49 protein-coding genes and 1 pseudogene (2 of these 50 cut by a window edge) are annotated in these 57671 nt (G+C 68.1%); 37 read left to right on the forward strand and 13 right to left on the reverse strand.

Annotated features, from left to right (window positions below):
- From A9976_RS01610 to A9976_RS31265, 20 genes and pseudogenes are all read left to right on the forward strand, one after another.
- A protein-coding gene (locus A9976_RS01610) for a LysR family transcriptional regulator (RefSeq protein ID WP_183017534.1) crosses the window boundary here: on the forward strand, positions 1-714 show its 3' portion. Its footprint begins 183 nt before the window's first position; 714 of the gene's 897 nt are visible here — the last part of the coding sequence; its start codon lies beyond the left edge, outside the window; its stop codon occupies positions 712-714.
- 283 nt (positions 715-997) lie between these two features.
- Complete coding sequence (locus A9976_RS01615) at positions 998-1822, forward strand: phytanoyl-CoA dioxygenase family protein (protein ID WP_232245687.1); 825 nt, start codon at positions 998-1000, stop codon at positions 1820-1822.
- Positions 1823-1895: 73 nt separating this feature from the next.
- Positions 1896-2858: an ABC transporter substrate-binding protein gene (locus tag A9976_RS01620; protein ID WP_197954331.1), complete on the forward strand. Its 963-nt coding sequence runs from the start codon at positions 1896-1898 to the stop codon at positions 2856-2858.
- Between the two features lie 2 nt (positions 2859-2860).
- Entirely contained in the window at positions 2861-3718 is an 858-nt protein-coding gene (locus A9976_RS01625) for an ABC transporter permease (protein ID WP_183017535.1), read from the forward strand.
- Entirely contained in the window at positions 3715-4500 is a 786-nt protein-coding gene (locus A9976_RS01630; RefSeq protein WP_183017536.1) for an ABC transporter ATP-binding protein, read from the forward strand. Before A9976_RS01625 ends, A9976_RS01630 begins: the two co-directional genes overlap by 4 nt.
- A 26-nt stretch (positions 4501-4526) precedes the next feature.
- Positions 4527-5297, forward strand: a complete 771-nt coding sequence (gene hutC, locus A9976_RS01635; RefSeq protein ID WP_232245688.1) for a histidine utilization repressor — start codon at positions 4527-4529, stop codon at positions 5295-5297.
- Between the two features lie 113 nt (positions 5298-5410).
- Entirely contained in the window at positions 5411-6982 is a 1572-nt protein-coding gene (gene hutH, locus A9976_RS01640; RefSeq protein WP_183017537.1) for a histidine ammonia-lyase, read from the forward strand.
- Between the two features lie 40 nt (positions 6983-7022).
- Positions 7023-8756 (forward strand): urocanate hydratase, encoded by a 1734-nt coding sequence (gene hutU, locus A9976_RS01645; protein WP_183017538.1) that lies wholly within the window; start codon positions 7023-7025, stop codon positions 8754-8756.
- A 122-nt stretch (positions 8757-8878) separates the two neighbouring features.
- Positions 8879-9727, forward strand: a complete 849-nt coding sequence (locus A9976_RS01650; protein ID WP_183017539.1) for a phytanoyl-CoA dioxygenase family protein — start codon at positions 8879-8881, stop codon at positions 9725-9727.
- A 38-nt stretch (positions 9728-9765) separates the two neighbouring features.
- Complete coding sequence (locus tag A9976_RS01655; RefSeq protein ID WP_183017540.1) at positions 9766-10335, forward strand: HutD family protein; 570 nt, start codon at positions 9766-9768, stop codon at positions 10333-10335.
- Between the two features lie 29 nt (positions 10336-10364).
- Positions 10365-11648: an imidazolonepropionase gene (gene hutI, locus A9976_RS01660; RefSeq protein WP_183017541.1), complete on the forward strand. Its 1284-nt coding sequence runs from the start codon at positions 10365-10367 to the stop codon at positions 11646-11648.
- Between the two features lie 10 nt (positions 11649-11658).
- On the forward strand, positions 11659-13047 hold the full coding sequence (locus tag A9976_RS01665; protein ID WP_183017542.1) for an FAD-binding oxidoreductase: 1389 nt from the start codon (positions 11659-11661) through the stop codon (positions 13045-13047).
- Positions 13044-14189, forward strand: a complete 1146-nt coding sequence (locus tag A9976_RS01670; protein WP_183017543.1) for a histidinol-phosphate transaminase — start codon at positions 13044-13046, stop codon at positions 14187-14189. Before A9976_RS01665 ends, A9976_RS01670 begins: the two co-directional genes overlap by 4 nt.
- Complete coding sequence (locus tag A9976_RS01675; protein ID WP_183017544.1) at positions 14186-15586, forward strand: formimidoylglutamate deiminase; 1401 nt, start codon at positions 14186-14188, stop codon at positions 15584-15586. The genes A9976_RS01670 and A9976_RS01675 overlap by 4 nt, the downstream gene beginning before the upstream one ends.
- 56 nt (positions 15587-15642) lie before the next feature.
- Positions 15643-16458, forward strand: a complete 816-nt coding sequence (gene hutG, locus A9976_RS01680; protein WP_183017545.1) for an N-formylglutamate deformylase — start codon at positions 15643-15645, stop codon at positions 16456-16458.
- 206 nt (positions 16459-16664) lie between these two features.
- The gene (locus tag A9976_RS01685; RefSeq protein WP_183017546.1) at positions 16665-20957 is read left to right on the forward strand and encodes an RHS repeat-associated core domain-containing protein; all 4293 of its coding nucleotides are present in this window, start codon (positions 16665-16667) and stop codon (positions 20955-20957) included.
- A complete protein-coding gene (locus tag A9976_RS01690) occupies positions 20944-21159 on the forward strand; it encodes a hypothetical protein (protein WP_183017547.1) in 216 nt (71 codons plus the stop codon). Before A9976_RS01685 ends, A9976_RS01690 begins: the two co-directional genes overlap by 14 nt.
- Before the next feature lie 73 nt (positions 21160-21232).
- Positions 21233-21589 (forward strand): hypothetical protein, encoded by a 357-nt coding sequence (locus tag A9976_RS01695; protein ID WP_183017548.1) that lies wholly within the window; start codon positions 21233-21235, stop codon positions 21587-21589.
- 77 nt (positions 21590-21666) lie between these two features.
- Positions 21667-21951 (forward strand): RHS repeat domain-containing protein, encoded by a 285-nt coding sequence (locus A9976_RS01700; RefSeq protein ID WP_183017549.1) that lies wholly within the window; start codon positions 21667-21669, stop codon positions 21949-21951.
- Positions 21952-22801: 850 nt separating this feature from the next.
- Positions 22802-22957 (forward strand): annotated as a pseudogene (locus tag A9976_RS31265) (DUF1016 N-terminal domain-containing protein); the annotation flags it as partial.
- Positions 22958-22969: 12 nt separating this feature from the next.
- Here A9976_RS31265 and A9976_RS01710 read toward each other — a convergent pair.
- The 8 genes from A9976_RS01710 to A9976_RS01745 form a co-directional block, all read right to left on the reverse strand.
- Positions 22970-23536: a glycerol-3-phosphate responsive antiterminator gene (locus A9976_RS01710; RefSeq protein ID WP_012203049.1), complete on the reverse strand. Its 567-nt coding sequence runs from the start codon at positions 23534-23536 to the stop codon at positions 22970-22972.
- A 1-nt stretch (position 23537) separates the two neighbouring features.
- Positions 23538-25088 (reverse strand): FAD-binding oxidoreductase, encoded by a 1551-nt coding sequence (locus A9976_RS01715; protein ID WP_012203050.1) that lies wholly within the window; start codon positions 25086-25088, stop codon positions 23538-23540.
- On the reverse strand, positions 25082-26764 hold the full coding sequence (locus A9976_RS01720) for a glycerol-3-phosphate dehydrogenase/oxidase (RefSeq protein ID WP_183017550.1): 1683 nt from the start codon (positions 26762-26764) through the stop codon (positions 25082-25084). Before A9976_RS01720 ends, A9976_RS01715 begins: the two co-directional genes overlap by 7 nt.
- A complete protein-coding gene (locus tag A9976_RS01725) occupies positions 26761-28302 on the reverse strand; it encodes an FGGY family carbohydrate kinase (RefSeq protein ID WP_183017551.1) in 1542 nt (513 codons plus the stop codon). The genes A9976_RS01720 and A9976_RS01725 overlap by 4 nt, the downstream gene beginning before the upstream one ends.
- 13 nt (positions 28303-28315) lie before the next feature.
- Positions 28316-29764 (reverse strand): nitrate/nitrite transporter, encoded by a 1449-nt coding sequence (locus A9976_RS01730; RefSeq protein ID WP_183017552.1) that lies wholly within the window; start codon positions 29762-29764, stop codon positions 28316-28318.
- A 241-nt stretch (positions 29765-30005) separates the two neighbouring features.
- On the reverse strand, positions 30006-30299 hold the full coding sequence (locus A9976_RS01735; RefSeq protein ID WP_183017553.1) for a DUF3567 domain-containing protein: 294 nt from the start codon (positions 30297-30299) through the stop codon (positions 30006-30008).
- A gap of 205 nt (positions 30300-30504) precedes the next feature.
- The gene (locus tag A9976_RS01740) at positions 30505-31671 is read right to left on the reverse strand and encodes a DUF3108 domain-containing protein (protein WP_183017554.1); all 1167 of its coding nucleotides are present in this window, start codon (positions 31669-31671) and stop codon (positions 30505-30507) included.
- A gap of 167 nt (positions 31672-31838) precedes the next feature.
- Positions 31839-32618: an IclR family transcriptional regulator gene (locus A9976_RS01745; protein ID WP_183017555.1), complete on the reverse strand. Its 780-nt coding sequence runs from the start codon at positions 32616-32618 to the stop codon at positions 31839-31841.
- A 126-nt stretch (positions 32619-32744) separates the two neighbouring features.
- Between A9976_RS01745 and A9976_RS01750 the strand changes: the two genes are divergently transcribed.
- The 3 genes from A9976_RS01750 (at position 32745) to A9976_RS01760 (ending at position 35833) form a co-directional block, all read left to right on the forward strand.
- Positions 32745-33767, forward strand: coding sequence for a fumarylacetoacetate hydrolase family protein (locus tag A9976_RS01750; RefSeq protein ID WP_034390060.1), 1023 nt, complete (start codon positions 32745-32747; stop codon positions 33765-33767).
- Entirely contained in the window at positions 33764-34777 is a 1014-nt protein-coding gene (locus tag A9976_RS01755) for a TraB/GumN family protein (protein WP_183017556.1), read from the forward strand. Before A9976_RS01750 ends, A9976_RS01755 begins: the two co-directional genes overlap by 4 nt.
- A gap of 81 nt (positions 34778-34858) precedes the next feature.
- Positions 34859-35833 carry a tripartite tricarboxylate transporter substrate binding protein gene (locus tag A9976_RS01760; RefSeq protein ID WP_183017557.1) on the forward strand — a complete coding sequence of 325 codons (975 nt, stop codon included), beginning with the start codon at positions 34859-34861 and terminating at the stop codon, positions 35831-35833.
- A gap of 164 nt (positions 35834-35997) precedes the next feature.
- On the opposite strand, the gene A9976_RS01765 is transcribed toward A9976_RS01760, so the two are convergent.
- Together A9976_RS01765 and A9976_RS01770 are read right to left on the reverse strand one after the other, a co-directional pair.
- On the reverse strand, positions 35998-37731 hold the full coding sequence (locus tag A9976_RS01765) for an AarF/ABC1/UbiB kinase family protein (RefSeq protein ID WP_183017558.1): 1734 nt from the start codon (positions 37729-37731) through the stop codon (positions 35998-36000).
- 90 nt (positions 37732-37821) lie between these two features.
- Positions 37822-39900 carry a molybdopterin-dependent oxidoreductase gene (locus A9976_RS01770; RefSeq protein WP_183017559.1) on the reverse strand — a complete coding sequence of 693 codons (2079 nt, stop codon included), beginning with the start codon at positions 39898-39900 and terminating at the stop codon, positions 37822-37824.
- Positions 39901-40098: 198 nt separating this feature from the next.
- On the opposite strand from A9976_RS01770, the gene A9976_RS01775 reads away from it, so the two are divergent.
- From A9976_RS01775 to A9976_RS01790, 4 genes are all read left to right on the forward strand, one after another.
- On the forward strand, positions 40099-41256 hold the full coding sequence (locus A9976_RS01775; protein WP_183017560.1) for an ABC transporter substrate-binding protein: 1158 nt from the start codon (positions 40099-40101) through the stop codon (positions 41254-41256).
- 293 nt (positions 41257-41549) lie between these two features.
- Positions 41550-42758 carry a M20 aminoacylase family protein gene (locus A9976_RS01780; protein ID WP_183017561.1) on the forward strand — a complete coding sequence of 403 codons (1209 nt, stop codon included), beginning with the start codon at positions 41550-41552 and terminating at the stop codon, positions 42756-42758.
- 61 nt (positions 42759-42819) lie between these two features.
- Positions 42820-43599 (forward strand): ABC transporter ATP-binding protein, encoded by a 780-nt coding sequence (locus A9976_RS01785; protein ID WP_183017562.1) that lies wholly within the window; start codon positions 42820-42822, stop codon positions 43597-43599.
- 137 nt (positions 43600-43736) lie between these two features.
- On the forward strand, positions 43737-43991 hold the full coding sequence (locus tag A9976_RS01790) for an acyl-CoA-binding protein (RefSeq protein ID WP_012203065.1): 255 nt from the start codon (positions 43737-43739) through the stop codon (positions 43989-43991).
- Between the two features lie 230 nt (positions 43992-44221).
- Here the strand turns inward: A9976_RS01790 and A9976_RS01795 are convergent, their stop codons facing one another.
- The gene (locus A9976_RS01795; RefSeq protein ID WP_183017563.1) at positions 44222-45244 is read right to left on the reverse strand and encodes an isopenicillin N synthase family oxygenase; all 1023 of its coding nucleotides are present in this window, start codon (positions 45242-45244) and stop codon (positions 44222-44224) included.
- A gap of 597 nt (positions 45245-45841) precedes the next feature.
- On the opposite strand from A9976_RS01795, the gene A9976_RS01800 reads away from it, so the two are divergent.
- The 6 genes from A9976_RS01800 to A9976_RS01825 all read left to right on the forward strand — a co-directional run bounded on the left by A9976_RS01800 (position 45842) and on the right by A9976_RS01825 (position 50684).
- The gene (locus A9976_RS01800; protein ID WP_183017564.1) at positions 45842-46870 is read left to right on the forward strand and encodes an ABC transporter substrate-binding protein; all 1029 of its coding nucleotides are present in this window, start codon (positions 45842-45844) and stop codon (positions 46868-46870) included.
- A gap of 10 nt (positions 46871-46880) precedes the next feature.
- Positions 46881-47396 carry a nucleoside deaminase gene (locus A9976_RS01805; RefSeq protein WP_183017565.1) on the forward strand — a complete coding sequence of 172 codons (516 nt, stop codon included), beginning with the start codon at positions 46881-46883 and terminating at the stop codon, positions 47394-47396.
- Between the two features lie 55 nt (positions 47397-47451).
- Entirely contained in the window at positions 47452-48489 is a 1038-nt protein-coding gene (locus A9976_RS01810; protein WP_183017566.1) for an ABC transporter substrate-binding protein, read from the forward strand.
- 68 nt (positions 48490-48557) lie between these two features.
- Positions 48558-49400 carry an ABC transporter ATP-binding protein gene (locus A9976_RS01815; RefSeq protein ID WP_012203070.1) on the forward strand — a complete coding sequence of 281 codons (843 nt, stop codon included), beginning with the start codon at positions 48558-48560 and terminating at the stop codon, positions 49398-49400.
- A 16-nt stretch (positions 49401-49416) separates the two neighbouring features.
- The gene (locus A9976_RS01820) at positions 49417-50184 is read left to right on the forward strand and encodes an ABC transporter permease (RefSeq protein ID WP_012203071.1); all 768 of its coding nucleotides are present in this window, start codon (positions 49417-49419) and stop codon (positions 50182-50184) included.
- 14 nt (positions 50185-50198) lie between these two features.
- Positions 50199-50684: a nucleoside deaminase gene (locus A9976_RS01825; protein ID WP_183017567.1), complete on the forward strand. Its 486-nt coding sequence runs from the start codon at positions 50199-50201 to the stop codon at positions 50682-50684.
- Positions 50685-50708: 24 nt separating this feature from the next.
- Here the strand turns inward: A9976_RS01825 and A9976_RS01830 are convergent, their stop codons facing one another.
- Positions 50709-52478, reverse strand: coding sequence for a phosphoethanolamine transferase (locus A9976_RS01830; RefSeq protein ID WP_183017568.1), 1770 nt, complete (start codon positions 52476-52478; stop codon positions 50709-50711).
- Positions 52479-52613: 135 nt separating this feature from the next.
- Between A9976_RS01830 and A9976_RS01835 the strand changes: the two genes are divergently transcribed.
- Together A9976_RS01835 and A9976_RS01840 are read left to right on the forward strand one after the other, a co-directional pair.
- Positions 52614-53288 (forward strand): response regulator transcription factor, encoded by a 675-nt coding sequence (locus tag A9976_RS01835; protein WP_183017569.1) that lies wholly within the window; start codon positions 52614-52616, stop codon positions 53286-53288.
- Positions 53281-54708: an ATP-binding protein gene (locus A9976_RS01840; protein WP_183017570.1), complete on the forward strand. Its 1428-nt coding sequence runs from the start codon at positions 53281-53283 to the stop codon at positions 54706-54708. The genes A9976_RS01835 and A9976_RS01840 overlap by 8 nt, the downstream gene beginning before the upstream one ends.
- Here A9976_RS01840 and A9976_RS01845 read toward each other — a convergent pair.
- Positions 54660-55931, reverse strand: coding sequence for an aminopeptidase (locus A9976_RS01845; RefSeq protein WP_183017596.1), 1272 nt, complete (start codon positions 55929-55931; stop codon positions 54660-54662). The genes A9976_RS01840 and A9976_RS01845 overlap by 49 nt on opposite strands.
- A gap of 22 nt (positions 55932-55953) precedes the next feature.
- Between A9976_RS01845 and A9976_RS01850 the strand changes: the two genes are divergently transcribed.
- Both A9976_RS01850 and A9976_RS01855 read left to right on the forward strand, forming a co-directional pair.
- The gene (locus A9976_RS01850; protein WP_183017571.1) at positions 55954-56562 is read left to right on the forward strand and encodes a hypothetical protein; all 609 of its coding nucleotides are present in this window, start codon (positions 55954-55956) and stop codon (positions 56560-56562) included.
- Between the two features lie 24 nt (positions 56563-56586).
- Positions 56587-57671 carry the 5' portion of a class I SAM-dependent methyltransferase gene (locus A9976_RS01855; protein ID WP_183017572.1) on the forward strand. 244 nt of this gene lie beyond the right edge of the window, so the window shows 1085 of its 1329 coding nt (coding positions 1-1085); it begins with the start codon at positions 56587-56589; the stop codon falls past the right edge of the window.

The following is a 57671-nucleotide window of genomic DNA, read 5'->3' on the forward strand; positions in this document are numbered from 1 at the left end:
ACCGCTGCGGGCAGCGCGCGACAGCGCGAGGCGCAGGCGCTCATCGAACGCGCTCAGCTGCTGCAGGGGCCACGCACGGCCACCATGGCCGGCCTGTTGCGCCTGGGATACCTGAGCACGCTGGGACCCCGCTGGATACCGGCCATCGTGGCGCAGATGCGCAAGAGCCATCCGCAGGTGGAGATTGAGCTGGTCGATGGCAATACCGAAAGCCTGACGCGTCAGCTTGAGCGCGGCGAGCTTGATGTGGCGCTGCAATATGACCTGGGCTTGGCCCGACCGCGGCTGGAGCTGGCCCATGTGGCAGATCTGGCGCCCTATGCGGTGCTGCCCTGGGGCCATGCGCTGTCGCAAAAGGCCACGGTGCGGCTGGCGGAGCTGGCGCGATCGCCGCTGGTGCTGATCGGCCTGCCCCATAGCCGCGAGTATTTCCTGTCCCTGTTTCGCGACGCGGGTGCCACGCCGCAGATCGCCTTCGAGACGGAGTCGCTGGAGATGGCGCGCTCCCTGGTGGCCAACGGCCTGGGCGTCGGGCTGCTGACCACGCGGCCCGTGGTGGACAGGGCGCATGACGGCAGGCGCTTGGCCTGTCGCCGCCTGAGCGGCTCCGTGGCGCGGCAGTCGGTGGTGATGGTTTTCCCCAGAGCGATGGCGTCGCCGCTGGTCCAGCCGCTGCTGCCCATGGTGCGCTCGCTATTCGCCCGCGCGAACTGATCCGGGCGGCGCACGGCGCCTCTCCGCGATTTCCCGGACAGGGAAGTTATGTATATACAGGTATGCGCAGCTGAAGGATTCTAGCGTCCGGCTGCATCGAAGTTGGGCATGAAGACAGCACGGATCCGGTGCAGCCTCCGTGATCTTCGCACCAGATGAAGCGTGAATTCGCTCAGGGAGCTGCATGCATCTCCCGGTGAGCAGTGTGGCAGATCCCGTGGTCGGGCTGGCACGCATCCTGCTTTGCTGGGACATGTATAGACAGTTCTATCGGAGGCTTGACATGGCAGTTGTAGAACAGATGCCGATATCCGAGGCGGATATTGCGGCATTCGAGCGCGACGGGGTCGTCGTGATCCGTCAGGTATTTACCGAATGGATGGAGCCACTGCGCGAAGGCGTGCGCCGCCTGATGGCCGATCCAGGCCCCATGGAGCGGTCGGTGGTGCCGGCCGATGGCTCGGCCCCGTTCTTCCAGGACCTGTGCAACTGGCAGCGCATCCCCGAGTTCAGCGACTTCGTGCTGCATTCACCGGCCGGGGCCCTGGCCGCGCGGCTGATGCGCTCGCGTTCGGCGCGTTTCTTTCATGACCATGTCCTGGTGAAGCAGCCGGGTGGAAGCACGGTCACGCCCTGGCACCAGGACCAGCCCTACTACTGCGTGGAAGGCCGGCAGAGCGTGAGCTTCTGGACGCCGCTGGACCCGGTGGCGCGGTCGGTGGTGATGGAGTGCGTGCGCGGATCGCACCGCTGGGGCCAGGATTTCAGGCCCATGCGCTTTGACGGCACGCGCCTGTACGAAAACGACAACTATGCCGCGCTGCCCGATATCGATGCGGCGCGCGACCAGTTCGACATTGCGGGCTGGGATATGGCGCCTGGCGACGTGATCGCCTTCAACTTCCGTACCGTGCACGGCGCGCCCGGCAACCGCTCTCCAGTGGCGCGCCGCGTGTTCTCGGCCCGCTGGGTGGGCGATGACGCCGTCTACGCCGACCGTGGAGGCAAGGGGTCGCCGCCCATCAAGGGCCTGAGCATGCGCGATGGCGACCCGTTCGATGACCCGATGTTTCCGGTGGTCTGGCGCGAAGGCGCGCAGGCGGCCTAGGACCCTGGTGGAAGCAGACGGCCCGCGGTGGGCCTCTGCGCTTGTGCTGTCAATCTCGTTGAGGGAAATTTCCATGTCCATGATGAAGAAAACCGTGCTGGGCCTATCGCTGGCCGCAGGTCTGTCAGGAGCAGTCCTGGCGCAGGAAACCAAGGTGTCCATCGCCATGTCCGGCTGGACTGGCTTCGGTCCGCTGACGCTGGCCAAGGAGGCCGGCATCTTCAAGAAGCACGGGCTTGACGTGAGCATCCGCAAGATTCCCCAGAAGGATCGCCATCTGGCGATTGCTTCGGGCGATGTGCAGTGCGCCGCCACCTCGACCGAAACCTGGATCGTCTGGAACGCCAACGGCGTGGCCACGACCCAGCTGTTCAAGATGGACCAGGGCATGGGCGCCGACGGCATCGTGGCCCGGCCGGGCATCGACAAGGTAGAGGACCTCAAGGGCAAGACCATCGGCGTGTCCGCACCCGGCACCAATCCGTACTTCTCGCTGGCCTGGATTCTCAAGAAGCACGGCATGACCTTGAAGGACGTGAAGATGGTGACGTTGGAGCCGGCCCAGGCGGCCAACGCGCTGATTGCGGGCAACAGCGGACTGGATGCGGCCATGACCTATGAGCCCTACCTGGGTCTGGTGCGCAGCCAGCCCGACAAGGGCAAGCTGATTGCCGACTCCAAGCAGTACTCCATGGTGTTCGATACCTTCGGCTGCACGCCCAAATTCATCAAGGACAACCCCAAGGCTGCGAAGGGCCTGACCGAAAGCTACTTCGAGGCGCTGGACCTGATCGAGAAGGACAAGGCCAAGTCCTTTGCTGTCATGGGCGCCGACGTCAAGCAGACGGCCGAGCAGTTCGAAGCCTCGCAAAGCAAGATCAAGTGGGCCGACCGTGAGGCCAACATCCGCTTCTTCGACGGCGAGATCCAGGCCTTCAACAAGGAGGCGTCCACGCTGCTTCTGGAGACTGGCGTGATCCGGGCCATTCCAGCCAACCTCGATAGCCTGTTCGATACCCAGTTCCTGAGGAAGTGACCATGGCCTCCGTCAGCTCCATAGACAAGCAGGCGGTGGCGGAAACGCCTGCTGCCGCGCCCCCTCTTCACGCACCCCGCAAGATGAAGCTGCTGCACCCGGTCGAACCCCGCACACGCCTGTTCCTGGGCGTGGGCTTCTTTCTGCTGTTCCTGCTGTTCTGGACGTTTCTGACGGCGGCTGGCATTGTCGCGCCGCATTTCCTGGCCTCGCCCCTGCAGGCGCTCAAGGCGGCCTGGAAATTGTTCGCGGAATTCGGTTTTCTGAACGACGTGGGCATGACGGTGTGGCGCGTCATGGGCGGCTTCCTGCTGGCGGCCGTGATCGCCGTGCCGCTGGGCATCGCCATGGGCGCCTACAAGCCCATCGAGGCCGTGTTCGAACCCTTCGTCTCGTTTGCGCGCTACCTGCCGGCCTCGGCCTTCATCCCGCTGCTGATCATGTGGGTAGGCATTGGCGAGGCGCAGAAGCTGTCCATCATCTTCATCGGCTGCTTCTTCCAGCTCACGCTGATGGTGATGATGATCGTCAGCAATGCGCGTCGTGACCTGGTCGAGGCCGCCTACACCCTGGGCTCCACCGACTCCAGCGTGATCCGGCGCGTGCTGTTGCCTGGGGCCGCCCCCGAAATCGCCGAGGCGCTGCGCCAGGTGCTGGGACTGGGCTGGACCTATGTCGTGGTTGCCGAACTGATCGGCGCCGCCTCTGGCATAGGCCACATGATCATGGACAGCCAGGCGCTAATGGCCACCGACAACATCATTGCCGGCATCGTCATCATCGGCCTTGTGGGCCTGACATCGGACCTGCTGTTCAAGAAGCTCAACCAACTGCTTTTCCCCTGGAGCCTGATGCGATGAGCCGCCTTTCCATACGCCAAGTCACCAAGGTCTTCCAGGGCACGGCCCGTGGAGCGTCCCCCACCACGGCCCTGCAGCCCACCAGCCTGGAGGTGGCCGACAACGATTTCATTACCGTGCTGGGCCCATCGGGCTGCGGCAAGTCCACGCTGCTGCGGCTGGTGGCCGGCCTGGAGACACCGACGGGTGGCGAGATCCTGCTCGACGGCCTGCGCGTCGAAGGGCCGGGTGCCGACCGTGGCGTGGTGTTTCAGAGCTACACGCTGTTTCCTTGGCTCAATGTGCGCCAGAACATCTGCTTCGGCCTGCGCGAGAAGGGCGTGCCCGCAGCCCAGCAAAAGGAGATCAGCGAGCACTTCATCGCCAGCGTGGGGCTGCGCGGCTTCGAGCAGCATTTCCCCAAGCAGCTGTCGGGCGGCATGCAGCAGCGCGTGGCCATCGCACGGGCGCTTGCCAACGACCCCAAGATCCTGCTGCTGGACGAACCCTTCGGTGCACTGGACAACCAGACCCGCGTGGTCATGCAGGAGCTGTTGCTGGGCATCTGGGAAAAGCACCGCAAGACCGTGATCTTCGTGACGCACGACATTGACGAGTCCATCTTCATGGCCAACCGCGTGGCCGTGTTCAGCGCGCGCCCGGGCCGCATCAAGGCCGACATCCCCGTGAACCTGCCGCATCCGCGCCACTACACGGTCAAGACCTCGCCCGAATTCATGGAGCTGAAAGCCCGGCTGACCGAAGAGATTCGCGCCGAGTCACTGGCGGCTGCTGCACACTGAGGGTTTTCATGACCACTGCCCACACCATGTCCTCCCGCTCCACGGCTTCCCGACTTTCCGCAACGACGGCGGAGGTGCCCATGGCCCTGTACCAGCAGGTCAAGGACCATGTGATGCGCAAGATCGCCGACGGCTCGCTGTCGGCGGGCGAGCGCGTGCCGTCCGAGCAGGAGCTGGTGCAGGAGTTCGGCGTGGCCCGCATGACGGCCAACCGCGCGCTGCGCGAGCTGGCCGAGCAGGGCGTGATCGTGCGGGTGGCGGGCGTGGGCTCCTTCGTGGCCGAGGAGAAGCCGCAGTCCACGCTGCTGCGCATCGCCAACATCGCCGAGGAAATCCGTCAGCGCGGCCATGACCACCGCTTCGAGCTGATCGGCGTGCGCCGCGAGTCGGCCTCGCCCGAGGCGGCGGCTTCGCTGCAACTGCCCGCCGGCAGCTCGGTGTTCCACCTGCAGGGCGTGCATTTCGAGAACGACGTGCCCGTGCAGCTCGAAGACCGCCATGTGAACCCGCGCATGGCGCCGGACTTCATGGAGCAGGACTTCTCGCTGATCCAGCCCTCGGTGTACCTGGTGCGCAACGTGCCCTTCGACCAGATCGAGCATGTGGTGGACGCCATGCTGCCCACGCCCGAGCAGGCGCGCTGGCTGCAGATGGAGACCGACCAGCCCTGCCTGACGCTGACGCGCCGCACCTGGTACCTGGGCACGCCCGTGACCTGGGTGCACTGCGTGCATCCGGGCATGCGCTACCGGCTGGGCAGCCGCTTTCGCACCGACGGCGGATCGCACGACGGCTGAGGCCGCCAAAGCGGGGTTCCCGCTCTTGCGCTGCTCTGCTTCGATTGATATTGTATAGACAGGCATAGACATTCATCCCGGCACACCCTCCAAGACACCGACAGGGCATCACCATGAACACCATCACGACTCCCGGCCTCACCTCCCGTCCCGGCACCGCGCTGACGCTGCAGCCCGGCCAGGTCACCCTGGCCCAGCTGCGGTCCATACAGCATGGCGGCGTGCGCCTGTCCATGGCGGCGCCCGCCTACGAGCGCATGCGCGCCGCCCAGGCCCATGTGCAGCACATCGTGGATGAGGACCAGGTCGTCTATGGCATCAACACCGGCTTCGGCAAGCTGGCCTCCACCAAGATCGCCCATGACCGCCTGGCAGAGCTGCAGCGCAATCTGGTGCTGTCGCACAGCGTGGGCACGGGCGACCCGCTGCCCGACGCCGTGGTGCGCCTGGTGCTGGCCACCAAGGCCGTGAGCCTGGCGCGCGGCCACTCGGGCGTGCGCCCCGAGCTGGTCGATGCGCTGCTGGCCCTGGCCAACGCCGATGTGCTGCCCGTGATTCCCGCCAAGGGCTCGGTGGGTGCCTCGGGCGACCTGGCGCCGCTGTCGCACCTGGCCTGCGTGCTGATCGGCGAAGGCCAGGCCAAGATCGATGGACAGGTGGTGTCCGGCACCGAGGCCATGCGCCATGTGGGCCTGGAGCCCTTCGTGCTCGGCCCCAAGGAAGGGCTGGCCCTGCTCAACGGCACCCAGGTGTCCACGGCCCTGGCCCTGGTGGGCCTGTTCCAGGGCGAGAGCGTGTTCGCCGCCGGCCTGGTGGCGGGCTGCCTGACGCTGGAGGCCATCAAGGGATCGGTCAAGCCGTTCGACGCCCGCATCCACGAAGCGCGCGGCCAGCTCGGCCAGATCGCCGTGGCCGCCGCCGTGCGCGAACTGCTGGACGGCAGCGCCATCGACACCTCGCATCCCCACTGCGGCCGCGTGCAGGACCCCTACTCCATCCGCTGCGTGCCCCAGGTCATGGGCGCCTGCCTGGACAACCTCGGCCATGCGGCCCGCGTGCTGGTGATCGAGGCAAATGCCGCCTCGGACAACCCGCTGGTCTTCGACAACGGCGACGTGATCTCGGGCGGCAACTTCCACGCCGAGCCCGTGGCCTTCGCGGCCGACATCATCGCCCTGGCCCTGGCCGAGATCGGCGCCATCTCCGAGCGCCGCATGGCCCTGCTGCTGGACACCGGCCTGTCGGGCCTGCCGGCCTTCCTGATTGCCGACAGCGGCGTGAACTCGGGCTTCATGATCGCCCAGGTCACGGCTGCCGCGCTGGCTGCCGAGAACCAGTGCCTGGCCCACCCCAGCAGCGTCACCAGCCTGCCCACCTCGGCCAACCAGGAAGACCATGTCTCCATGGCCACCTACGGCGCGCGGCGCCTGGGCGAGATGGCGCGCAACACCGCCGTCATCGTGGGCGTGGAAGCCATGGCCGCCGCCCAGGGCATGGACTTCGACCGCAGCCTGAACAGCTCCGAGCTGATCGAGGCGCAGTACGCGCTGATCCGCAGCCAGGTTCCGCACCTGGACCGTGACCGCTACCTGGCACCCGACATCGAAACCATGCGCCAGTGGGCGCTTGCCACGGACTGGCCCCAGGCCATCGTCCGCCACCTGCCCAGCCACCAGGCTGCCTGAACCCCGCAACCGCTCACCCCCCCGCATCCAGGAGATCGCCATGAACGCCAACGACGCCATCCTCAACGCCAACGCTGCCACGGCTGCCAACAATCCCCGCTATGACGCCAGCCGCGTCATCCGCGCCCCGCGCGGCAGCGAACTGCACTGCAAGAACTGGCTGGCCGAGGCCGCCTACCGCATGCTGCAGAACAACCTGGACCCCGACGTGGCCGAGAACCCCAAGGCCCTGGTGGTCTACGGCGGCATCGGCCGCGCGGCGCGCAACTGGGAGTGCTATGACCAGATCCTGGAGTCGCTCAAGAAGCTGGAGGCCGACGAGTCGCTGCTGATCCAGTCGGGCAAGCCCGTGGGCGTGTTCAAGACGCATGAGAACGCACCGCGCGTGCTGCTGGCCAACTCCAACCTCGTGCCCCAGTGGGCCAACTGGGAGCACTTCAACGAGCTGGACCGCAAGGGCCTGTTCATGTACGGCCAGATGACGGCCGGCAGCTGGATCTACATCGGCGCCCAGGGCATCGTGCAGGGCACGTTCGAGACCTTTGTCGAGGCCGGCCGCCAGCACTACAACAACGACCTCGCGGGCAAGTGGATCCTCACGGCAGGCCTGGGCGGCATGGGCGGTGCCCAGCCGCTGGCCGGCGTGCTGGCCGGCGCCTGCGTGCTGGCCATCGAATGCCAGCAAAGCAGCATCGACTTCCGCCTGCGCACACGCTACCTGGACAAGCAGGCGCGCGACATCGACCACGCGCTGGAACTCATCGCCCAGCACACGGCCGCGGGCGAGGCCATCTCCATCGGCCTGCTGGGCAATGCCGCCGAAATCCTGCCCGAGCTGGTGCGCCGCGCAAAGGCCGGTGGCGCCCGCCCCGACATCGTGACCGACCAGACCTCGGCCCATGACCTGATCAACGGCTACCTGCCCGTGGGATGGACCGTGGACGAGTGGCGTGCCGCCGCGGCCGACCCGTCGCGCCATGCCCAGCTCAAGGCCGCTGCCGCCCAGGGCTGCGCCCAGCACGTGCAGGCCATGCTGGACTTCCAGGCCATGGGCATTCCCACGGTGGACTACGGCAACAACATCCGCCAGGTGGCCCTGGATCAGGGCGTGAAGAATGCCTTCGACTTCCCCGGCTTCGTGCCTGCCTACATCCGCCCGCTGTTTTGCGAAGGCAAGGGCCCGTTCCGCTGGGTGGCCCTGTCCGGCGACCCCGAGGACATCTACAAGACCGACGCCAAGATCAAGGAACTGTTCCCCGACAACAAGCACACCCACCGCTGGCTGGACATGGCGCGCGAGCGCATCAGCTTCCAGGGCCTGCCCGCGCGCATCTGCTGGCTGGGCCTGGGCGAGCGCCACAAGGCCGCCCTGGCCTTCAACGAGATGGTGAAGAACGGCGAACTCAAGGCCCCCATCGTGATCGGCCGCGACCACCTGGACTGCGGCTCCGTGGCCAGCCCCAACCGCGAGACCGAAGCCATGAAGGACGGCACGGACGCCGTCAGCGACTGGCCGCTGCTCAATGCCCTGCTCAACACCGCGGGCGGCGCCACCTGGGTCAGCCTGCACCACGGCGGCGGCGTGGGCATGGGCTACTCCCAGCATGCGGGCGTGGTCATCGTGGCCGATGGCACGGACGAGGCTGCGGCCCGCCTGGGCCGCGTGCTCTGGAACGACCCTGCCACGGGCGTGATGCGCCATGCGGACGCGGGCTACGACATTGCCGTGGCCGCTGCCAAGCGCCACAGCCTGAATCTGCCCATGGTCCGCTGAGGGATGGCTGCGCGCTTCCGGTCGAGCGAGGCGCGCATCTGGCCGGATGCCCCGCCCTGACCGCCTTCGTTGCACCCTGCAGCGCCTGTTCCCGCAAACCATGAACCAAGGAGACAAAAGCCATGACACAGCTACCCAGCCTGGAGGACCTGCAACGCCGCGTGCAGCAGAAAGTGGATGACGAGACGGTCGCCCGTTTCCAGCGCGATGGCGCGGTCTGCATACGGCAGCTGCTCACGCGCGACGAGGTGGCACTGCTGGCTGAGGGAATAGAGGCCAACCTGGCCGCTCCCAGCCCGCGCGCCAAGGTGGCCAGCCGGCCCGACGATCCGGGGCGCTTCTTCGAGGACTTCTGCAACTGGCAGGACAACCCGGCCTACCGGCGCTTTGTCTTCGAGACACCGCTGGCCCAGCTGGCCCAGCGGCTCATGGGGTCGCGCACGGTACGGCTGTACCACGACCACCTTCTGGTCAAGGAGCCCGGCACGCGCCAGCGCACGCCCTGGCACCAGGATCAGCCCTACTACAACATCGAGGGGCGCCAGAACATCAGCATGTGGATCCCCGTCGACCCGGTTTCGCGCCCCACCACGCTGGAGTTCGTTGCCGGCTCGCACCTGGGGCCGTGGCTGATGCCGCGCACCTTCATGGACAACCAGGCCAGCTGGTTTCCCGAAGGCAGCCTGGCGGATTTGCCCGACGTGGAAGCCGCGCGGGAGCGGTTCCCGATTCTTGGCTGGGACATAGAGCCTGGCGACTTCGTCTGCTTTCACATGCTGACCCTGCATGCGGCAGCCGGCGTGGAGGGGCAGAACCGGCGCCGCGTGTTCTCGGTGCGTTTCATGGGCGACGACATACGCCATGCCCCCAGGCGCTGGAAGACCTCGCCGGATTTCCCTGGCCTGGCCGACACGCTTCCTGCGGGCGCGCCCATGGAGCATGCGCTGTTTCCCGTGCTGGTGGGCGCTTAGATCGACGCAACGCTCAGAACAGACAAGGACAAGCGCTCATGACGGCACTTCACCGCTTCAGCCTGAACCAGATCGCTCCCAGCCCCTGGAAGAACGGGGGCGGCAGCACGCGCGAGATCGCCTGCTGGCCACCGGGTGCGGGCATGGATGCCTTTGGCTGGCGCATCAGCGTGGCCACCATCGCCCAGCCCGGGCCGTTCTCGGCCTTTGCGGGCGTGGACCGGCAGATCATGCTGCTCGATGGCGACGGCGTGCACCTGCGCGGCGAAGGCATCGACCATGTGCTGGACGCGCGCTGGCAGCCGTTTGCCTTCTGCGGCGATGTGGCGCTGGGCTGCTCGCTGCTGGGCGGCACTTCCACCGACTTCAACGTGATGGCGCGGCGCGGCCAGTGGCGGGCGCAGGTTCAGGTGCTGGACAGCGCTGCCGACGCCGGCCGCGCCGACGCCGGCCTGTGCATGGTGCTGCAGGGCGACTGGCAGGCGGATGGCGCTGCGCTCATCCCCGGCCAGGGCCTGTGGTGGAGCGCGCAGCAGCCCGACCCGCAGCATCTGGTGCCGCAGACCGACGACGCGCGGCTGGTGCAGGTGCTGCTGCAAGCCTGCTGACGACCCACGACATCCAAGGAATCACCCCCATGACCGAGCCCCACGCACCCGCTTCTGCACTCGCTCCATCCTCTTCGGCCGACGGCTGCTGGCAGAACCTGCGCCTGGCGCCTGACATGTTCGAGGCCGGCCAGCCCATGGGGGACGGGGAGGATGCCTGCATCGTGGTGCAGCAGGGCCGCGTGGCCTGGGTGGGGCCGCAGCAGGCCCTGCCGCCCGCATATGCGTCCCTGCCGCGCCATGACGGCCAGGGCATGCTGGCCACGCCGGGCCTGGTCGATTGCCACACCCACCTGGTCTATGGCGGCGAGCGCGCCAACGAATTCGCCATGCGCCTGGACGGCGCCAGCTACGAGGAAGTGGCACGCGCCGGCGGCGGCATCGTCTCCAGCGTGCGTGCCACGCGCGAGGCCGGCGAGGACGAACTGTTCGCCCAGGCCCTGCCGCGCCTGCAGCAGCTGTTGGACGAGGGCGTCTGCGCCATCGAGATCAAGTCGGGCTATGGCCTGGCGCTGGAGCACGAGCGCAAGCAGCTGCGCGTGGCCCGGCGCCTGGGCCAGGCCCTGGGCGTGACCGTGCGCACCACCTTCCTGGGCGCGCATGCGCTGCCGCCCGAGTACGCAGGCCGCAGCCAGGAGTACATCGACCTGGTGACCGGCACCATGCTGCCCGCGCTGGCGGCCGAGGGCCTGGTCGATGCGGTCGATGTGTTCTGCGAGCGCATCGCCTTCTCGCTGGCCGAGACCGAGCAGGTCTTCCAGACGGCGCGCAGCCTGGGCCTGCCCGTCAAGCTGCATGCCGAGCAGCTGTCGAACATGGAGGGGGTAGCCCTCGCGGCCCGCTATGGCGCGCTGTCCTGCGACCACATCGAACACTTGTCCGAATCCGGCATTGCCGCCATGCGCGGCGCGGGTTCCGTGGCCGTGCTGCTGCCCGGCGCCTACTACGCGCTGCGCGACACCCACATGCCGCCCATCGCGGGCCTGCGCGCCGCGGGCGTTCCCATGGCCGTCTCCACCGATCACAATCCGGGCACTTCTCCCTGCCTGAGCCTTTTGCTCATGGCCAACATGGCCTGCACCCTGTTCCGGCTGACCGTTCCCGAGGCCCTGGCGGGCATCACCCGCCATGCCGCGCGCGCCCTGGGCCTGCAGGACGAGCATGGCCTGATCGCGGCCGGCCGTCCCGCCAACTTCGTGCTCTGGCCCGTGCGCCATGCGGCCGAGCTGGCCTACTGGTTCGGCAGCCGGCCGGACTGCAGCATCGTGCGCCAGGGCCGTATCGTGCGGACCCGCGGGCAGGGGATCCACTGAAAGCCTGTCCATGTCCCATGCACCGTTTCTCGATGAATTGATTTCCACCCTGGGCGCCGAAGTGGCGCAGCGCGGCGACGATGTCCCCGAGCGCTACCACACCGACTGGAGCGGCACGCCGCCCCAGCGCCCGCTGGCCCTGGTGCGCCCGCGCAGCACCGACGATGTCAGCGCGCTCATGCGCCTGTGCACGGCCCACCGCGTGCCCGTCGTGCCCCAGGGCGGGCTCACGGGCCTGGCGGGCGCGGCCGTGCCCGTGGCGGGTGCCGTGGCCGTCTCCATGGAGCGCATGAACGCCATCGAGGACGTGAACGCGCGCACCGCGCTGATGACCGTGCAGGCCGGCGCCACGCTGCAGGCCGTGCAGGAGGCGGCCGTGGCTGCAGGCATGGTCTTCGGCGTGGACCTGGGCGCGCGCGGCAGCTGCCAGATCGGCGGCAACGTGGCCACCAATGCGGGCGGCAACGGCGTGCTGCAGCACGGCATGATGCGCGAGCAGGTGCTGGGCCTGGAGGTGGTGCTGGCCGACGGCACGGTTCTGCCCATGCTGCGCCCCATGCTCAAGAACAACACAGGCTACGACCTCAAGCAGTTCTTCATCGGCTCGGAGGGCACGCTGGGCATCGTCACACGCGTGCTGCTGCGCCTGCGCCCCGCGCCCCAGGCCCGCGCCACCGCCCTGGTGGCCGTGCCGGACTTCGATGCGGCGCTGTCCGTGCTCGCGCGCATGCAGTCGCGCTTTGGCAACGGCGTGGCGGCCTTCGAGCTGATGTGGGACAGCTTCATCCAGGCCTCCATCCGCTGGCAGAAGCTGCAGCCGCCGTTTGGCCAGGCGCATGCGCTGCTGGCCCTGATCGATGTGGACGGCAAGGACGAGGCCGCGCTGCGCGCCGACGTGGAAGAAGCCCTGGGCGAGGCCATGGAGGCCGGCGAGGTGGCCGATGCCGTCATCGCCCAGTCCGTGGCACAGGCGCGCCAGCTGTGGAAGCTGCGCGAGGCGCCGGCCGAGCTCAACACGAACATGCATCCGCCCGTCAACTTCGACGTCAGCCTGCCCCAGGCCGACATCGGCCGCTTCGCCGATGCCTGCCGCGCCGCGTTCGACGCGCGCTGGCCCGGCCACCACTCGCTGTTCTTCGGCCATGTGGGCGACGGCAACCTGCATGTCTCGGTGGACGGTGCCACCGCCAACGGCGACTGCGAAGGCGTCGAGGCCGCGCTGTACCACCTGGTCGGCGAGTTCGGCGGCAGCGTCTCGGCCGAGCACGGCATCGGCCTGCACAAGAAGCCCTATCTCGGCGCCAGCCGCACGCCGGCCGAACTGGCCGTGATGCGCGCCATCAAGCAGGCGCTGGACCCTCTGCATCTGTTCAACCCCGGCAAGGTATTCGACCTATGAACGCTCCCGCCCTCCACGCGATCCACACCCTGGCACGCCCCGAAGTGCCGCCGCTGCCGCCCTACAACGCAGGCCTGTCCTCCGAGGCCGTGCGGGCGCGCTACGGCGTCACCGAGATCGCGCGGCTGGCGAGCAACGAGAACCCCTTTGGCGCCAGCCCCGCCGTGGCCCGCGCCCTGGCCGATCTGGCCCTGCACGTGGGCACCTATCCCGATGCGCAATGCACGGCGCTGCGCGCGGCCATCGCGGCGCGCACCGGCGTGCCGGCCGAGGCCATTGCCGTTGGCAACGGCTCCGAGGACATCCTGCAGATGCTCTGCCAGGCGTTTCTCTCGCCCGGCGACCGCGTGCTCACCCAGCGCCCGGCCTTCGGCCTGCACGAGATCTACCCGCGCATGATGGGCGCCCGCGTCGAGCTGCTGGAGCTGACGCCCGCGCTGGGCTTCGATGTCGATGCCTGGTGCCAGGCGCTGGCGCGCGGCCCCAAGCTCGCCATGCTGGCCAATCCTTCCAATCCCGTGGGCTGCATGTTCAGTGCCGGGGATTTCGTGCGCCTGCTGGACGCCACGCCGGACCACACCTTGCTGGTGGTGGACGAGGCCTACTACGAGTACGCCCTGCACGCCGGCGGCTACCCCGACGTGCTGTCCCTGCTGCGCGGCCGCGCCATGCCCTGGATCGTGCTGCGCACCTTCTCCAAGGCCTGGGGCCTCGCAGGCCTGCGCGTGGGCTACGGCCTGGCCAGCGACGCGGCCCTGGTGCAACTGCTGGACCGCGTGCGCACGCCCTTCAACGTCAACCAGGCGGCCCAGGCGGCGGCGCTGGCGGCCTGGGGCGACGAGGACTTCATGCAGCGCGGCGTGGCCGAGACCGTGCGCCTGCGCGATGCGCTGGCGCAGCGGCTGGCCGCCCTGCCTGCACTGCCCGCACTCCGGATAGCACCTGCGGCCGCCAACTTCCTGTTCATCGACATCGGCCGCCCCAACGGTCCCGTGAACGAGGCATTGCTGGCCCGGGGCCTGATCGTCAAGCCCTGGAAGGAGCCGGGCTTCGAGCACTTCATCCGCGTCTCCGTGGGCACCGAGGCCGACAACACACGCTTCGTGCGCGCGCTGGCCGAGATCCTGGAGGCCGGGCAATGAGCGGCATCGACCCGACATCCGACAGCCGCACGCTGTTCGCCGAGCACGCCCTGCTGCCCACGGGCTGGGCGCGCAATGTACTGCTGCGCTGGGATGGCGCAGGAAGCCTGCAGGCCGTACAGGCAGACGCCCCGCCCGGCAGCGCGCCGCGCGCGCCCGGCCCCGTGCTGCCCGGCATGCCCAACCTGCACTCGCATGCCTTCCAGCGCGCCTTTGCAGGCCTGACCGAATACCGCGCCGAGGCCCGGGACAGCTTCTGGAGCTGGCGCGACCTCATGTACCGCTTTGCCGCGCGCATCACGCCCGAGTCGCTGGAGGCCATCGCCACCTGGCTGTACGTGGAGATGCTGGAGGCCGGCTACACCTCGGTCTGCGAATTCCACTACGTGCACCACGACCGGGATGGCCGGCCCTACGCGGACGACGCCACGCTGTCCCAGGCCCTGCTGCGCGCCGCGCGCAAGGCCGGCATGGGCATCACCCTGCTGCCCGTGCTCTACCAGACCAGCGGCTTCGGCGGCAAGCCGCCGCGCGCCGACCAGGCGCGCTTCATCCGCAGCACGGACAACATGCTGGCCCTGCTGCGGCGCCTGCTGCCCGAGGCGCGCGCACAAGGCGCGGCCCTGGGCCTGGCGCCGCACTCGCTGCGCGCCGTGCCGCCCGACAGCCTGCGCGTGGCCGTGGAGGGCCTGGCGGCGCTGGACGCGCGCGCGCCCATCCACATCCACATTGCCGAGCAGACCCAGGAGGTGGACGACTGCCTGGCCTGGAGCGGCCAGCGCCCCGTGCAATGGCTGCTGGAGCATGCCCCCGTGGACGCGCGCTGGTGCCTGGTCCATGCCACCCACATGACGCCTGACGAATACGCGGGCGCCGCGCGCAGCGGCGCCGTGGCCGGCATCTGCCCCACCACCGAGGCCAACCTGGGCGATGGCATCTTCGACATGCCGAAATGGCTGGGCCACGGCGGCGCCTGGGGCGTGGGCTCGGACAGCCATGCCTGCGTCAACGCGGCCGAGGAACTGCTGATGCTCGAATACAGCCAGCGCCTGTCGCTGCGCCAGCGCAACGTGCTGGCCGGCCCCGACCCGCAGGTGGGCACCGCGCTGTGGACCGCCGCAGTGCAGGGCGGTGCCCAGGCCGCAGGCCGCCCCGTGGCCGGGCTGGCCGTGGGCCAGCAGGCCGACTTCCTGGCGCTGGACGCAGGCCATGTGGCGCTGGCCGGCCTGCCGGTGCAGGCCATGGTCTCGGCCCATGTCTTCGGCAGCCACCGCAGCAGCGCCCTGCACAGCCTGTGGGTGGGCGGCGAGCGCCGCGTGCAGGCCGGCCGGCATGCGCTGCACGAGGCGGCAGCCCATGGCTTTGTCGCGGCGCGCACGGCCACCCTGCAATCCTGAGGCCCATGCATGCCATGGGCCCGCAAAACCCGCCATAAACGTTCCAGAATCACGCCATGACCGATACCGCTCCCCCTCCCTTCGTCTTCCACCAGGGCACGGCGCCGCTGCTGATCTCCATGCCGCATGCGGGCACCCATGTGCCGCCCGACCTCGCCGCGCGCCTGACCGAGGAAGCCCGCCACGTGCCCGACACCGACTGGCACCTGCCGCGCCTGTACGAGTTCGCCAAGGCCATGGGCGCCTCCATCCTCGTGGCCACGCATTCGCGCTATGTGGTGGACCTGAACCGTCCGCCCGATGGCGCCAGCCTCTACCCGGGCCAGAGCGTCACCGGCCTGTGCCCCGTGGACACCTTCGACGACACGCCGCTGTACGCCGACCCGGCCGATGTGCCCGCAGACGCCGAAATCGCCGCGCGCCGCGAAGCCATCTGGGGCCCGTACCATGCACAGCTGCGCGCCGAGCTGGACCGCCTCAAGGCCGTGCACGGCACCGTGGCGCTGTGGGACGCGCACTCCATCCGCTCGGTGCTGCCGCGTTTCTTCGAAGGCAAGCTGCCCGACCTGAACCTGGGCACCGGCAAGGGCACGAGCTGCGCGCTGGAGCTGGCCGAGCATCTGCTGGCCATTGCGCAGACCGCGCCGGGCCACACCGCCATACTCAACGGCCGCTTCACGGGCGGCTACATCACGCGCCACTACGGCCAGCCCGAGGCCGGCATCCACGCCGTGCAGCTGGAGATGACGCAGTGCAGCTACATGCAGGAAGCCCTGCCCTTCGACTACCTGCCCGAGCGCGCCGAACAGATCCAGCCCACGCTGCAGCGCATGCTGCAGGCGGTGCTGGACTTCGTGCGCAAGCCGACCTGACCTGGCTTTGCTGTGATTGCCCGTAAAGGCGGGCAGAGACGGATGCGGACCAATGGTCCGCCCACCCTCAAGGGCCAATCCAGGCACATTTGGCAAAAAATCAGACCAGTCCTCTTAATTTTCAGACTGCACCCCTTTCCTCCCATTGCCACAAAACCGTGCAATGCAGTTTCCATACAAGGCAAACATGAGGGAGAGGGAACACCATGCTCGACAGGCATCGCTGGCGCTGCGCCGGCCCGCGCATATCCACGGCATTCGTCGCCGCCCTGGTCATCACGGTCATGGCCCAAACAGCCCAGGCCCAGGACTACGCCAACCCCTCGGCCTTCACCCGCCCGGGCGACCCCGGCTACTCCCTCACCACCCAGGCCAGCGAACCCCAGGTGCGCTGGATCAACGGCGAGTACACCGAAACCCACCTCGACCTGCGCGTACAGGTCCTGGGCGGCCCGTTGGACATCGTGCGCAGCTGGAGCCAGGGCCGCTGGTGGCTCAACCCGGCCTGGGCGCCTTTGAACTTTGAACTCGACCCCCTGGGTCGTGACGCCCGGCTCATCGAGCGCGCGGGTGTCCTGTACGAGCGCAGCGGCCAGGCCGACCTCTACATCGCCAAAGGCAAGAACAACGCGCCCGTCTTCATCAAACGCCTTCCTGAAGGCGGCAGTGCCCAGAACCCCCTGGCACAGTGGCGCTGGTACGACCGCCTGGGCAACAGCATCGACTACGACGCACAAGGCCGCATCCTGGGCTACGCCAACACCAACGGCATCAACGTGCGCTTTGCCTACGACAGCGCCACGCGGGCCCGCATCCTGGACCACCATGGCGGCACCGTCTACACGGCCACCCTGACCAATGGCCTCATCACCCGCATCGAAGACCGGGCCGGGCGCAGCGTCAGCTACCAATGGAACGGCCAGCTGCTCACCCAGGCCACCGACGTCATGGGCCAGCGCTGGAGCTACACCTACGACGGCAACGGCCAGCTCACCAGCCGCACCGACCCCCTGGGCGCCCAGGTCACGGTCCAGTACAGCCAAAGCATTCCCGCCCCCGCACCGCTGCTCACCCTGGGCGCCGCCGGTAAGGTCCTGGACCCCACGGGCACCAGCGGCACCACCAGCAAACTCGCCAACCTCTGGGGCGGTGGCCGCGTCGGCAAACTCGATGCCCAGGGCTGCGCCTCCACCGGCAAGAACCAATACCTGCGAGAAAAACGCCAGTTCCTCGTCACCTACCTGGACTGCCGGGACAACACCACCGTCTATCTCTACGACCGTGAAGGCAACGAACTGGAGAGAACCTTCAACGGCAAGCCCGCAGCCAAAACCCTGTGGGACGGCAACTACCAGACCCGCGCCATCGACGCACGGGGCCTGACCACCACCACCAGCTACGACTACAACTACCAGCCGCTGCGCATCGCCCACCCCGATGGCAGCCTCGACCAATACGAATACGAGCCTGTACGCGGCCTCAGGACAAAGCACATCAACCAGGGCGGCATCACCAGCACCTGGAGCCATGACGACAAAGGCCGCGTCATCATCTGGACACAAGCCCTGGGCCGGCCCGAACAGCGCACCACGCGCTACCAGTACGACAGCTATGGGCAGCTGACGAGTCGCAGCACCGGAGCAGGCGACGGCACGGCAGACGATGCCCGCACCATCAGCTACCGCTACGACAACAACGGCAGCCTGATCGAGGCCACGGATCCGCTGGGCCATACCAGCCAGGCCAGCTACGACACCAGGGGTCTACCTGCAACGCAGACCGACGCCCTGGGCAACACCACCACGCTGGGCTTTGATGCAGCAGGCCGGCTGACCCAGGCCAGCAATGCCCTGAACCAGACCACAAGCCACGAATACGACGCCAGAGGGCGAAGGACGAAGAGCACCAGTGCAGCAGGCCGAACCCAGCAAACCCGCTATGACCAGAATGGCCGGGTCATAGAAACCATTGCCCCTGGCGAAACGCAAGGCGCAGGCACGCGCATCACCTACGACAACACGGGCCTGCCCCTGAGCACCACCAGCCCCAGCGGTCTTGTCACGCAGACCACCTACGACCACCGGGGCCGCATCGCCAGCAGCATCGATGCGGCAGGCGACACCATCGGCCACGAATATGGCGAAGACGACAGCCCGCAGGCCGGGCTGCTCATCGCCACCCAATACCCCACCTACAAGGAAACCTACCAATACGACCAAATCGGCCGGCAAACCTCAGTCACCCAGCATCTAGCGAACCCCTCGACGCAGGACCAAACCCGCACCCAGCACCAGCAATACGACAGCCTGGGCCAGAGGGTCGCCACCATAGACCCCGCAGGCCGCTCCACTGTCTATGAATACGACGGCCTGGCTCGCCTCGTCAAAACCATCGACCCCATGGCCCAGGCCACCAAGCAGACCTGGAATGCCCACGACCAGCTCACCAGCCTGACCGACGCCAAGGGCAACACCCACAAATTTGAATACGACAAAGCCGGGCGCCTGATCAAGGAAACCCGCCCCATGGGCGGCGCCATTCTGTATGCCTACGATGCCGCAGGCCAACTGACACAACGCACGGACGCTGGAGGCAACACCCGCCGCTACGCCTATGACAAGGCCGGCCGCATGGTGCAGGAAGAGCACAAGCTCCAAGGCACGGAAACCGACCAACGCATCAGCTACCAGTACGACGCAGACGGCCTGCTCACCGCCTACGAACAAAAGGACGGCCAGCAGAACCTGATCAGCAGCGCCACCTACGACAAGGACGCGCAAGGAAGAACCACCCAGAACAAGGTGACCTACGGCAAGGTCGATAAAACGGGTAGCTTCAGCTTCACGGTAGGCCAAAGCTACAACGCCGACGGCCAACTGGCCGGCCACAGCTACCCCGACGGCAGCGCAGGCCAATACAGCTACGACAAGGGCCGCCTGAGCCTGGTGACCCTGCCAGACCAGAGCCAGATCCGCTACGGCAACTACCAATGGCTCACGGCCACGCGCATCGAGACGCCGGGTGCCACCAAAACCATCAGCCTGGATGCGCTGCAAAGGCCGCTGTCCATCGAAGTGAAGAACGCTGCCGCTGAACTGCTGGCGAGCCGCCACTACCAATACGATAAGGCCGGCAACATCACTCAGATCGACAGTGACCTTGGCACCACCGAATATGGCTACGACAACCTGGACCGCCTCACTCAAGCCTCGCCAAACCAGAATCTGCAAGGCCTGGGCTTGCCGCAAGAGATGTACAGCTACGACGCGGTAGGCAACCGAATCACCAGCGCACACCAGCCGGGCACCTGGACCTACAACGATGACAACCAACTGGTACGGTATCCAAGCCAGAAGCCATTCAGCCAAATGGCGCCCCAAGATACCCAGGTGAGCTACACCCCACAGGGTCATACGCAAAAGGAAACCAGCAGCAAAGGGGAGAAGACCTACAGTTACAACGCGGCAGAGCGCTTGACCCGATACGAAAACCCCCAGGGTCTGCAAGCTCACTACCGCTATGACCCGTTTGGGCGGCGTATCTCAAAGAAGGTCATGCAGGGGGTAGCCTCCGAAATCATCTATTTCATCTACAGCGAGCAGGCCTTGCTGGGTGAAGTGAGCGAAGATGGGAGGCTCGCCAAGGCCTATGGGTTCAATTCAGTGGCGGGCCAGCAGGGACTATGGAGTACAGATCCCATCTGGCAGGCAGAGGCCGCAAATGGCAGCTTGACGGACAGCCGGACGAACTACTACTACCTACATGCAGATCACTTGGGCACACCGATGATTGCGACAGACAAGGCGGGAGTGGCAACGTGGAAAGCAGTAGCTGAGGCGTTTGGCTCGACTGAGGCCATTGAGAGTACGGTACAAGTCAATTTGAGGTTTCCCGGGCAATACTTTGATGAAGAGAAAAATACTAACTACAACTTATATAGGGACTACAAACCAAGTGTGGGTAGGTTCATGCAGGAAGATCCAATAGCATTATTTGATGGTGTAAACGTGTATGATTATGTTAAAAGCCGCCCTAATATGAATATCGACCCAATGGGGTTGGCGGTTACTTGGAAAGGGTCTATAAGTGGGGGAGGGGCTGTTTATGGAGCAGGGGGGTATTTGGGGATATTCGATCTTGAGTCAGAATGTAAGTGTAATAAAAAATACAAGATAACTGGAGGCGTATCGTTGCTTTCCATTGGAGTTGGAGCCCAAGGAATGCCAGTTCTTGGAGGGGCAGGCAGTAGCGTAACAATGATTGATAAATTTGCTGACTGTCCTGATCCTAGTGCTGCGACAGGAAGTGCATGGAGCAGTGGGGTGAACGCGGTTTTTGGGGGCGGAATATCAATCGCTGGAGTATGGAGATTAGGTAGATTAAAGAGTGAAGGTGCTTTAATTGATAAAGCAGTTGGGCTTGATTTGAGTATGTCAATAGGGATGGGGAGAAGTGCTGTTAAATCTGTTGTTGAGGAGAAATGCGGTGAATGCGGGTGAGGAATTAACATTTTTTAAACGACTTCAGGTTGTCGGTGTTTTACACGCATTTTTAGCGTTGATTTTCTTTATATTGGAAGGTGTTGAAGGATTTTCAATAATAGACTGGTGGATTAAATCTGATGTGGCAAAAATCATGGTAACTATTTTTTTCTGGGGCATTGCTCCGAAGTTCGTCGCAATTTTGCGACTGAAGGTGTAGTTCTTACGCTGAGAAAACGATAGAAAACTGTTCAATGAAAAGACTCGATTAGGACTTGCTTCAGTAAATTTAAATGGATCCATCAATGGGACAAATGAGTGTATATGCGAAAATAATTTATTCGATTATTTTCGTGTTATCGATCAGTGTGCCCTGTTTCTTGGTGTATGACTATAATTACAGAGACATTGGCGATAAGGATTTAATTGCGGTTAATTGTTTGAAATACATGTTTAAAGAACCTGTAGAAAAGAAGGATGTGGTTCAAGTTACTCAAGAATACGGTTCTGTAATTGATGGGGACGAGATCTATAGATACAAATCTCGGAAGAGTTGTCTTGTGGAAATCGCGGTCACAGCAGAAGGGGGGTGTGATGTGGTAGGTTTAACTACTCTTGGCGAAGGCACCTTTTTGCCGAGTGTGTATTGAAAAATAACTAGCCGGGCGCCACCAAGGCAATCAGCCTGGAGGTCCTGCAACGGCGGTTGTCCATTGAAGTGAAGAACGTGGCCGCTGAACTGCTGGTGAGCCGCCACTACCAATACGACAAGGCCGGCAACATCACCAAGATTGACAGCGACCTGGGTAGAACGGAATACGGGTACGACAACCTGGACCGGCTGACCAAAGCCGCGCCAGATCAAAAGCTGCAGGACCTGGGTCTGCCCAAGGACCAATACCAGTATGACGCCGTGCACAACCGGGTCTTCAGCGTCCGCCAGATGGGCAGTGGAGCTACAAAGCGGACAACCGACTCAGGAGCTATTCAAGGCTCAAACCCCTCGGCATAACGGCACAGCCATGACGGGCACAGCCCCCAACACAGCAGCGCAATCCACTGCATCCGGAGTTCCTCCGGAATAGGCCTGGTTGGCGTTGCAAATCCTCTCCTGGCAGACCGCGCACACCCGCATCTGGAGTGGCCACCGCCCAGGAGGCCGCCCCGGCCCAGCCTGGTGCCGCTACATTGGCGGCAAGCCGAAAGGCCCGGAGCGTAGAAACACCTGAACCGGCGTTGCAGCCCCCACCGTCAATCGGGGTCTTGTTCACGCAGGAATCAAGACCATGTCTTCTGTCTTTCTGGCCAGCCATCGCGCCGAGCCTGTCTCCATCAGCCCTCTCCACCAACGGGAGGGCTGACCCATGACCTCCTCCAAAAACGCTGCCCGCGTGGCAGTGCAGGCACAGTCTCGTCCGGAAACAGAGAAAACCACCCCATCCCCCACATCCCCCACTTGGCCCACTTGGCCCACCTGGCCCACCTGGCCCACCTGGCCCACTTGGCAGCAGGCCATGTATGTCTCGCTGTCCATGGCGGAGAGCACGCTGGCGGCGCTGACCCAGACCTGCCACGACAAGCGGGGACGCAATGCGCGCCAGTTCGAAGTGGAATGCGCGGTGGAACTGGCGATGGCACACATACGGCGCATGCAGGCCGATCCGCCGCAGGGCCATGCGGCATTCGAGCAGCAATGGCACATGGCGGCCAGCGCCATTCAGCTTGCCGACAAAGCCTTCAAGCTGCCCCGCTCACGCTACGGCCGCTCACTCAAGCACATGCGTCTGCACTTCGACCTGCTCAAGGGTCTGGTGGAGCGCGTGAAGATGCGGAGCCGGCGCGCGGCCTGGGGCGCGGGGGGCCGGGTTGGCTATGGCAGGTCGTTGATGGAGAGCCTGTCCGTTGATCTGGCGGCTCGATTCGGGCGAGGGCTCAGTCCGGACAATCTGGAGAATGTGCGGCGCTTCTTCCTGGCCTATCCCTGGGCTGCAATTTCCGAGACCGTGTCTCGGAAATCCGATCGCCGCTCCTCACCACAGCCCACTGTCGCTGGTAGACACCGCAATCGCCCCACCGGCCAGCGCCTGCTGGACCTGCTCCTGGCTGCAGACGAAGCCCGAGGCCACCAGGGGCGGCAGGATGCGGCGCTCGGCCTCGGTGATGTGGGCCAGCATGGGGGCGGGCATGATCTGCACGAGGTTGGGGTCGCTCTGCTCCACGGCCTTGATGCTGCGCGGCCAGGTGGAGCGGTCGGTGACGAAGACCTTTTGCATGGTCAGCAGCCCGGCCTTGTTGGCGCGCTGGATGGTGGCCACGCGCGTGGACAGCAGGCTGCTGGCGCCCAGGTCCACAAGGTAGTCCACGCCGCCCTTGTCGGGCGAGATGCCGTCGCAGCTGTCGATGTTGACGATGGCGATCTTGCCCGCCCCGGTGATGGTGGAGATCACCGAGCGCAGGCGGCGCAGTTCGATGTTGGCGACGATGGCGACTTCGGCCTGGCTGGCCAGCAGCGCGTCCATCTGCTCGGCCCCGTACAGGGTGGCGATGACGGGGCGGCGCGCCAGCCGCGCGCCCAGGGAGTTGTCCGGGCGGCCCATGTCAGAGGTCCAGCCCCAGCTTGCCGGGGTTGAGCAGGTTCTTGGGGTCCAGCATGCGCTTGGTGGCCTCCAGCAGCGCAAAGGCCGGGCCCAGCGATTGCCGCATGTAGGGCGCGCGCAGCAGGCCCACGCCGTGGTGGTGGCTGAGCGTGGCGCCGTGGCGCAGCAGCACGGCGTTGGCCGCGTCCCAGGCCGCGCGGTACCACTGGGCGCGCTGGTCCACGGCCACCTCGCCGCGCAGAGAAAAGTACAGGCAGGCGCCATCCACATAGGCATGCGACTGGTGGGCCGAGCCGGCCAGGGTGCCGGGGATGGCCTGCAGGGCGGCGACCACTTCCTCGTAGATGGCCGGCAGGTCTTTCCAGGGGCCGCACATCTCCAGCGTGTCGGCGACGAAGCCCGGGCCTTTCTTGAAGCCCTCGGCGCTCTTGCCGGTCAGGTAGCGCGTGTCCAGCCAGCGCTCCAGGGTGGCGGCGCCGTCCAGCCGTTCACCCAAGGGTGCACACACACGTTCGCAGATGGCCATGACGGCATCGACGATCTCGGGCGCGCCTTCGTCGGCGATCAGCAGCACGTTGAGGTCGCTGCGGCCGAATTGCACGCCGCTTTCCAGCGCGTCGTACAGCCGCAGCGCGGCGGGGTTGGCGCCTTGCTGCAGGATCTGGCGGCAGGCCTCCAGGCCCTGGGCAAAGCTGGCGAAGCCATAGGCGATGGCGCGGCCGTGGTCGGGCAGGCGGTGCAGCTTGAAGCGGATGCGCACGATCACGCCCAGCGTGCCTTCCGAGCCGATGAACAGCTGCTGCAGGTCCGGGCCGATGGCCGCGCGCGCGTAGCCGCCCACGGTGACGAGGCGGCCATCGGCCAGCACCACGTCCATGCCGTGGACCATGTCCTCGATCTTTCCGTAGCGCGTGGACAGCTGGCCCGCGCCCCGGCAGGCCACCCAGCCGCCCACGGTGCTGATGCCGAAGGACGAGGGCCAGTGGCCCATGGTCATGCCGTGGCGGCGCTGGATGGTTTCCTCGAACACGTCGCCGAACATGCCGGCCTCGACCTCGACGATCTGGCTTTGCTCGTCCATGGCGATGAAACGGTTGAGTTCGCACAGGTCCAGCACGATGCCGCCGCGCAGGGGCAGGGCCGCGCCCGTGACGTTGCTGCGCCCGGCCGAGACGGTGACGGGAATGGCGTGCGCGTCGGCAATGCGCATCACGGCCTGCACCTGCTCCACGGTGGATGCATGGGCGATGACGGCCTGCGGCGTGGCCGGGTGGCCCGAGGTCTCGGCCACCATGGTGCGCGCCCACCAGTCGCGCGTGCCGGCGACGATGTCGGCGCGCTCGGTCTGCACGCGGTCGCAGGCGGCGCGCAGCGCGGCGAGCGCGGCCTCGGGCACGGCCACGGGCTCGTGCTGCAGGCCGCAGGCAGGACCTTCGGAGGCAGGGCGGTCGGCTGCGGGTGCGGCCTGCGCCGCCCAGCCCGGTGTCGTGGGGGCGCCCACCACGTAGTTGCGGCGGTTGTAGCCGCGGGCGATTGCGTCTTTGCTCAGCATTGGATGTCTCCCATCAAAATCTGTTTCTCGCGCTCCACGGCGCGGCGGTAGTCGTGGACCTGTTGCGCGACCTGCGCGGGTGTCAGTCCCAGTTCATCGGCCAGGATGTCGCCCACGCGCTGCGCGGCGTGGGCCGAGGCATCGCGCGCCATGAGGCGGGCGCGCAGGCGGCGCGAGAGCACGTCGTCCACGCTGGCCGCCATTTCGTGGCGCACGGCGTAGAGGACTTCGGCCTCGGTATGGGGCAGGCCCTGCACGATGGGCCGGGCCAGTTCGGGGCGCGCGGCCAGCAGGTCGCTGACGAAGCGCGCTTCCGTGCCGTAGCGCTCGCCCAGGTGGGCCGACAGGCCGCCCGTGGCCGTGATGGCCTGGGCGTCGTAGCCGGCCGCGCCCAGCACAAAGGCCGAGGTGGTGGTGCAGCGCGTGCGCCGGCCCAGCAGTTTCTCGACGGCGTCCACGGTCTGCTCGGCCATGTGGCGCGAGGTGGTGAGCTTGCCGCCCACGATGGTGACCAGGCCGTCGGCCGCCACATGGATTTCGTGGTTGCGCTTCATCTCCACGGTCTTGCCGCCGGGCGGGCCGACCAGGGGGCGGCAGCCGGCGATGGAGCCGACCACGTCCTCGGGCGACAGGTCCACCCTGAGCGCGGAGCGCGCGCCTTCCAGCAGGAAGTCCAGCTCGGTGCGCGTGCAGTGCACATCGTCCAGGCCGCCCGCGTAGTCCTCGTCGGTGGTGCCCAGGTAGGAGACATCGCCCCAGCGCGTGATGGTGGCGCGCCGGCTGCGGCCCGGCACGGGAATGGTGACGGTGCAGTCGTTGCGTATGCGCAGCCAGGGAATGGCCACGTGCACGCCCTTGGCGGGGCGCACGTGCAGCCGGGGCTCCTGGCCGGGCTTGCGGCCATCCCAGTCGCGCAGCCACACGCCCGTGGCCATGACCACGCTGCGCGCGCGCACCTTGATCTCGCGGCCGTCGGCCTGGACGATGGCGCCATCCACGCGGCCGTGGGCGTTGCGCATGACGGCGGTGGCCTGGCAGTGGTTGAGCACGGCCGCGCCATGGAAGGCCGCCGTGCGCGCCACGGCCAGCGTGAGCCGCGCATCGTCCACGCGCGCATCGAAGTACATGTAGCCGCCCAGGAGCTGCTCTTCGCGAAAGCTCGGGCAGTGCGACAGCACCTCGGCCTTGCCGAGCTTGCGATGCAGGATGCCTTCGCGCCAGCCGCCGGCCAGGTCGTAGGTCCACAGCAGGCTGCCGAAGGCCTTGGCCAGGCGGGCGTCGAAGACGCCGTCGCGCTCCATCACGGGAAACAGGAAGGGCAGGCGCTGCACCAGGTGCCGCGCATTGCGGCGCAGGCGCTGGCGCTCCAGCAGCGAGTGCCGCACCAGTCCCAGGTTGCCCTGCTCGATGTAGCGCAGGCCGCCGTGCACCATCTTGGAGGACTTGGACGAGGTGCCCGAGGCGAAGTCGTCCTTCTCCACCAGCGCCACGCGCAGGCCGCGCAGGCTGGCGTCCAGCGCCGCATAGGCGCCGGTGATGCCGCCGCCGATGACCAGCAGGTCGAAGGCCTCGTCACCCAGCCGCGCGAGCTGGTCCGCGCGCTGCAGCTGCAGCGGCGCGGTCTGGGTCAGTGCGGCGCTGTCCCTGCGTTCCTTGCCAAAGGGCCATTGCATCATGCGCAGCCCTCCAGGGCGGCGCTGCGCCCGGGGGCCCGGGCGCGGGCCAGTTCGTCGCCCACGCGGGCGCGCCAGATGCGGCGGCGCTCGCCGCGCTCGTCGGCCGCCATGCGCGGGGTGAAGACCGCTTCGGTGCGCAGCGTGGCGCAGGCCTGCTCCAGCCCGTCCCACAGCAGGCCTGCGCTGCCGGCCATGAAGGCGATGCCGCGCAGGCTGGCCTTGTCGGTATCGGCCAGGCGGCGCACGGGCAGGCCGCCCAGGTCGGCCTGTATCTGCAGCAGGGCATCGCTGCCCGACAGGCCGCCGCCCACCAGCAGTTCGCCCACCTCGGTGCCCGAGGCCGCCTCGTCGGCCTGCACGCAGGATGCCACGGAATGCGCAATGCCTTCGAGGATGGAGCGCGCCAGCTGCGGCCGCGAGGTGGCCATGGACACGCCCGAGATCGAGGCCCGCGCGCCAGGCTCCATGGCGGGCAGGCGCAGGCCCGTGAGCGCGGGGATGAAGACCAGGTCGGCCGGCGTCTCGGCCTCGCGGGCCAGGGCGCTGATCTGCTGCGGGTTGTCGAACCACTGCAGCTTCTCGCAGATCCAGTTGAGCGCCGAGCCGGTGGTGGGCACATAGGTCTCGATGGCATAGCGCGAGACACCGCCCATGCGCCGCGCGGTCATGGTCAGCGAGCTTTCATGGGCCGCGTCATGCGCGGGCAGCTTTGTTCCCGTGAGCACATCGACGAAGCTGCCGGTGCCATGCACGCACAGCGCCTGGCCCCGCTCCAGGCAGCCCAGGCCCACGGCGGCCGCATGCTGGTCGCCCGCGCAGGCCAGGATGGGCACGGCCAGGCCCAGCAGCTCGGTGCGCGTGCGGCCGAAGTCCTGCACGTCTTCGCACAGGCGGGGCAGCAGCTCGGCGGGAAACTCCAGCGCGTCCAGCCAGTCCTGCAGATAACGGTGATCGCCCAATGCATAGGCGTTGCCCGAGGTCACATTGGTGGGCGTGGTGACCACGGCGCGCGCATCCGACAGATGCCACAGCAGCCAGGAGTCGATGGTGCCGAAGGCCAGGCGGCGCTGCTGCCAGGCACGGGCCACGGCCGCATCCTCCCGCAGCTTGCGCGCGGCCCACAGGTAGGGCGAACGCACGCCCACGGGCCGGCCCGCGTGGCGGATCAGCCGGGCATCCCAGTCGCCGGCCAGCAGGGCCAGTTCGTCGCGGTGGCGCGAGTCCTGCCAGACCATGATGGGCGCCAGCGACCGGCCCGTGACCGTATCCCAGAGCACGGCCGAGCAGCGCTGGTTGGCAATGGCCAGGGCCACGATCTGCTGGCCGCCGCCCTGGGCGCGGGCGATGGCGCGGCGGCATACGTCCAGCGTGCGCTCCAGCAGCAGGTCGGCGTCCTGCTCGACCACGCCGGGGCGCGGGCAGTGGACCTGCAGCGGCAGGTAGTCCTGGGCGGACACCTGCCCGTCGCGCCCCACGACGGCGGCGCGCGTGCCCGAGGTGCCTTCGTCTATGCAAAGGATCACGGCTTCATGGTGCATGGGGTGGCCTCTCTCAGGCAATGGGTTGGGCGGTCTTGGCGGGCGGGGCGGCGTCGTCCGCGAACTGGGGTGCGCCGGGCTCGTCGTCGGGATTCACCGTGGTGCGCGTGGGGTCCCAGCGGATGGAAAAGCAGACGATGCTGGCCAGCAGCGGCACCACGGACAGGATGAGGAAGGTGTTCTCCAGCCCGTACTGCTGGCGGAACAGCGGGAACACCAGCAGCCCCAGCGCCGCGCCCATGGCGCCCAGCGCGCCGATCACGCCGTTGGCGCCCGCGCGCAGCTCGCTGCGGAAGGACAGCGTGGACAGGCTCTTGCCGTTGGCGCCGGGCCCGCCCGAGTGAAAGAGGATGAACAGCGAGGGCACGGCCACGGCCAGCCAGATGGGCATGCGGCCGTTGAACAGGCCCAGCACCAGCAGCATCAGGAACACCAGCGCAAAGCCGAAGGCCGAGGCCCGCCGCAGGCCCAGCCGGCGCCCGATGACGGGCGACAGGAAGCCGCCGACGATGCCGAACACGTTGAACACCAGCGCGCCCAGCGTGGCCTCGCGGAAGTCCTTGCCGAACAGCGAGGCGCTGATCAGCGGCAGGTACCAGCCCACGGCGAAGTACTGGATGGACTGGCCTATCTGCACCGTGGCCGCCAGCAGCGTGCGCGGCAGGTAGATGCCGCGAAAGATCAGCAGCACATTGGCCAGGCCGCGCCGGGCCGGGTTGAGCACGGGCAGGCGCTCGGCAAGGGGTGCTGCCCTGAAGGTCTGGCCATAGATGCGCGTCATGGCGCGGGCCGCGTCGTCCAGCCGCTCCTTGCGTGCCAGCCAGGTCGGGCTTTCCACCAGCAGCGCGGCCTGCATGCCCAGGATGAACAGGCCGAACACGGCGGTGGCCGCGACCGAGTAGCGCCACAGCGAATCGCCCACGTCCCAGGAGTGGAACCACAGCGCCAGCACCAGGTTGCTGCACACGGCCATGTACCACATGCCCTGCCAGACATTGAGCCGGCTCTTGAGGCGCGCGGGCGTGAACTCGGCCAGCACCGCCATGGCGATGGCGAAGTCGATGCCATAGGCCGCGCCCACGAAGAAGCGGCCGAAGAGGATGGTGGCGTAGTCGGGCGCCATGCTGACCAGCAGCGCACCGGCCACGGCCAGCACCTTGGCGATGACCAGCGGGCGCATGCGGCCCCAGCGGTCGGCCATCCAGCCGCCGATGGGGTTGAAGGCGATGGACACCCAGGAGGCCAGCGATGTCATCCAGGCCACCTCGGCCGGCGTGAGCTGCTGGTCGCGCGTCATGGGCCCCAGGCCCACGCTGAGCGCGGAGTTGGAAAAGGCGTCGAGGAAAAGGCCGCCGAGTGCCAGCCACCAGATGGTGCCGGCGCGGCCTGAAATGCCCTGGCGTGCGTCGATGTACGAGATGACATCCTGAACGCCACGAATGCTGTGGCCTGTGGTTTGCATCGCTGCCTCCTGGTTGTCTGCAAGAGGCCGGCGCACACCACACAGGCGTGACAAGACCATCTCACAGATGGTCTTCAAATCTTGAACCTGCGCTCAGGATTCTAGGCAGGAGGCGCAGGCTGCGGATCGGTGAAAGCACCAGGGTCCGCGCAATGGCCGCGCCCAAAGAAAAAGCCCGCCGCAGAGAATCTGCGGCGGGCTTGGCACGCGGCCTCCTCAGGGGGCCGTGCGCTGTGTGCTGTCAGTGCACCACGACGGGCTGCTGGGCCAGGCCGGCGTATCGATCCAGTGCGTCTTCCACCTCTTCCTCGGTGGGGGCGTCGAGCTGCCAGGCAATGATCTGCTTTTGGAACATCTCGGCCCAGGAACCGTCCAGGTAGACCTCCTTGCCCGAGCGCTTGTCCACGATCTCGAAGCCGTGGCGTGGCAGTTGGCGGGCGGTATCGACTGCCTCACTGCCAGCCGTTGCATCCGGATCCATGTCGGGACGCAGATGGAGCACCACAAAAGATTCGGAGTCGTAAAGCATTTGCATGGTGTTCCCTTTCTGGCCCGTTGCCGGGCGTCGCACAGCCTACATGGCTGCGAAGCGCCGGATTTCAAGGACCGTGGGGGTCCCGATCTATCACAGGCACTTGCACGCAGTATTCCACGGATTGGCATGCGTGGCGGCGTGCGCCGCAGGCCGCCCTGTGGTAGGCGGGCGGCAGCGACGCCTGCAAGTGCCGGCCTACCCGCGATCAGGGCGCCTGGCGGCCCTTGAGCTGCAGGTCGGCGAAGTCGCCGTTGTCCTGCGCCAGCCGGATGCGCACGGGCAGGTATTGCAGTGAAGGCGCCAGCCACAGCGAGGCCTGCTGGTCATCGCCGGCCGCCGCGATCTTGTCCAGCCGCAGCGCCTGCGTGCTGCCGGAGGGCAGGTCCAGCGTCTCGGTCTCGCCCACGCGGAAGGTCCAGCGGTCGGCGCGCCGCGCGCTGACGGTGATGAAGCTGATCTGCGTGCCCGCCGGGTAGCGCTGCGGTGCCGCCGCCAGCAGGGCCGACAGTTGCAGGAACACGCTGAGCCGGTCCTGGGCGCCGGGCGCGATGGGCGCATCGGGCGCGCCCGTGCTGAAGTGCGCCAGGTTCTGGTCGAACGCCAGCTGCGCCGATTGTTCCTTGCGTGCCTTGTCGTTGAAGCGGCTGGGCTCCAGGCCCCTGTCCGTGATGCGGCCCTCGCTGGTCTGCGAGCGCGAGCCCAGCAGGAACAGGCTGACTTCCTGGCTGGCCTGGTACTGGCCGTTGGCATGGCGCCAGACCAGCTCGGCACTGGCCGAGTAGTTGAAGCGCTTGGCCTGGCCGGTGACGGCGAACGACAGCCGCGCGGGATCGGGCATTTGCACGGGAACGGGGGCGTCGGAGGCCAGCGGCGTGCCATCGGGCGAGGTGATGGCCATGCCCTGGGCCGGGCCGGCCGAGGGTGTGGACGGTGTTTCGGGTTCGGGCTTGGGAGCAGGCGGCGCCGGCGGCGTGGCCGGGGTTGGCCCGCTGCCAGCACCTGCATCGGCAGCGGCAGCGGCGGCTTCCGATGCGGCAGGCTCCTGCGCTGCGGCCATCGGCAAGGGTTCGACGGTTTCGCGGATGGGCGTGTCCAGCGGCTCGGGCGTGGGCGCGGGTGCGGCGGGTGCCGGGCGCTGGACCTTGGGGCGAGGCTGCTGCGGCTTGGGCGCAGGCGCCTTCGGTGCGGGGACGGGCGCTGCAGGCGGGGGGGCAGGTGGCTCGGGCAGGGACAGCGCCCGCGTCTGCATGGCTGCCACCTCGGTGTGCGGCGCCGATACCTGGCTCCACAGCGGCAGGCCCAGCAGGGCCAGGGCGTGCACGCCCAGCACCACGGCGGTGACGGCGGGCAGGGCGCGCTGGCGTAGGCTCATGTCAGTTATCCATAGTGCTGCGCGCCACCCACAGCCCATGAAACCGGCGCGGCCCAAGGCCAGGGACAGCGAGCAAGGGCCTACGCCGGCCGCGCCGCCCCGCAGCGAGGCTGTCGTCCCCCTTCCAGGGGGAAGGCGCGAAGCGACTCAGGGGGTGTAGCTTCATCTCAGGCGTTCCAGCCCAGGTCCTGGGACAGCTGGACGCAGGCCTCGCGCAGCGGCGCATCGATGGCGCCGCCGTATTCGGGGTCGAAGGTGGCGATCGAGCCCAGCGTGGTCAGGCCCAGCACGATATGGCCCGAGGAGTCGAAGACCGGCGTGCAAAAGGCCACGATGCCGGGCAGCACGGTATCGACCACGCGGGCGGTGCCGCGCTCGCGCACCTCGGCCAGCATGGCATCTATGGCCTCGGGGGTGAGCGGCAAATCCTTGCGCTGGATGCGGCGGGCCTTGTCCACTTCGGGCTCCAGCAGCGGGGCCGTGACCTCGCGCGGCAGCCAGGCCGCGAAGCAGCGCCCGGTGGCCGAGGCCAGCATGGGCATGACGTCGCCCAGGCGCAGGTTGGCGGTGACCGACTGCGCGCTTTCCTCCCAGTGCACGATGGTCGGCCCGTGGTTGCCCCAGACGGCGATGGCCGCCGTGTGGTGGATGCGCTCCATGAGCGCGGGCATGCGTTCGCGCGCCAGCCGAACGGGGTCCAGCCGCGCCAGCGAGGCCAGGCCCAGCTTGAGCGAGGCCGGGCCCAGGTCGTAGCGGGAGGTGCGCGCGTCCTGGGTGACCAGGCCGATGCGCTGGAAGCTCACGAGGTAGCGGTGCGCCTTGGCGGCGCTCATGCCGGCGTCGGACGCCAAGTCCTTGAGCATCTGCGGGCCCCGGGCGCGCGTCAGCGCCTCCAGCAATGCAAAACCGACCTCGACCGATTGAATCCCTGCGCGTTCCTTGTCCATTGCAATAGAATTTGGTTTTGTTTAGTTAAATCAATTTAACTTATCGTAATTCATGGCTGCGTCGCCATGGGTATCCAGGCCGCTGCCCGGATGCCGTGGCGCGCGGCGGCGGCACGGGGGAGCAGCATGAAACTTGCCACATACAAGGACGGATCGCGGGACGGGCAACTGGTCGTGGTGTCACGCGACCTGAGCCAGGCCCATTATGCGACCGGCATAGCGAGCCGCCTGCAGCAGGTGCTCGATGACTGGAGCTACATGGCGCCCCAGCTGCAGGACCTGTACCACCTGCTCAACAGCGGCAAGGCAGTCCATGCCTTTGCCTTCGATCCGCGCCAGTGCATGGCGCCGCTGCCGCGCGCCTACCAGTGGGCCGACGGCTCGGCCTACATCAACCATGTGGAGCTGGTGCGCCAGGCGCGCGGCGCCGAGGTGCCTGCCAATTTCTACACCGACCCGCTGATGTACCAGGGCGGCAGCGACGATTTCCTGGGCCCCTGCGACGATGTGGTGGTGCCCAGCGAGTCCATGGGCATCGACTTCGAGGCCGAGATCGCCGTCATCACCGCCGACGTGCCCATGGGCGCCACGCCCGAGCGTGCGCTGGGCGGCGTGCGCCTGGTCATGCTGGCCAACGACGTGAGCCTGCGCAACCTGATCCCCAATGAGCTGTCCAAGGGCTTCGGCTTCTTCCAGTCCAAGCCCGCCACATCCTTCAGCCCGGTGGCCGTGACGCTGGACGAGCTGGGCGACGCCTGGAAGGGCGGCCGCCTGCACCTGACGCTGCAGTCCACCTGGAACGGCCGCAAGGTCGGCATGTGCGATGCGGGCGAGGACATGAGCTTTCACTTCGGCCAGCTCATCGCCCATATCTGCAAGACGCGCAATGTGCGCGCCGGCTCCATCGTGGGCAGCGGCACCGTGAGCAACAAGGGCGTGGAAAGCGGCAAGGGCAAGAACCGGCGCATGGAGTGGCCCAAGGGCTACAGCTGCATTGCGGAAAAGCGCTGCATAGAGACCATCCAGGACGGCGCGCCCAAGACCGAGTTCATGCGCTTCGGCGACACCATCCGCATCGAGATGAAGGGCAAGGACGGCCAGAGCATCTTCGGCGCCATCGACCAGAACATCGTCGAGCCCGCCGAATGAGCCGCATTTGCACACCCTGGTGGCGCGTGGCCGGCAGGTCGCTGCGTGCCGGCCTGGCCGCGCTGGCGCTGTCGCCGCTGGCCGCGGCATTCGCGGCGCCCCCGGCCGCGGACCCCGTCACCTGCCCGCCCGAGGCGCGCATGCCCAGCCCGGACGAGATCCGCGCCATGCAGCGCAAGGCGCAGGACCGTGGGCTGCTGTGGCGCATCGAGCACCGGGGCCGCACCAGCTGGCTCTACGGGACCATGCACGCGGCCAAGCTTGACTGGAGCGTGCCCGGCCCCACGGTGGCGGACGCGCTGCGCGCCTCCGACAGCCTGGCGCTGGAGCTGAACATCCTCGATCCCGAGGTCATGAATGTCCTGTTCGCGGGCATGCAGGCGCGGCCCGATGCGCCGCCGCTGCGCGGCGATCTCCAGCGCCGGCTTGAGGAGCAAAGGCGCCTGGCCTGCGCTGGCCCCGAACTGGCCCTGCTGCGCCCCGATGCCCAGGTGATCTCCCTGTTGTCGCTGGCCGGCCGCAGCGAGGGGCTGGACGCGGCCTACGGCATCGACTTCTCTCTGGCCGGGATGGCACGCGCGCTGGACAAGCCCGTGCTGTCGCTGGAGACGCCCGAGCTGCAACTGCGCGAGCTGGTCTCGGACGACCCCGCGCGCGTGGCCGAGACGGTGGAGTCCGGCCTGCGCCAGCTGGAAAGCGGTATCGCCTCCCAGAAGCTGGGGCTGATCGCACGCGTCTGGGCCGATGGCCGCATCCACCTGCTGGAGAGCCTGCCCGACTGGTGCGACTGCATGGCCAATGCCGCCGAGCGCGCCGACTACGACCGCATGGTCTATGGCCGCAACCCTGGCCTGGCACGCGAAGTGGCGCGGCAGATCCGCTCCGGCCGCAGCGTGTTCGCCGCCGTGGGCGCCCTGCACATGGTGGGCACGCGCGGCCTGCCGGCGCTGCTGGCGGCCCAGGGCTTCAAGGTGCAGCGCGTGGAGTTCCCCGCAGCCAGCCCGCCCTGAAACACACGGCCGCCGCCTCCATGAACAAGAGCAACAGGGCACGGCCAGGACCCATCCACACCCATCCCACAGGAGACAACAATGGACCGTAGACAATTCCTGGCCGCCGTGGCGGCCTCATCGGCCGGCATGGCCGCGCCTTTTGCACAGGCGCAGGACTGGCCCGCCAGCAACATCCGCTGGGTCGTGCCCTATCCGCCCGGCGGCGGCACCGACGTGCTGGCGCGCACCGTGGCCGAGGCCATGCGCCAGACGCTGAACCAGACCATCGTGGTGGACAACCGCCCCGGCGCCTCCACCAACATCGGCGCCCAGATCGTGGCCACGGCCAAGCCCGACGGCTACACCATCATGTCGGCCGACAACGCCGTGCTGGCCTACAACGAGCACCTGTTCAGCAAGCTGTCCTTCAACCCCGAAAAGGACTTCACCTACATCGGCGGCATCAGCCGCTTCCCGATGGCGCTGGTGGTGAACCCGAACTTCGAGGCCAAGACCTTCAAGGACTTCCTGGCCTACGTGAAGGCGCATCCGGGCCAGGTCAACTACGCCTCGCCCGGCAACGGCTCGCCCCACCACCTGGCCATGGAGATGTTCAAGAACCGCACGGGCACCTTCCTGACGCACATCCCCTATCGCGGCGCGGCGCCTGCGCTGGCCGACGTGATGGGCGGCCAGGTGCCCTGCATGTTCCTGGACCTGGCCTCGGGCCTGCCGGTGATCCAGTCGGGCAAGGTGCGCGCCCTGGCCATCGGCACGGGCAAGCGCGTGCCCAGCCTGCCCGAGCTGCCCACGCTGGCCGAGGTCGGCGTGCCCGATACCGAGGTCTATGCCTTCCAGGGCATCCTGGGCCCGGCCAAGATGCCCCCGGCCGTGGTGCAGCGCCTGAACGCCGAGCTCAACAAGGCGCTGGCCAACCCCGCCGTGGTCAAGCGCATGCAGGACTTCGGCATGGAGGCGCTGCCGGGCACGCCCGAGCAGTTCCTGGCCATGTCGCGCGCGGAGTCCAAGCGCTGGGGGGCCATCATCAAGAGTGCGGGCGTGAAGCTGGACTGACCCCCTGAGGCGCTGCGCGCCTTCCCCCTTCTCGCTTCGCGGAGGGGGACGACACCCTCGGTGCGGGGCTGCCCTTCCTCGGTGTCTCTGGGTTGGGCCTTGGCGGGTTTGGGCGCTGGTGTGCTGGCGGTGCCTTTGGGCGTTGCTCATCGCCAATCCCGCGATCAATCCAGCGCCTTCTGCCTGCGCATGGTGGTGAAAAGAACGGCCAGGCTGGCGGCGGCGCCGGCCACGCCCAGGGCGGCGAAGAGGGGGATGCCCCACAGGCGCGGGCCCATGGTCAGCAGGCCGGGGGCCAGGCCCAGGATGAAGGCGCCGGAGACCACGGCCAGGGCCAGGCGGGTGGCGGCGCGTTCCAGTGCCAGCGAAAGGCGGTCGATGTGGCGTATGTCCAGGTCGGCCTGCAGCCGGCCCGAGCGCAGTCTTTGCATCACCAGCCGCAGGGTGTGCGGCGCGTCGTCGGCCAGTTCCATCCACTGCGCCATGGCGGCGCGGCGCTGGCGCGCCAGGCTGCGCAGGGAGTAGCGCTGCAGCAGCTGGGCCTTGACCAGGGGCGTGGCCGTCCGCACCACGTCGAATTGCGGGTCCAGCTGCAGCAGCACCTGGTCGGCCGTGATCAGGGCCTTGAGCAGCAGGGCCATGTCGGCGGGCAGGGCTACGCCGGTTTCGCGGGCCAGGGCCATGAAGTCCTGCAGCGCACGGGACATCACCAGGCGGCCATTGCTGGCGCCGGGGCCATGGCGGGTCACGAAGCGGTCCACGGCAGCCTCGATGCGCGCGGCCGAGGGCGGGGCGCGGCCGGGCATTTCGCTTTCGGCGGCCCAGTCGAGCAGCACGCCCGAGAGGCTGCGGCCGTGGCCCTCTACCAGGGCGCGCATCAGGCCCAGCACCTGGCGGCGGCGCTGGGGCGACAGCCGACCGACCATGCCGAAGTCGATGAAGCCCACGCGGTTGCCGGGCAGGGCCAGCAGGTTGCCAGGGTGCGGGTCGGCGTGGAACAGGCCGTCGCGCAGCACCATCTGCAAAAACGCGCAGGCGCCACGGCGCGCCAGCAGCGGGCCGTCCAGCGCGGGGTCCGCACCCACGGCCGAGGCCGGCACGCCCGGCACGAAGTCCTGCACCAGCAGGCGCGGCCCGCTCAATGCCCAGTGGATGGCCGGCACGACGATCTCGGGCTGGGCCGCGAAGTGCCGCGCCACGGCGTCGCCGTTGTGGGCTTCGACGGTGAAATCCAGTTCCTCGCGCAGCGCCTGGCCCAGCTGGCGCGTGACCTCGCGCGGGCGGTAGCGTGCCAGCTGCGGCCATTGTTCCTGGGCCAGCAGCGCCAGGTGCTCGAGCAGGCGCAGGTCGGCTTCGATCTGGGGGCGCAGGCCGGGGCGCTGGACCTTGACCACGACTTCGATGTCGGCAGCGCTGGCCGCAGGGGTGCTGTCGCTGCCGTCCTCCCGGTCTTCAGCCGCAGGCAGCCGCGCGCGGTACACCTGGGCCATGGAGGCCGAGGCCAGCGGCACGGGGTCGAAATGCGTGAACACCTGCTCCACGGGCAGGCCCAGCGACTGCTCGATCAGCGGCTGGGCCGTCTCCCAGGGCAGGGGGGCGGCGTGGCTGTGCAGTTGCTGCAGGGCGGCCGTCCATTCGGGCGCGAGCAGGTCCGAGCGCGTGGCCATGATCTGGCCCAGCTTGACGAAGCTCGGCCCCAGGTGTTCGAGGGCCATGCGCAGGCGCTCGGGGCGGCTGGCATCCAGCGGATGCTCGGGATGGGGCTGGCTGCCGCGCGGCGCGAAGCGGGCCAGGCCCAGCGTGTCGACCAGGTCGGCCAGCCCGAAGCGCAGTAGCACGCCGACGATTTCCTGCAGCCGGGCACGGTCGCGCACGGCGACCACGGCGGTTTGCAGCATGGGCATCTCCTGTCGGTGGTGGCAATGCGGTCCATTGTGCCGATGCGCCGGTGGCCATCGTGCAGGAATCGCCCGCCTCCGGGGCGGGGCTCAGGCCAGCCGCTGCACCTGCACCGCGCAGTCGTAGAAGCTGGGCGCGCGGCCCAGGTCGGTCAGGCGCTGGTGGGTGAGCTCGTTGACGTTGGTGCCGTTGTCGCCATGCTTGCGCCACCAGATGCCCAGGCCGTTGACCACGCCCCGGCGCGCGCGGCCGTTGAGCGTGGCATGGCATTCGTAGCTGCCCCGGTCGTTGAAGACGCGCACGCGGTCGCCCTCGGCCACGCCGCGCATGGCGGCGTCGTCGGGGTGCAGCTCCACCAGCGGTCGGCCTTCCATGTTGCGCAGGCTCTTGACATTGACGAAGCTGCTGTTGAGGAAGTTGCGCGCGGGCGGCGAGATCATGGCCAGCGGGTAGCGCGCATCCGTGTCGCCGGTTTCGTAGTTGGGCAGGTAGTCGGGCAGCGGGTCCATGCCGCGCCGCGCCAGCTCGGCGCTGGTGAACTCGCAGCGGCCCGAGGGCGTGGCGAAGCCGCCCTCGGCAAAGGGGGCCTCGGGCAGGGCCAGGGTGGCAAAGCCCTTGTCCAGCAGCTCGTTGAAGTCCACGCCGCGCCCCTCGAAGGCTTCGCGGCACAGTTGCTCGTCCCCCGTCTGGAAATGGGCGGCGGCAAAGGCGTCGTCATGCCGCGCCATGTGCGCGGCCAGGTCGCGGAAGATCTGGCCGTTGCTGCGCGCCTGGCCCAGCGGCGCGATGGCGGGGCGGTTGAGCAGCACGTCGGTATGCCCGTAGCTGCCGTGGATGTCCCAGTGCTCGATCTGCGTGGTGGCCGGCAGCACGTAGTCGGCCAGGTCGGCCGTGTCGGTCATGAACTGCTCCAGCACCACGGTGAACAGGTCCTCGCGCGCAAAGCCGGCCACGACCTTGGCCGACTCGGGCGCCACGGCCACGGGATTGCTGTTGTAGACCACGATGGCGTCCACGCGCGGGCCGAAGCCATTGCCGCCTTCATGCAGCAAGGCGTCGCCGATGGTGCTCATGTTGATGGTGCGCGGGCGGCGCGCGCCCAGCAGGTGCGGCATCTGCAGTCGGGCGCGCTGCGCGGGCAGGGCGCCCGAGGCGGACAGCAGCAGGCCGCCCGCACGGTGGCGCCAGGCGCCCACCAGGGCAGGCAGGCAGGCGATGGCGCGCACGGCATTGCCGCCGCCGCGCGCGCGTTGCACGCCGTAGTTCAGGCGGATGGCGGCGGGTGTGGTGGTGCCGTAGTCGCGCGCCAGCTGGCGGATCTGCTCCACGGGCAGGCCGCAGACCTGGGCCGCGCGCTCGGGCGGCCACTGCAGGGCGCGGGCCTTGAGTTCCTCCCAGCCCAGCGTGTGGCGCGCAATGTAGTCATGGTCCAGCCAGCCGTGCGTGATCAGCTCGTGCATCAGGGCCAGTGCCAGGGCGGCGTCGGTGCCGGGCAGCAGCTGCAGGTGCTCGTGGCATTTGTCGGCGGTCTCGGTCTTGCGCGGGTCTATGCACACCAGGCGTGCGCCGTTGCGCTTGGCCTCCAGCGCATAGCGCCAGAAATGCAGGCTGCTGCCGATGCTGTTGCTGCCCCAGATGAGGATGAGTCGGCTTTCGGTGAAATGCTCCACGCGCATGCCCAGCTTGCCGCCGTAGGTGAGGTTCAGGGCCTCGCCCCCGGCGCTGGAGCAGATGGTGCGGTCCAGTAGCGAGGCGCCGAGCTGGTGGAAGAAGCGCCGGTCCATGCTCTCGCCCTGCACCAGGCCCATGGTGCCTGCGTAGCTGTAAGGCAGGATGGCTTCGGGGTCGCGCGCCGCCAGGGACTGCAGGCGCGCGGCGATGTCGGCCAGCGCCTCGTCCCAGCCCACGGGCTCGAACTGCCCGGAACCCTTGGGCCCCACGCGGCGCAGCGGGGTGAGCACGCGCTCGGGGTGGTAGCTGCGCTCGGTGTATTTGCTGACCTTGGCGCAGAGCACGCCGCCCGTGTGCGGATGGGCGGGGTTGCCCTGGACCCTTTTGGCGATGCCATCTTCGACCGTGGTCACCAGCGAGCAGGTATCGGGGCAGTCGTGGGGGCAGGCGCCCAGGACCTGTGAGGTGGCCTGGAGTGGGGGCGAGGCGGAGGACATGGTGGCAGCGGTCTCGGACAGGGTGGGTACTTTGCGAAAGAACCGTGAAAAGCCGGGAAAACGGGAAAAGGCCGTCACGGGCAAGGGGCGGTGCCGGTCTTGCATGCCGCAATCGCCGCTTGTCTTTATTATGCGGACCCTTGCAGCCGGCTGCACGCAGCAACGGCGCCGATTCCAGCGACAAAAACAGGCAAGTTCATGCTCCGACCCAAGACGGCGTTCAGCCGCAGACAGTTCATCGCAGCCGGCACGGCTGCTGCCGCCACCTGGACCGGCGCAGTGCGCGCCCAGGACGCGGGCGGCACCATCGTGCTGGGCCAGTCCTGCCCGATGACGGGCCCCGCGGCACAGATCGGCCAACCCTTCCATGAGGGCGCCAAGCTGTATTTCGAGCAGCTCAATGCGCAGGGGGGCATTGCCCGGCGCAACATCGAACTGCGCGTGATGGACGACGGCTACGAGCCCGAGCGCTGCGCGGCCAATACCCAGCGCTTCCTGTCCGACGACGTGTTCGCCCTGTTCGGCTACGTGGGCACCTCCACCAGCATGGCCGCGCTGCCGCTGCTGCAAAAGGCGCGCCTGCCCCTGTTCGCGCCGCTGACGGGCGCCGATGCGCTGCGCCAGCCCCAGCTGGCCCACCTGGTCTTCAACGTGCGCGCCTCCTATGCCGACGAGACGGCGCTGATGGTGCGCCACCTCACGGGCCTGGGCCTGAAGAAGGTGGCCGTGCTGCACCAGAACGATGCCTATGGCGAATCGGGCCTGGCTGGCGTCAAGGCGGCGCTGGCCGCCAAGGGGCTCGAGCCCGTGGGCGCGGCCACGGTGGAGCGCAACTCGAACAATGTGGCGGCGGCCGTCAAGACGCTGGTGCCGCTGGGCGCCGATGTGATCGTGCAGATCGTCACCTACTCGGCCAGCGCGGCCTTTGTGCGCGCGGCGCGCCAGGCAGGCTTTGGCGGGCAGTTCTACAACGTGTCCTTCGTGGGTGCCCAGGCTTTGTCGGAGACGCTGGGCAAGGATGCCGAAGGCGTGGTGGTCACCCAGGTCGTGCCCTCGCCCTTCCAGACCTCGCGCCAGATCACGCGCGATTTCCTGGCGGCCATCCAGAAGGGCGGCGGCAAGCTGACGCCCAACTATTCCAGCATGGAAGGCTATCTGGCGGCGCGCGTGTTCGCCGATGCGCTGCGCCAGGCCTCGGCCTCGGGCAAGCCCACGCGCGACGGCCTGGTGGCCGCGCTCGACGCCATGCACGGCCAGCAGGTGGCCGGCTTCCCGCTGGTCTTCAAGCCGCAGTCCGGCAAGCCGCGCTTCGTGGAGTTGTCCATGCTGACCGGTGACGGCAAGGTCCGGGTGTAGGCTTGCAGCATTGGAGCGTGTTATGCACTTCTAAGTGCCCGCGAAAGCCGGGAAAGGGGCCCGGAACGAGGCGTAGCCCGCGCCGCGGTTGCCACACCGCAAGCGGGCTGCAACGAAGGGCCGGGCCCCTTTCCCGGCTTTCCCGGAGGGTTGGCTCTGCGCGCAGGCGCTCGCGGCGTTGCAGCGCTTGCCAAGGCTTCAGCCTTGGCGGCGCACTGCGCCTTGCGATCACCAGCGCGCAGAGCCAACGCGGGTACTTAAAAGTGCATAACACGCTCTAGAAGGAGAACCCCATGGCCTTGTTGCAGGAACTGCTGGACGGCGCACCCGAGATCACCGCGCTGCGCCGCGACATACATGCCCATCCCGAACTGTGTTTCGAGGAGATCCGCACCGCCGACCTCGTGGCCCGGCAACTGGAGGGATGGGGCATTGCCGTGCACCGCGGCCTGGGCCGCACGGGCGTGGTGGGCACCATCCACGGCCGTGACGGCGGCGCCAGCGGCCGCGCCGTCGGCCTGCGCGCCGACATGGACGCCCTGCCCATGCAGGAGTTCAACACCTTCGAGCACGCCAGCCGCCATGCCGGAAAAATGCACGCCTGCGGGCATGACGGCCATGTCGCCATGCTGCTGGCCGCCGCGCAGTACCTGGCCGCGCACCGCGACAGCTTCGAGGGCACGGTTCACCTGATCTTCCAGCCGGCCGAAGAGGGCGGTGGCGGCGCGCGCGAGATGGTCGAGGACGGCCTTTTCACCCAGTTCCCCATGCAGGCCGTGTTCGGCATGCACAACTGGCCGGGCATGAAGGCCGGCACCATGGCCGTGGGCCCGGGCCCGGCCATGGCGTCGAGCAACGAGTTCCGCATCGTCGTGCGCGGCAAGGGCGGCCACGCGGCCATGCCGCACATGGTGATCGACCCGCTGCCCGTGGCGGCCCAGCTGATCCTGGGCCTGCAGACCATCGTCAGCCGCAACGTCAAGCCCATCGAGGCGGGCGTGGTCTCGGTCACCATGGTCCATGCGGGCGAGGCCACGAACGTGGTGCCCGACAGCGTGGAGCTGCAGGGCACGGTGCGCACCTTCACGCTGGAGGTGCTGGACCTGATCGAGCGGCGCATGAAGACCCTGGCCGAGAGCATCTGCGCCGCGCATGACACGCGCTGCGAGTTCGAGTTCGTGCGCAACTACCCGCCCACCATCAACTCCGCCCCGGAGGCCGAGTTCGCACGCCGCGTCATGGCCGAGGTGGTGGGCGAGGCCAACGTGCTGCCCCAGGAGCCGTCCATGGGCGCCGAGGACTTTGCCTTCATGCTGCTGGAAAAGCCCGGCGCCTACTGCTTCATCGCCAATGGCGACGGCGACCACCGCGCCATCGGCCACGGCGGCGGTCCCTGCACGCTGCACAACCCCAGCTACGACTTCAACGACCAGCTGATCCCGCAGGGTGCCACGTTCTGGGTGAAGCTGGCCCAGCGCTGGCTGAGCGAGCCCACGCGCTGAGGCCCTTGCAGGGTCCGGCCGACACCGGCATGTCACACACCACACCTAGCATGCGGTCCCTGTGACCTCCATCGAATCCTCCACGGCCGCCGCGCAGGGCGTGGCCGTCCAAGCCCGGCAGCTCAAGCGCATCCACGGCGAGCGCGCCGTGCTCCAGGACATCAGCCTGCAGATTGCCCCCTGCGAGGTGCTGGCCCTGCTGGGGCCTTCGGGCTGCGGCAAGACCACCCTGCTCAAGATCCTGGCCGGGCTGGAGCAGCCCAGCCGCGGCGAAGTCTGGATGGGCGGGCAGTGCGTGGCCAGCGCCTCGCAGTCCCTGCCGCCCGAGCGGCGCGAGCTGGGCCTGGTGCTCCAGGACCATGCGCTCTGGCCCCATATGAGCCTGCAGGCCAACGTGGCCTTCGCGCTGGAAATGCGCGGCCTGCCTCGCGCGCAGATCCACGAGCGGGTGCAGCAGACCCTGGGCCTGGTCGGGCTGCAGGGCATGGGCGAGCGTCTTCCCGGCAGCCTGTCGGGCGGCCAGCAGCAGCGCGCGGCGCTGGCCTGCGCCGTGGTGGAGCGCCCGCGCCTGGTGCTGCTTGACGAACCCCTGTCCGGCCTCGACGGCAACCTGCGCGAGCGCCTGTGCGAGGAAATTCCCCGGCTGCTGCGCAGCCTGGGTTGTACGGCCGTCTATGCGACCCAGGACCGCCAGCAGGCCTTCGCCGTCGCCGACCGCGTGGTCGTGATGGAGCACGGCCGCATCCTGCAACCGGGCAGCGCCCAGGGCCAGCCGCCGGCCCCCGCGCCTTGCGAGGCAGACCGATGGCCCATGGCCGGGCACCTGTGCAGCGCAGCGTAGGAACGGCATGGGAGCGGCATAGGGGCGGCGTCGCCGGTCTCGGTGCGGATGACAGCGAAAAAAGCACGGTCGTTCTAAATTCCTGCTTTTTTGGCTACACTGTGCCGCTACACGAACCGCCCACCAGGAGACCCGCCATGTCCGATCTGAATGCCGCCTTCGAGGCCGCCGTCAAGAACTCCACCTCGATCAGCGAGCGCCCCGACAATGCCACGCTGCTCAAGCTCTACGCGCTGTACAAGCAGGCCACCGAGGGCGACAACGAGGCCAAGAAGCCCAGCTTCACCGACATGGTGGGCCGCGCCAAGTGGGACGCCTGGGAAAAGCTCAAGGACACCTCGGCCGATGACGCCAAGCAGCAGTACATCGACCTGATCGAATCGCTGCGCTGATCCGCACCACCACCGATCGCAGACACAGACAAGGCCCCGGAATCCGGGGCCTTGTCGTTTCCGGCCAGGCCACACCACACTATGTCAAAGAGTGGAGCGCTGGACACTGGCGCGGCCCACCCCAAGGACACCGAGGAAGGGCCTACGCCGGCCGCGCCGCCCCGCACCGAGGGTGTCGTCCCCCTCAGGGGGCGCCGTGCAACGGGAAGCGGCGCAGCCGCTCAGGGGGATCAATATTTGTTCGAGAAGTTGGCGCTGATGCGCTGGCGCAGGTATTCCGCGCCCGTGATGGGCGGGTACTTCTTTTGCGGGCCTTCGATCACCGCATCCTCGTTGGCCTGGCAGAAGAAGGCCAGGCTGTAGCGCGCGCCCTGGTATTCATGGGGCAGGGGGTTGCGCACGCGGTGGAAGTTGCTGGGCAACTGGTCGTCGCTCCAGCGCGTGAGCATGTCGCCGATGTTGCAGGTGATCACGCCTTCCACCGGGTCCACGGGCGTCCATTGCTGGCCTTCCATTTCCTTGCCCGGCAGCACCTGCAGGCCGCCCTGGCCTGCGCGCTGGAACAGCAGGGTCAGGCAGTCGAAGTCGGTGTGGGCGCCTGCGCGCCACAGGCCCAGCTCGTCCTTGAGCGCGGGGTCGACCGCGAAGTAGTGCAGCATGCGCAGCGTGCTCTGGTAGGCGGGCACCGAAGGGTCGTGGGCGCGCGTGAAGAAGTCCGCATCAAAGCCCAGCTTGTGCGCAAAGCACGACAGCAGTTGCATGCCCACCTGCCAGCACTGGCGCTCGAAGCCCAGCGTGGCCTGCTGAAAGCCCGGCAGCTCCTGCTGCGTGGGCCACAGGCCGTCCATGCGCGGGCGTGTCATCTGGTAGGACTCCTTCTGGTCCGGCGTGCGCGTGGAGGGCCGGATCTGTGCCTTGTGCTCCCAGCCCGCATTGCGCGACAGCGGCCACTGCGCCTTCACCTCGCGCGGCAGGGCGAACAACTGCTCGGCACGCCCGAAGGCCGCATCGATATCGGGCTGGGGAATGCCGTGGCCCGACACCTGGAAGAAGCCGATCTCCACCGAGGCCTGCCAGATCGCATCGGCAATCTCGGCCTTGCGGCGGTCAAAGTCGGAGATATCGATCACCCGCACCTCCCGTGCGCGCGTCTCCTGCCCCTGGCCGCCCATGCGGGCCTCCTTGGCGAGTTCGCCCAGCGCGTAATCTGAAGCCGGTGCCGAAGGCAGGACGGGGTTGGCAACTGTGTTCATGGTCTGTTTCCTTTGCCGCAAAGGCAGTGGCAAGGCACGCAGCGGCCGGCGCAAAAAGACACCGGTCCCGCCCGTCGCTCTTGAAGTGGCTGACAGGGCACAGGTCGCAGCCACGCCGCTCCCGCACCCGCTTCAAGAGCAATGACCCGCGCCGGCACAGGCCGGCAAGCTGAACGCTTCTACTCTTGCCAACCACCCAAGCAAACAGCGCGCCAGCCCGCGCAGGCCGGTTCATGGCCGCCTGCGTTCCATCGTGGTGCAAGAGGGCCGGGCAGCTTGGTGCACGCGCCGCATCGGAACCGTCTGGCACCAATCTGATGCATGCCCGCCGCGTCGAAAACCGGCGCGGCCCAGCCCAGTGACACCGAGGAAGGGCCGCCCCGCACCGAGGGTGTCGTCCCCCTCCCGCGCAGCGAGAGAGGGGGAAGGCGCGAAGCGACTCAGGGGGTGGTACGCACTTTGCATACAAGCATCACTGAGTAGAAGCGTTCAGCACGCGCCCAGTGCGCGTTGCCCGGAAATTGCTCATGTCACGCCAGCCGCCCGGCCCCATGCCAGCGGCCGGTCCCCCTGTTGATAGCGACTGAGAGTTCCACCATGCAACGCCGCCATTTCCTTGCCGCCGCCGCCCTTCCCGCTGCCAGTGCCGTGATGCCCGGTGCCTTCGCCCAGGGCAAGGCGCTGGCACCGCTGAAGTTCACGCTGGACTTTCGCGTGACCTCGCAGACCGCGCCCTTTTTCGTGGCGCTGCAAAAGGGCTACTACCGCGACGAGGGGCTGGACGTGAGCATCGACGTGGGCTCGGGCTCGGTGGCCTCCATCACCCGGGTGGCCAGCGGCGCCTACCAGCTGGGACTGGGCGACATCAGTTCCCTGATCGAGTTCCAGGCGCAGAACGCAGGCGCGGCGCGCGTGCAGGCCGTCTACCAGTACTACAACCGCGCGCCGTTCGCCATCATCGGCCGCAAGGACCGGGGCATCACGGGCGAGTTCGCCAGCCTCAAGGGCAAGAAGGTGGCCGCCGCCGCCGTGGAGTCCACGCGCCGCGTCTGGCCCCTGGTCGCGCAGCGCCAGAACCTGCCGGCCGACCTGTTCGCCTGGACCACGACGGAGTTCTCGGCGCGCGACAACGTGGTGGTGCGCGGCGATGTGGATGCTGCCACCTATTTCCATGACTCGGCCGTGTCGCTGTTCGCACGCATCAAGCCCGAGGAGCTGTCCGTGCTGCGCTATACCGATGCGGGCGTGCAGCTGTATGGCAACGCCATCCTGGCCTCCAGCGCGCTGGTGGCAGAGCAGCCTGCGCTGGTGGCGGGATTCCTGCGCGCCAGCAACCGTGCCCTGGTCGAATGCCTGGCCCAGCCCGCGCTGGCCGTGGCCGCTGTGCGCCAGCGCGAGCCCATCCTGGATGAAAAGCTGGAACTGGCGCGCTGGGCCATCACCTCGCAATACCTGGCCGCGCCCGATACGCAGCGCCACGGACTGGGCGATATCGACCCGCAGCTGCTGGCCCGCCAGGCCGAGCAGGTCAGCCAGGCCTTCGGCCTCAAGGCACCCGTGTCGGCCGATGCGCTGTTCAACCGCAGCCTGCTGCCGCCGCTGGCCGCGCGCATGGCCAAGGCCTGAGGGATCGCACATGGACCACGCCACCGTTTCACTGCCCCTTGAGGCCTCGCTCGACGAGCGTGACGGCCTGTACCTGCGCCGCGCCATCGCCATGGCCGACCTGGCGCGCGTGCGCGGCAACCGCCCGTTCGGCGCGCTCATCGTGGCCGCCGATGGCCGCGTGCTCGCCGAGGCCTCCAACGCCAATGGCGAGAGCGGCGACTGCACGGCCCATGCCGAGCTGTCGGCCATCCGCCTGGCCAGCCCCCTGCATGACCGCGAGGCGCTGTCCGCAGCCACCTTGTATTCATCGGCCGAGCCCTGCGTGATGTGCGCGGGCGCCATCTTCTGGTCGGCCATAGGCCGCGTGGTCTACGGCATCGACGCAGTGCGCCTGCGCGAATTCCGCGGCGAGCGCCTGGACCAGAAGGATGCCGAGCTGTCCTGCCGCGATGTGTTCGCCGCCTCGTCCCACGCCATCGAATGCATAGGCCCGGCGCTGATCGGCGAGGCCGCCGCATCGCACCAGGGCGCCTGGAAAAGCTGATCCGGCCCCGTTCCGTCCCCACCGTTTCTTTTGACCATCAGAGAGGAAGCCCACCATGCAAAAACGACTGTTCCTGCACACCGTCCTGGCCCTGTCCGCCAGCGCGGGCCTGGCAATGGCCCAGACACAGGCCCACGCGGCCACGCCGCTGAAGTTCCAGCTGGACTGGCGCTTCGAGGGGCCGGCCGCCTTCTTCCTGCAGCCGGTGGCCAAGGGCTACTTCAAGGACGCGGGCCTGGATGTCACGGTCGATGCCGGCAGCGGCTCGGGCGGCGTGGTGCAGCGCGTGGCCTCGGGCGCCTATGACCTGGGCTTTGCCGACATCGCGGCGCTGATGGAGTTCCAGGCCAACAACCCGGACATGCCCAACAAGCCCGTGGCCGTGATGATGGTCTACAACAACACGCCGGCCTCGGTGATGGCGCTCAGGAAAAGCGGCATCGCCAAGACGGCCGACCTCACCGGCAAGAAGCTGGGCGCGCCCGTTTTCGATGCGGGCCGCCGCGCCTTCCCGCTGTTCGCCAAGGCCAACCAGGTCGGCACCGTGCAGTGGACGGCCATGGACCCGCCGCTGCGCGAGACCATGCTGGTGCGCGGCGATGTGGATGCCATCACGGGCTTCACCTTCACCTCGCTGCTGAACCTGGAGGCGCGCGGCATCAAGGCCGCCGACGTGGTGGTCATGCCCTATGCGGACTTCGGCGTGAAGCTGTACGGCAACGCCATCATCGCCAGCCCGAAGCTGATCAAGGAGAACCCGGCCGCCATCAGGGCCTTCCTGCAGGCCTTCGCCAAGGGGGCCAAGGAAGTCATCGCCAACCCGGGCGCGGCCATTGCCTACGTGAAGGAGCGCGACGGCATCGTCAACACCCAGCTGGAGACGCGCCGCCTGCAACTGGCCATCGACACCGTGGTCAACAGCGCCGACGCGCGTGCCGAGGGCTTTGGCCAGGTCGTGCCCACGCGGCTGTCGCTGATGGCATCGCAGGTCTCCGATGTCTACGCCACCAAGACGCGCGTGAACCCGGCCGAGGTCTGGAACGGCAGTTTCCTGCCGTCTGCGGCCGAACTGAACATCCTGCCCAAGAAGTGACGACAAAGTGATTGACACCGTGCGCGTGCGCCAGCGGGCGACGCGCCGGCCCTTGCCTGCTGCCTGCCATGAATTCCTCCACATCCCACGGCGATGACGACGCCTTCTTCGTCGAGTTCCGCGACGTCTGGCTTGCCTACAACGAGGAGCTGCTGCGCGCCAACCACTTCGCGGTCGAGGCCATAGACCTGCAGGTGCGGCGCGGCGAGTTCATCGCCATCGTCGGCCCCTCGGGCTGCGGCAAGTCCACCTTCATGAAGCTGACCACGGGGCTGAAGATGCCCTCCATGGGCCGCGTCATGGTCAACGGCGAGCGCGTGACCGGGCCGCTGAAGATCTCGGGCATGGCCTTCCAGGCGCCGTCGCTGCTGCCCTGGCGCACCACGGTGGACAACGTGCTGCTGCCGCTGGAGATCGTGGAGCCGCACCGCTCGCTGTTCCGCCAAAAGCGCAAGGAGTACGAGGCGCGGGCGCGCGCCCTGCTGCAGAAGGTGGGCCTGGGCGGCTACGAGGACAAGTACCCCTGGCAGCTGTCGGGCGGCATGCAGCAGCGCGCCAGCATCTGCCGCGCGCTGATCCACGAGCCCCAGATGCTGCTGCTGGACGAACCCTTCGGCGCGCTGGACGCCTTCACGCGCGAGGAGCTGTGGTGCGTGCTGCGCGACCTGCAGGCCGAGCAGCGCTTCAACGTCATCCTGGTCACGCACGACCTGCGCGAGAGCGTCTTCCTGGCCGACACCGTGTACGTGATGAGCAAGAGCCCGGGCCGCTTCGTGGTGCGCCGCGACATCGAGCTGCCGCGCCCGCGCGAGCTGGAGCTGACCTACACGCGCGAATTCACCGACATCGTGCACGAGCTGCGCGGCCACATCGGCGCCATGCGCAAGACCGGCGCGGCCATCCAGCAATAGAACGGGGGAGATTCACATGCACAAGAAATACGCGGAACGCTGGGCACCCTGGGTGCTGCTGCTGGCGGTCATCCTGCTGTGGCAGGTCATCTGCTCGGCCTTCGAGGTCTCGGAGTTCATCTTCCCCAGCCCCTGGGCCATCGGCCGGCAGCTGGCCGAGTTCAGCGGCATCATCGCCGCCCACGCCTGGCGCACCTACTGGGTGACCATGGCAGGCTTTGGCATCGCCATCGTGGTGGGCGTGCTGCTGGGCTTTCTGATCGGCTCCTCGCGCCTGGCCTATGCGGCGTTCTATCCGCTGATGACGGCCTTCAACGCGCTGCCCAAGGCGGCCTTCGTGCCCATCCTGGTGGTCTGGTTCGGCATCGGCGCGGGACCGGCCATCCTCACGGCCTTCCTGATCAGCTTCTTTCCCATCATGGTCAACATCGCCACCGGCCTGGCCACGCTTGAGCCCGAACTGGAGGATGTGCTGCGCGTGCTGGGCGCCCGGCGCTGGGACGTGCTGATCAAGGTCGGCCTGCCGCGCTCCATGCCCTACTTCTACGGCTCGCTGAAGGTGGCGATCACCCTGGCCTTCGTGGGCACCACGGTCAGCGAGATGACGGCGGCCAACGAAGGCATCGGCTACCTGCTGGTGTCGGCCGGCTCGTCCATGCAGATGGGCCTGGCCTTTGCCGGCCTGATCGTGGTGGGCGCCATGGCCATGGTGATGTACGAGCTGTTCAGCGCCATCGAAAAGCGCACCACGGGCTGGGCCCGGCGCGGCTCGCAGGGCGAGTGAAGGAGAATCCGGCCATGACGCCCCTGACCGACGAACAGGCGGCCCGCCAGCTGCGCCGCGCAGGCGCCGTGGCCGGGCGGGCCATGGCCATGGGCCGCCACCCCTTTGGCGCGCTGCTGCTGGCGCCCGACGGCGAGACCGTGCTGGCCGAGCAGGGCAACATCGACACGGTGAACCATGCCGAGTCCACGCTGGCGCGCACGGCGGCCGCCAACTATCCGGGCGCCTACCTGGCGCAGTGCACCCTGGTCACCACCTTCGAGCCCTGCGCCATGTGCGCCGGAACCATCTACTGGGCCGGCATAGGCCGCGTGCTCTACGGCGCCGAGGAAACGGCGCTGCTGGCGCTGACGGGCGACCATCCCGAAAACCCCACGCTGTCCCTGCCTTGCCGCGAGGTCTTCGCGCGCGGGCAGCGCGCCGTGCAGGTCATCGGTCCCGTGCCTGGGCTGCACGAGGAGATGCTGGAGCCGCACCGGAGCTTCTGGCAGCAGCGCTGAACGGCGGCCGCGCCCCCCGCCCGCTCAACTGCGGCAGCTGGCCAGCGCGTCCAGGGGCTTTTGGTAGGTGGGACTGGCCACGTCCAGCAGGCCCAGGGTGGTGTGGTAGAGGTTGTCGTGCGACAGCGGCGCGTCCAGCTGGCCGCGCACGCAGCGCTCGGACACGCCGGTGCGCTCGCCCAGGTTGCCCAGCCAGGCAATCATGGGAATGTGCTTTTGCTCGTCGGGCGCCATGGCGTAGGGCATGCCGTGCAGGTAGATGCCCATCTCGCCAAGCGACTCGCCATGGTCCGACATGTAGACCATGCCGGTCTGGTAGCGCGATTGCTGGCTTGCCAGCCAGTCGATGGTCTGCGACAGGAAATGGTCGTTGTAGCGGATGGAGTTGTCGTAGACATTGACTACCTGCTCGCGCGTGCAGCTGGACAGCGCATTGGTCAGGCATTCGGGCTGGAAGACCTTGGTCTCGGGCGTGGAGCGCTTGTAGTAGGCCGGGCCGTGGCTGCCCATCTCGTGCATGACCAGCACCACGCCGCGCTCGCGGCGCTCGCGTGGCAGGGCGGCGATGCGTTCGTCGATGCCGCTGAGCAGGATGCCGTCCAGGCATTCGCCGTCGCTGGAGCACAGGGCCTTGCCGTCGGGCGTGTTCAGGCGGTCGGCCGTGCTGGCGTTGGGAATGCGTTCGCACACGCCCTTGCAGCCGGCCTGGTTGTCCACCCACAGCACGGCCAGGCCGGCGTTGTACAGCACGTCCACCAGGTTGTCGTAGTCCACCTTGCTCTTGTAGAAGCCCGTGCGGCCCAGGTGCGAGAACATGCAGGGCACAGATTCGCGCGTGCTGGTGCCGCAGGAGGTCACGTTGCTCCAGTTGAGCACCTTGCGCCTGGCCAGCTCGGGCGTGGTGTCGCGGGCATAGCCGTTCAGGCCCCAGTTGGCGGCGCGCGCCGTCTCGCCCACCACGATGACGAACAGCGGCGGCTTGCGCTCGGCCGCGTAGGTGGCGCCCAGCGTGGCGCCGGCCGCAATGCTGGCAAAGGGGCGCTTGGGCCGCAGGATGGGCTTGAGCACCGCGTCCAGCGAGGCCAGCACGGGGCTGACAGGGTTGAGCATGTGGCGCATCCACAGGTTGTTGCGCACCACGGGCGCCAGCTCGCGATAAGAGACAAAGACCGATGCCACCAGCACTACCACCGAGGCGGCCAGCAGCCCCAGCGTGCGCAGCACCGTCTGCATGCTGCGGCGCGGGCGGATGATGCGCAGCCGCAGCAGCCAGGCCGTGGGCAGGCCGGCGACGAGCAGCATCTGCAGCAGCAGCTGGGGGTTGAACAGGTCGCTGCTCTCGCGCAGGTCGGTCTGCAGAATGTTGTTGATCATGCCGCCGTCCATCACCGTGCCGTAGGCGGTCATGAAGTACTGGGCCGAGCCGGCAATCCAGGGCAGGGCGATCCACAGCGGCTTCATGCCGCGCGGCCAGGCCGTCAGCGACAGCAGCAGCAGGATGCCGCCCAGGCCCAGCGGCAGCAGGCGCAGCACCAGGGTGGCCAGGCTGCCGTCATAGCCTTCGAGGTGGGGCAGGCGCAGCCACAGCGCCCAGTTCGCGCTGGCGAGCAGCCACAGCGCCAGCACCAGGGCCACGGCCTGGGGCGAGCGCGGGGCGCTCCAGGCCGTGCGCAGCCGCACCGCAAGGCTTGCGGGCGCGCTCTGGGCAGACGAGGAAGCGGATGCGTTGGCGGAGGCTTGGCCGGTGCCGGAGGAGCCGGCAAAGGGGGGGCGGGCGAGCAGGCGTTCTGACATGGCCGCGAGCGTAGAATTCGCAGCTTAAGAACATCTGAACCCCGCGTTCAGACTCCGTTCAGCTTGAACACCTCCCGTCCCCTCTGTTGCGCCCGTATCCGGTGCACACCCTGATGTGCGAAGGTCCAGCCTCCCATGCGAATCCTGCTGGTCGAAGACGATGAGGCACTGGCCCAGGCGGTCGGCAGCTATCTGCGCTCCAAGGCCTTTCTGATCGACAGCGTGCCCTCGCTGGCCCAGGCGCGCGCCTGCCTGGCCGGCGCCAGCTACGCGGCCGTGCTGCTGGACCTGCACCTGGCCGACGGCGACGGCCTGGCGCTCATGCCCACGCTGCGCCGGCTGGAGCAGCCGCCCGTCACCATCGTGCTGACGGCCCGCGACCAGGTCAGCGACCGCATCCGCGGGCTGGACGCGGGGGCCGACGATTATCTGGTCAAGCCCTACGACCCCGAGGAATTGCTGGCCCGCCTGCGCGCCGTGAGCCGGCGCGGCGGGGGCATGCAGGCCGGGCAGGACGCCGTGCTGCGCATGGGCACGCTGGAGATCGACCTGGCCCGCGAAATGGTGCGCGATGCCGGCCGCACCCTGCTGCTCACGCCCAAGGAATGGGCGCTGCTGCGCGTGCTCACGCTCCATCCGGGGCGCCTGTACACGCGCGAGCATCTGCTCGATGCACTCTACGGCTTCGACGCCGAGGCCGACAGCAACACGCTGGAAGTGTTCATCAGCCGGCTGCGCCGCAAGCTAGGGCGCGAACGCATCCTGACCGTGCGCGGCACCGGCTACCGCCTGGTGACCGAGCATGGCTGAGGGGCGCCGGGAGAAGCCCGGCCTGCCGCCCCGGCTGGCCGACCAGCTGGCCCGCGAGCTGACGCTGGCGCTGGCCGCCGTCTGGCTGGCCTGCGTGCTGGCGCTGGCCTGGTATGTCAGCCACATCGTGCACCGCAACTTCGACCAGGAGATGATCGACAGCGCCCACCGCATGCTGGAGGTGGCCGTGCACCAGCTGGAGCAGCAGGACCACTCGGTCGAAGGCGTGCCCCTGCCCCATGTGGCGCTGGCGCCTGGCGACGGTGCGGAGAGTCTGGTCTATCAGTTGCAGGACCGGCATGGCAATGTGCTGCTGCGCACCCAGGCGGCGCCCGTGGTGGCCTTTCCCGTTCCCATGCGCGACGGGTTTTACGAGCGCGAAGGCTGGCGCATGTACGTGGTGGCACATCCCCAGCTGCCGCTGTTTCTGGTGCTGGCCGATCCCCTGGCCGAACGCAGCGAGGCGCTGCAGCGTGCCCTGCTGGCGCTGGTGCTGGCGATGCTGGCGATGCTGACCCTGATGGGCTGGGTGCTGCGCGCGACGGCACGCCGGCGCCTGCGCGTGCTGCTCGACATGCAGCTGCAGCTGAGCGAGCGCGGCGGCTCCAACCTGGAACCGCTGGACCTGGATGCCATGCCGCGCGAGCTGTGGCGCCTGGGCCGGGGGATCAACCACCTGATGCAGCGCCTGTCGCATGCCGTGCAGGTGGAGCGTTCCATGGCTGCCAATGCGGCCCATGAGCTGCGCACGCCGCTGGCCGTGGCCACGCTGCGCCTGCAGACGGCCCTGGACAGGGGCGTGGACAGCACCGATGTGCGCGCGGCCCATGAGGCGCTGGAGCGGCTGCGCCAGCGCACGGAAAAGCTGATGCAGCTGTCGCGCGCGGCCTCGGGCTCGGCGTTGGCGCAGGACGAGGTGCGGCTGGACGCGCTGGCCAGCATGGTGGCCTCCGAGTTCTGGCAGCAGGACGAATCCACCCAGCTTCGGCTGGACGTGGTGCTGCCCGAGCAGCCCTGCGGGCCGGTGGCGGGCGACGTGGACACGCTGGCCATCGCCTTGCGCAATCTGGTGGAGAACGCGCTGCGCTACAGCGATGGCCCGGAGGTGCTGCTCGAAGTCTGCGACAGCCACACTGTCCAGGTGCGGGACGAGGGGCCGGGCATGGATGCGGCAGCGCTGGGCACCGCGCGCGAGCGCCATGTGCGCCATGTGGACGACCTGCGCCTGCCCCAGGGCACCGTGCGCGAGCTGGCGTCGCCGGGCTACGGCCTGGGCCTGTCCATCGTGTCCATGATCGTGGCCCAGCACGGCGGCAGCCTGGAGCTGCAGTCGCCACCGCCCGGCAGTTCCAGCGGCCTGCTGGCCCGCATTCAGCTGCCGGGACGCGATCCGTCCGTGGATACCGATGCATTGTCCTGATCCTGGGCGCAGGCAGGCGGCAGGGGCGCATCGGGCGGCATGAGCCCGCACAGCCTTGAGTTGCGCTGCAGGGCGGGCAGGGTGGCCAGTTTCTCAACCTCGGCATGGAAACGCTGCCAGCCCAGGGCGGCCTCGCCGCCGGCCTGGGCCGCAGCCAGGGTCTGCGCCTGCTTCCACAGCGCGGTGAAGGCCGGCACCCAGTCGTCGTAGGCGGCCAGCGCGCCAAAGCTGGCGTTGTTGGCATCGGCCACCCACTGGTCCAGCCGCGCCTGGTTGCGGTCGTAGAGCTGGCGCTGCGCATCGGTGGTCAGCAGGGCCGCATCGGCGCTGCGCCATTGCGCGCGCAGTACGGCGTAGTCGCTGCGGAACTGCTGGTAGATCTGTGCCTTGGCCTGTTGCATGGCGGGGCCGCGCTGCTGCGGGTCCCGGTAGAGCTGATGCAGCGCCTGGCGCGTATGGCCGGTCAGCGCCCGCCACTGCGCGCGCCGCAGCTGGCCGGCATCCCAGCGTGCGCGGGCGGCAGGGCCGGCCTCGGTGGCCAGCCACAGCGGCGTGCCCAGGCGCTCCACGGTGGTGGCAAAGGATTCGTTGAAGGCGGTATCGCCCGCCACGTAAACCACCTGGTGGGCCAGTTCGTGGAACAGCAGGCCGGCGAACTCGCCCTCGCCCCAGCCGATGAAGGTGTTGAGCAGCGGATCGCCGCCCAGCCAGTTCAGGTAGCCCAGGGTGGAGTAGGCGGGCACGCCGTAGCTGTCGGACTCCAGGCCCTGGTCTGCCAGTTGCCGGGCCTGGGCAATGGCGTCGGCCTCGGCAAAGTAGCCCCGGTAGCCCACGCAGCCGGCAACGGGAAAGCACCAGCGGTGCAGCTCCAGGCTGTCGGGCGGCGCGGCCACCACGTTCCATACGGCGAACGGCCGCTGCAGATCGGCATAGCGGCGGTAGCTGGCGTTGTCGGGCAGGCCCAGGCGCTCCACGGCAAAGGCGCGCATGCGCCGGGCCGACAGCAGGCGCTCGCGCAGTGCGGGTGCAAGGTTCTCGTCCTGCAGCCAATCGTCAATCGGGCGGCTGGCCTGCAGCAGGTGCATTTGCCCGCGCAGGCTTTGCCAGTAGTAGCCCAGCCCGTCGCCACCGGCCCCCCGGCTGGCACAGCCGCCCAGCAGCAGGCCTATGCCCACCAAAATCGCGGGCAGGCCGCGCCTGACTACACTCAAGCCTTCTCGCACCCTTGGCCCCCTTGCTGCTTTCATGGACTTCTTCACGCTGGCGATCATTGTCTTCATCGCAATCTACCTGCTCAAGACGCAGCAACAGCGCCGGCATACCCTGCTGCTGGCCCAGTATCTGGGACGATTCCAGATCGAGAAGCTGATGGGCGGCCTGATCGAAGGCTATCTGCGCGCCCTGGGTGAGCACGACGAGCAGCGCCGTGCCCAGATCTGGACCGTGCTGGACAACACCGAGGCCAGCCTGGCCGAGCAGTTCCAGCGCTTTGCCAAGGAGATGGCCACGGCCGACCCGCAGCTCACGCGCGTGAGCACGCTGCCTGTGGCGCTGCCCTATCTGGACCGGCTCTTTCCCTCGTCGTCCTTCGATCTGCGCGACGCCATGCAGCTGCATGCACGCGGCATTGCCTCCGTGCGCGTGGCCGACAGCCGCAACGAGGACGAACGCCGTGCGCGCGCCTTCACGATGACGGCCGAGCTGTTGCTCATGCAGTACACCTGCCATTGGTTTTGCAAATCGCGCGCCGTGGCTTCCCTGCGCCTGGTGGCACGGCACAAGACGCCATTCGAGCAAGTGCTCGCTTCGGTGACGGATCAGACCCGGCGAGACTACAGGCAGCTGATCGCCTGAGCACTGCGCCACCGGCGGGGCGCGATGCCCCGCCATGCACAGCCCGGGCTGCGGTTGACGCAGTGCGCCTTGCTGTCAAAAATGAACGCCATGACACAAGTGCTGAGCTCCATCGAGGCGCGGCTGGCGTCTCTCCCTGTTCCCGTGGCCGTGGTCCTGCCCTCGGGCCAGCGTGCTGGTCCTGCGGACGCGCAGGTGGTGCTGCATTTCCAGACCATGGCGGCCATGGCCAGCCTGGCGGCCGGGCAGATAGGCACGCTGGGCAGTGCCATTGTGGAGGGGCTGGTTCGCATCGACGGCCGCATGCGCGACGTGATGACGGTGGCCGCCAGCCTGCTGCAGTCCGATCCGGTGCGCGGCACTTCGCACTGGTGGGTGCATGCCATGGCCCGCATGCGTTCCATGGCCGCGCACACGCTGGCGCGCGATGCCCAGCAGATCCAGTTCCACTACGACATCTCCGACGACTTCTACGGCCTGTGGCTGGACCCGCGCCGTGTCTATTCCTGCGCCTATTTCCGCGATCCGCAGATGACGCTGGCACAGGCCCAGGAGGCCAAGCTGGACCACATCTGCCGCAAGCTGGACCTGCGGCCCGGCGAGCGCTTCCTGGACATCGGCGCGGGCTGGGGCGCGCTGCTGCTGTGGGCGGCCGAGCACTATGGCGTCACGGCCACGGGCATCACGCTCTCGCGCAACCAGCACCGCCATGTGCAGCAGCTGATCGCCGAGCGCGGCCTGCAGGGCAAGGTGGACATGCAATTGCTGGACTACCGCGCGCTGGCGCCCGGCCAGCCCTTCGACAAGATCGGCTCGGTGGGCATGTTCGAGCATGTGGGCCAGGCCCAGTTGCCTGAGTACTTCCAGACCGTGCACGGTCTGCTGCGCCCGGGCGGCATGGCGCTGATCCACGGCATCACGGCCGGTGGCGTGGACAACACCGAACTGGGCGCGGGCATGGGCGAGTTCATCGACCGCTACATCTTCCCGGGCGGCGAGCTGCTGCATGTCAGCCGCGTGCTGCACGACATGGCGCGCAGCGGGCTGGAGATGGTGGACACGGAGAACCTGCGTCCCCACTATGCGCGCACGCTGTGGAACTGGTCCGA

The organism is Delftia sp. UME58, assembly GCF_014170385.1.
GTDB classification, from domain to species: Bacteria; Pseudomonadota; Gammaproteobacteria; order Burkholderiales; family Burkholderiaceae_C; genus Comamonas; species Comamonas acidovorans.

What these genes read in the sequence shown, in the direction of transcription:
- A9976_RS01615 (WP_232245687.1), top strand. Translation starts at nt 998, where the DNA reads ATGGCAGTTGTAGAACAGATGCCGATATCCGAGGCGGATATTGCGGCA.
- A9976_RS01620 (WP_197954331.1), top strand. Translation starts at nt 1,896, where the DNA reads ATGTCCATGATGAAGAAAACCGTGCTGGGCCTATCGCTGGCCGCAGGT.
- A9976_RS01625 (WP_183017535.1), top strand. Translation starts at nt 2,861, where the DNA reads ATGGCCTCCGTCAGCTCCATAGACAAGCAGGCGGTGGCGGAAACGCCT.
- A9976_RS01630 (WP_183017536.1), top strand. Translation starts at nt 3,715, where the DNA reads ATGAGCCGCCTTTCCATACGCCAAGTCACCAAGGTCTTCCAGGGCACG.
- hutC (WP_232245688.1), top strand. Translation starts at nt 4,527, where the DNA reads ATGTCCTCCCGCTCCACGGCTTCCCGACTTTCCGCAACGACGGCGGAG.
- hutH (WP_183017537.1), top strand. Translation starts at nt 5,411, where the DNA reads ATGAACACCATCACGACTCCCGGCCTCACCTCCCGTCCCGGCACCGCG.
- hutU (WP_183017538.1), top strand. Translation starts at nt 7,023, where the DNA reads ATGAACGCCAACGACGCCATCCTCAACGCCAACGCTGCCACGGCTGCC.
- A9976_RS01650 (WP_183017539.1), top strand. Translation starts at nt 8,879, where the DNA reads ATGACACAGCTACCCAGCCTGGAGGACCTGCAACGCCGCGTGCAGCAG.
- A9976_RS01655 (WP_183017540.1), top strand. Translation starts at nt 9,766, where the DNA reads ATGACGGCACTTCACCGCTTCAGCCTGAACCAGATCGCTCCCAGCCCC.
- hutI (WP_183017541.1), top strand. Translation starts at nt 10,365, where the DNA reads ATGACCGAGCCCCACGCACCCGCTTCTGCACTCGCTCCATCCTCTTCG.
- A9976_RS01665 (WP_183017542.1), top strand. Translation starts at nt 11,659, where the DNA reads ATGTCCCATGCACCGTTTCTCGATGAATTGATTTCCACCCTGGGCGCC.
- A9976_RS01670 (WP_183017543.1), top strand. Translation starts at nt 13,044, where the DNA reads ATGAACGCTCCCGCCCTCCACGCGATCCACACCCTGGCACGCCCCGAA.
- A9976_RS01675 (WP_183017544.1), top strand. Translation starts at nt 14,186, where the DNA reads ATGAGCGGCATCGACCCGACATCCGACAGCCGCACGCTGTTCGCCGAG.
- hutG (WP_183017545.1), top strand. Translation starts at nt 15,643, where the DNA reads ATGACCGATACCGCTCCCCCTCCCTTCGTCTTCCACCAGGGCACGGCG.
- A9976_RS01685 (WP_183017546.1), top strand. Translation starts at nt 16,665, where the DNA reads ATGCTCGACAGGCATCGCTGGCGCTGCGCCGGCCCGCGCATATCCACG.
- A9976_RS01695 (WP_183017548.1), top strand. Translation starts at nt 21,233, where the DNA reads ATGGATCCATCAATGGGACAAATGAGTGTATATGCGAAAATAATTTAT.
- A9976_RS01710 (WP_012203049.1), bottom strand. Translation starts at nt 23,536, where the DNA reads ATGGGCCGCCCGGACAACTCCCTGGGCGCGCGGCTGGCGCGCCGCCCC.
- A9976_RS01715 (WP_012203050.1), bottom strand. Translation starts at nt 25,088, where the DNA reads ATGCTGAGCAAAGACGCAATCGCCCGCGGCTACAACCGCCGCAACTAC.
- A9976_RS01720 (WP_183017550.1), bottom strand. Translation starts at nt 26,764, where the DNA reads ATGATGCAATGGCCCTTTGGCAAGGAACGCAGGGACAGCGCCGCACTG.
- A9976_RS01725 (WP_183017551.1), bottom strand. Translation starts at nt 28,302, where the DNA reads ATGCACCATGAAGCCGTGATCCTTTGCATAGACGAAGGCACCTCGGGC.
- A9976_RS01730 (WP_183017552.1), bottom strand. Translation starts at nt 29,764, where the DNA reads ATGCAAACCACAGGCCACAGCATTCGTGGCGTTCAGGATGTCATCTCG.
- A9976_RS01735 (WP_183017553.1), bottom strand. Translation starts at nt 30,299, where the DNA reads ATGCAAATGCTTTACGACTCCGAATCTTTTGTGGTGCTCCATCTGCGT.
- A9976_RS01740 (WP_183017554.1), bottom strand. Translation starts at nt 31,671, where the DNA reads ATGAGCCTACGCCAGCGCGCCCTGCCCGCCGTCACCGCCGTGGTGCTG.
- A9976_RS01745 (WP_183017555.1), bottom strand. Translation starts at nt 32,618, where the DNA reads ATGGACAAGGAACGCGCAGGGATTCAATCGGTCGAGGTCGGTTTTGCA.
- A9976_RS01750 (WP_034390060.1), top strand. Translation starts at nt 32,745, where the DNA reads ATGAAACTTGCCACATACAAGGACGGATCGCGGGACGGGCAACTGGTC.
- A9976_RS01755 (WP_183017556.1), top strand. Translation starts at nt 33,764, where the DNA reads ATGAGCCGCATTTGCACACCCTGGTGGCGCGTGGCCGGCAGGTCGCTG.
- A9976_RS01760 (WP_183017557.1), top strand. Translation starts at nt 34,859, where the DNA reads ATGGACCGTAGACAATTCCTGGCCGCCGTGGCGGCCTCATCGGCCGGC.
- A9976_RS01765 (WP_183017558.1), bottom strand. Translation starts at nt 37,731, where the DNA reads ATGCTGCAAACCGCCGTGGTCGCCGTGCGCGACCGTGCCCGGCTGCAG.
- A9976_RS01770 (WP_183017559.1), bottom strand. Translation starts at nt 39,900, where the DNA reads ATGTCCTCCGCCTCGCCCCCACTCCAGGCCACCTCACAGGTCCTGGGC.
- A9976_RS01775 (WP_183017560.1), top strand. Translation starts at nt 40,099, where the DNA reads ATGCTCCGACCCAAGACGGCGTTCAGCCGCAGACAGTTCATCGCAGCC.
- A9976_RS01780 (WP_183017561.1), top strand. Translation starts at nt 41,550, where the DNA reads ATGGCCTTGTTGCAGGAACTGCTGGACGGCGCACCCGAGATCACCGCG.
- A9976_RS01790 (WP_012203065.1), top strand. Translation starts at nt 43,737, where the DNA reads ATGTCCGATCTGAATGCCGCCTTCGAGGCCGCCGTCAAGAACTCCACC.
- A9976_RS01795 (WP_183017563.1), bottom strand. Translation starts at nt 45,244, where the DNA reads ATGAACACAGTTGCCAACCCCGTCCTGCCTTCGGCACCGGCTTCAGAT.
- A9976_RS01800 (WP_183017564.1), top strand. Translation starts at nt 45,842, where the DNA reads ATGCAACGCCGCCATTTCCTTGCCGCCGCCGCCCTTCCCGCTGCCAGT.
- A9976_RS01805 (WP_183017565.1), top strand. Translation starts at nt 46,881, where the DNA reads ATGGACCACGCCACCGTTTCACTGCCCCTTGAGGCCTCGCTCGACGAG.
- A9976_RS01810 (WP_183017566.1), top strand. Translation starts at nt 47,452, where the DNA reads ATGCAAAAACGACTGTTCCTGCACACCGTCCTGGCCCTGTCCGCCAGC.
- A9976_RS01815 (WP_012203070.1), top strand. Translation starts at nt 48,558, where the DNA reads ATGAATTCCTCCACATCCCACGGCGATGACGACGCCTTCTTCGTCGAG.
- A9976_RS01820 (WP_012203071.1), top strand. Translation starts at nt 49,417, where the DNA reads ATGCACAAGAAATACGCGGAACGCTGGGCACCCTGGGTGCTGCTGCTG.
- A9976_RS01825 (WP_183017567.1), top strand. Translation starts at nt 50,199, where the DNA reads ATGACGCCCCTGACCGACGAACAGGCGGCCCGCCAGCTGCGCCGCGCA.
- A9976_RS01830 (WP_183017568.1), bottom strand. Translation starts at nt 52,478, where the DNA reads ATGTCAGAACGCCTGCTCGCCCGCCCCCCCTTTGCCGGCTCCTCCGGC.
- A9976_RS01835 (WP_183017569.1), top strand. Translation starts at nt 52,614, where the DNA reads ATGCGAATCCTGCTGGTCGAAGACGATGAGGCACTGGCCCAGGCGGTC.
- A9976_RS01840 (WP_183017570.1), top strand. Translation starts at nt 53,281, where the DNA reads ATGGCTGAGGGGCGCCGGGAGAAGCCCGGCCTGCCGCCCCGGCTGGCC.
- A9976_RS01850 (WP_183017571.1), top strand. Translation starts at nt 55,954, where the DNA reads ATGGACTTCTTCACGCTGGCGATCATTGTCTTCATCGCAATCTACCTG.